Raw genomic sequence first — 55866 nt, forward strand, 5'->3', positions numbered from 1 at the left:
ATGCATCGCTGTCGGAACTGCCGCACGTGCTGTTCGATGCGCTGTTCTCGCACCTCACCACACGCACCGTGATGCTCGGGCAGCACTGCACGGCCGAAGCGTTCCGGCCGATGATCGATGAGCTGACCGGGTTGGTGCTCAGGCGTTTGCAGCAGAATTGAACACCGCGTCGCCGGCGATCGCGGGTCAAGCCCGCTCCCACAGGATCATCTGCCACCTGTGGGAGCGGGCTTGACCCGCGATAGGCCTTAACTCACCACGCGGTAGCACGGCTCATACGCCGCCCCACCCGGCAGCTTCATCCGATGCTGCTCCACGAACGCCTGCAACAGCTTGTCCAGTGGCTGCATGATCGCGGTATCGCCATGGATCTCGTACGGCCCATGCTCCTCGATCAGGCGAATGCCCTTGTCCTTCACGTTGCCCGCCACGATCCCGGAGAACGCCCGGCGCAGGTTCGCCGCCAGCTCGTGTGCCGGCAAGTCGCGGCTCAGCTGCAGGCTGGCCATGTTGGCGTGGGTCGGGTCGAACGGGCGCTGGAAGCCCTCTTCGATCTTCAGCATCCAGTTGAAGTGGAACGCATCGTTGCGCTCGCGGCGGAACTGCTTGACCTGCCTGAGCCCCTCGGTCATCTGCCGCGCCACCTGGGCCGGGTCGTCGATGATGATCTCGTACAGCGCATGGGCCGCCTCGCCCAGGGTGGCGCCGACAAAATCATGCAGCTGCTGCAGGTACGCCTCGGCGCTGCGCGGGCCGGTGAGGATCACCGGGAACGGCAGGTCGCGGTTTTCCGGGTGCATCAGGATGCCCAGCAGGTACAGGAACTCCTCGGCCGTGCCTGCGCCACCAGGGAAGATGATGATGCCGTGGCCCACGCGCACGAAGGCTTCCAGGCGCTTTTCGATGTCCGGCAGAATCACCAGCTCGTTGACGATCGGGTTCGGCGCCTCGGCGGCGATGATGCCCGGCTCGGTCAGGCCCAGGTAGCGGCCGATGCTCATGCGCTGCTTGGCGTGGGCGATGGTGGCGCCCTTCATCGGCCCCTTCATCACGCCCGGCCCGCAGCCGGTGCAGATGTCCAGCTTGCGCAGGCCCAGCTCGTGGCCGACCTTCTTGGTGTACTGGTATTCCTCGGTGCTGATCGAGTGGCCGCCCCAGCACACCACCATCTTCGGCTCCACGCCCGGGCGCAGGGTGCGCGCGTTGCGCAGCAGCTGGAAGACGTAGTCGGTGATGCCCTGGGAGCTTTCCAGGTCGATGCCCATGCGGTCCAGTTCGCTTTCGGTGTAGACGATGTCGCGCAGGGCGCTGAACAGCATTTCGCGGGTGCTGGCGATCATTTCGCCATCGACGAAGGCGTCGGCCGGCGCGTTCAGCAGCTCAAGGCGCACGCCGCGGTCCTGCTGGTGGATACGGACTTCGAAGTCCTTGTAGGCGTCGAGAATGGTCTTGGCGTTGTCGACGTGGGCGCCGGTATTGAGGATGGCCAGGGCGCACTGGCGGAACAGGGTGTAGATGCTGCCGGAACCGGCTTCGCTCAGTTGCTGCACTTCACGTTGGGAGAGTGTCTCCAGGCTGCCTTTGGGGCTGACAGATGCGTTGATTACGTGTCTTGGGGTCATTCTGGATTCCATATGTACGACGCCAGCGAACGGCTGTGGCATCGGGGTATTAACGCCTGACGCAATGCTGCATACAGGTTTTATCAGGTGGCCGGTCGCAATGGCAAACGGTCTGCCTGAAAGAGTAGGCGCGATCCCCCGGCGATGCCTCAGATTCCGTGCGCCGCCCAGCACTGCGCCACCTGCTCGGGCTGCTGCGCCTCGACCCCGCGCAGATCCCTCGGGTAGGTGACCCCCGCCTGCTCCTCGAAGCGCGTGGCCACGAACTGCCCGTTGCTGGCGCGCAGCACCTGCCCCGTCACCTGGCACGCGTCCGACACCAGGTACACCACCCCCGGCACCACCCACTCGGGCTTGAGGTCATCCGGCTCGCCCTCCTCGCCCCACATGCGCGTGCGCGCCACCGGCGAAACCGCGTTTACCAGAATGCCGTGTGCGGCGCCCTCTTCGCTCAAGGCATTCATGATGCCTAGCTGCGCCATCTTGCCGGCGGCATAGGCCGCCAGCCCGGTCTGCGCGTAGCACGCATACATGGCCCGGTCGGAGGTCGTCAGTACCACACGCGGCGCGGCGCTGGCCTTCAGGTGCGGCCAGGCGTGCTTGCACAGCCACAAGGGCGCCTGCACGTTGATCGCCAGGGCGCGCTCGACAAAGCCTGCATCCACCTGCTCGATCGGCTGGTACCCCACCCAGCCGGCGTTGTGGATCACCCCGTCGAGGCCGCCGAACTGCTCCACAGTGCGTGCCACCAGCGCCTCACAGGCCGCTTCATCGGCCAGCTCGGCGCAGTGCCCGAGTACCTGGTGCCCCGCCGCCTGCAGGGCCTGGGCCGCCCGTTCGACCGGGCCGGGGTCGGTGCCGCAGCCGGCGCGGTCGGCGCCGCGGTCGGTAATGACCACCCGCGCGCCACGTTCGGCCAGGGCCCTGGCGTAGGCAAGCCCCAGGCCGCGGGCGGCGCCGGTGACGAGAAAGGTGCGATGGGTGAAGTTCATGGGCGCTCTCCTGTAAAGTCGTCGAGCCTATCGAGCGCGCCGCGCAAAGTTGAATATTATCGAAGGCCGGTTCCGATACCCGTCAGATATCACACCGCGCCAGGGACGCCGCCATGATCGAGACCCGCCTGTTACGCCAGTTCATCGTCGTTGCCGAAGAACTGCACATCCACCGCGCCGCCGAACGCCTGCACATGGCCCAGCCACCGCTGAGCCAGGCGATTGCGCGGCTGGAACAGAAGCTCGGTTGCACGCTGCTGGTACGTCACTCGCGCGGGGTGTGCCTGACCGGCGCCGGCCAGGCCTTCGTCGAGACCGCGCGCGCCACCCTGAGCCTGCTGGACCAGGGCGCCGAACACGCCCGCGAGGTGGCCGACGGGGTCAGCGGGCACCTGCGCATCGGCAGCCTGGCACTGGCCGGCTACCCGCCCCTGCTCGAGGCCCTGCGCCGGTTTCGCGCGCAGTGGCCCAAGGTGCGCCTGAGCCTGCAGCAGCAACCCTCGGCGCAACTGGCCGAGGGCGTGCTGGGTGGTGAACTGGACGTGGCCTTCATGCGCCAGTTGCCGGGGCTGAGCGAGCGCCTGCACAGCCGGCTGATCCTCGACGAGCCGCTGCTGCTGGCGGTGCCTGCCGGGCACCGACTGGCCCACGGTGGCCCGGTGCACCTGGGCGAGGCCGCAGACGAAGATTTCGTGTTCACCCCGCCGGCCCTGGGCAGCGGCTTTCACCAGCAGATGCTGAGCCTGTGCGAACGCGCCGGCTTCACCCCGCGCATCAGCCAGCAGGCGGCGCAGATGCAGACACTGGTCAGCCTGGTGGGCTGCGGGTTCGGCGTGGCCCTGGTGCCGCAGGCGGCGGCGCGGGCCAACCGTCAGGACGGCGTGCACTTCTGTGCCCTGCACGACACCCCGCCGCTGGGCCTGTACATGGTGTGCCCGGGGGAGCAGAGCACCCCGCAGGCACGCCACTTCATGGACCTTTTCGCACCGGCTACAGGGCAATCCCCAGTGCCTGGCGCAACTGCGCGGCACGCGGCTCTGCTGCCGGGCTGACCAGCGCGTAGTTGTAGGCGCCCTGCGACCAGTAGCGGGCCTGCAACTCGCCGTCCACCCGCTCGCCACTGGGCATGCGCGCATAGTGCTCGCCGGGCGAGCGCAGGAACAGGCTGACCCGCTCGCCGCTGGCATCCTGGAACAGCAGCAGCGCCGCCGGCCCCTGCTCGTTGCTGAGCAACCGCGCGCCCACCGGCGTGAAGCCATAGGCCGAGAGGTCCGGCAACTGCCCTGCCTGGGCAAAGTGCTCGCCCAGCCAGGCCTGCAATTGCCCCGGCCGCTGCACGTTCAGGTCCAATGTGCCCGACTGGGCAAACAGGCGGTGCGCCTGCACGGCATCGGCCATCGGTGCAAGGCCCGCCTGCAGGCTCGACTCGCGCGCCTGCCAGCCGCCCAGGCCACCGATGCCCAGTGCCACCAGCAGCATCGCCGCGCTGGCCCATTGGCGGCGATGGCGCTGGCGCACGGCGCGGCGCACGGCTGCCGGGTCGAGCCGCGGGTTCGCGGGCTGCTCGGCCAGCCCGGCCAGGGCGGTGCGCAGCAGGCGTGCATCGGCGCGCCAGCCCTCGACCCGCGCCGCCTGCTCGGGGTGGGCTGCCAGGTACAGTTCCACCTCGCGGCGGCGCGCCGTCTCGAGGCGTTCGTCGACATAGGCGTGCAACTCGTCTTCGGACGGGATCAGCCGGCTCATTTCAACCTCCGCAATGCCGGGGGCGGCGTATTGCCCTCGGCCAGTTCTCGCATTGCCGCACGCGCCCGTGACAGGCGCGACATCACCGTGCCGATGGGCACGTCCAGGGCCTGTGCGGCCTCCTTGTAGCTCAGGCCCTCGACAGTCACCAGCAGCAACAGCGCCCGTTGCTCGGTGGGCAGGCGCGCGAATGCGGCCAGGCCCGACTCGGCGAGCACGATATCCTCGGTGCTACTGCCCAGCGCCTCGTCGCGCCCGAACCACGCCAGCCAGCGGGCATGCCGGCGCTCGCGGCGCTTGGCGTCGATGAACAGCCGGTACAGGATCGCGAACAGCCAGGCGCGCAGGCTGTCATCGCCACGCTGCTGGCCGCGCCGGCTCAGGGCTCGCTCCACCGTGGCCTGCACCAAGTCGTCGGCGCTGCTGGCCTCGCGGGTCAGCCACAAGGCAAAGCGGCGCAGGCGCTGGAGCATGTCGCGCAACTGGTCGTCATCAAGATCGTTCATGGTCGGGGTTCTGGGCGGCTGGCAGTCAGTGTACGAGGCAGACGCTCGCCGCCGAAATTTATTCCCGCCGGCGTGGAATAAAACCTGGTGCGGTGCGTCGTACCGGCTCATTCACTGACCGGATCGCCGCCATGAGCACTCCGTTAAACGGTCGCGCCCGCACCCTGCGCCTGGCCGTCATCGGCCTGGGTATCGCCGCCCTGGGCGCAAGCTTTGCCTACGCTGCCGGCTGGATCGGCCCGCAGCGCCTGACCCCGCAACGTATCATCGACACCTTCGAGGCCCAGGCCGGGCACTACCCCGGCTATCGAAAGAACCACGCCAAGGGCCTGTGCGTGAGCGGCTATTTCGACAGCAGCGGCCAGGCTGCCAGCTGGTCGCGGGCCCGGGTGTTCAGCCAATCCAGAGTGCCGGTGATCGGACGTTTCGCCATCGGCGGCGCCAACCCGTTCAGCGCCGACGCCAGTGTCGCCACCCGCAGCCTGGCGCTGCAGTTCAGCAGCGACGACGGTCAGCGCTGGCGTACCGGCATGAACACCCCGCCAGTGCTGGCCGTCAGCGATGCCGCAGGGTTCTACGAACAGGTGCTGGCCTCGACGCCCGACCCGGCCACCGGCAAGCCGGACCCGGCGGCCCTGCAGGCGTTTTTCGCCAGGCATCCCGAAAGCGCCGCCTTCCGCCAGTGGGCCAGGGACTACAAGCCCTCCGACAGCTTTGCCAGCTCGGCCTTCAACAGCATCAACGCGTTTCGCCTGGTGGATGCGGCGGGCAAGGTGCAGTACGTGCGCTGGAGCCTGCAGCCGCACAGCGACTTCGCCCCGTTGCCAGCCCAGGTCGACGACAGGAACTTCCTTCAGCACGACCTGCAGCAACGCCTGGCCAAGGGCCCGCTGCGCTGGACCCTGCGCCTGACCCTGGCCGGCGCCGACGACCCGGTGGACGACCCCGCGCGCCCCTGGCCCGTCACCCGCCAGCAGGTCGATGCCGGCACCCTGGTGATCGACCACGTCGATGCGCCCGAGCAGGGCGAATGCCGTGACCTGAACTTCGACCCGCTGATACTGCCCGACGGCATCCAGGCCTCGGCCGACCCGATCCTGGCCGCCCGCTCGGCCGCCTATGCCGAATCCTTCAACCGGCGCAGCCGCGAAACCGCCCTGGGGGCCCACCCATGAACCTGCACCCGTCTACCCGCTTCCACCCGTTGGCGCGCCTGCTGCACTGGCTGATGGCCGTGTTGATCCTGGCGATGCTGTTTGTCGGCGTGAGCATGGTCGCCGACCTCTCGCCCCGCCACCCATGGCTGGTCAGCCTGCACAAGGCCATCGGCCTGGCCCTGCTGGTGCTGGTGGTGCTGCGCATCGCCACACGCCTGCGTTACGCCACCCCGCCCCTGCCCAGCGACCTGCCACGCCTGCAGCAGTGGGCCGCCAAGGCTTCGCACCTGCTGCTGTACGGGTTGATGCTGGGCATGCCGCTGATCGGCTGGGGCATGCAATCGGCCGGTGGCTACCCGCTGCCGTGGCAACTGCCGGCCATTGCGCCCCACGACCTGCGCCTTTACGCCCTGCTGCGCGCCCTGCACGGCTGGCTGGCGTACCTGCTGTTTGCCACCGTGCTGGTGCATATCGCCGCCGCACTGGTGCACGGTTTTGTCCGCCGCGATGGCGTGTTGCGCAGCATGTGGCCGGGGCGCTGAGCGCGGCGGCGCAGCAACAGGCAACCTACCTGGCAACGGGCATAACGTTAACACGTTAACTTTTTTCGCTCGCAAGCCTGCAAAGGCTTTCGGGGCAAAAAGATAATATGTTAATTATATGCCCGCACCGCAGCAGCGGCCGCCGCCAGAACAACAACAAAAGGTAGATTGCATGTCGTTTTCCCGCCGTCCCCTGACGGCCAGCGCCGGCCTGTGCGCCGCGCTTGCGCCGTTGCTTGTGCAGGCCGATTTCATCCAGGACAGCAAGGCCAGCCTGGAGGCCCGCAACTTCTATTTCAGCCGCGACTTTCGCCAGCACGCCGCGCCCCAGAGCCAGGCGCGGGAGTGGGCCCAGGGCTTCATCCTGCGCATGGAATCGGGTTACACCGAAGGCACCCTGGGCGTTGGCCTGGATGCGCTGGGCGAGCTGGGCCTGAAGCTCGACTCCAGCAAGGCGCACCGGGGCACCGGCCTGCTGCCGTTCGGCGCCAGCCAGGAGCCGGCGCACGACTACAGCGAACTGGGCCTGACCGCCAAGCTGCGCCTGGGCAAGAGCGTGCTCAAGCTCGGCACCTTGCAGCCCACCTTGCCGGTTGCCTCGATCAACGACGTGCGCCTGCTGCCCTCGACCTACAACGGCAGCCTGCTGACCTCGCAGGACATCGACGGCCTGACCCTGAACGTGGGCCGCCTGGAAAAACAGAACCTGCGCGACTCCTCGAGCAACGACCAGATGAGCTATGCCGGTGTCCAGAGCAGCCACCTGGACCTGGCAGGCGGCACCTACGCGCTGCGCCCCAACCTGGCGCTGAGCTACTACTACGCGCAGATGCACGACCTCTACCGCCAGCAGTACGCCGGGCTGGTGCATGACCTGTCGCTGGCCGAAGGCGTGAGCCTGCGCAGCGACCTGCGCTACTTCGACACCCGCGAACAAGGCAACGCCAACCTGCGTTCCGCTGCGCGGGTGGACGGCGGGCGCATCGACAACCGCTTCTTCAACGGCATGCTGACCCTGGGCGTGGGCGCGCACAAATTCGGCCTGGGCTACCAGAACCTCTCGGGGGACGGCGACTTCGCCTACCCGGGGCTGGACCCGTACTCGGTCAACCTGGTGACGGTGAATGTGTTCACCAAAGCCGAAACCGATGCGTGGCAGGCGCGCTACGACTACAACTTCGCCGCGCTGGGGCTGCCGGGGCTGAGCTTCATGACCCGCTATGTGAATGGCAACCATATCCAGACCGCGACGGTGAGCGGCGGCAAGGAATGGGAGCGCGATACCGACATCGCCTATGTGGTGCAGAGCGGGCCGCTGAAGAACGTGAGCGTGCGATTGCGCAATGCGACGTTCCGTTCCAGTGGCGGGTTGACCAGCGATATCGACGAGAACCGCTTGATCGTGGGGTATACGCTGGCGTTGTGGTAATCGCCGAGGGGCCGCGTGGCGGCCCTTTCGCGGGGCAAGCCCGCTCCCACAGCCACACCGCTGCCTTGCAGGACGGTGCAGACCCCGTGGGAGCGGGCTTGACCCGCGATGCGCCCAGCGCTATTTCACCTGCCCTCTTCCTAACATTCTTGGGAATGCTTATCATCTGCATCCTTTTTCCCCGGAAGTCGCCAGGATGAGCGCCCCCACCTCACCCGCCAACGCCGAAGTCGGCCAGCTCTACCAGCACCATCACCTGTGGTTGCAGCATTGGCTGCGCCGGCGCCTGAGCTGCCCGCAGCGCGCCGCCGACCTGATGCAGGACACCTTCGTGCGCATCCTCGCCTCGTCCGAGTCGCTGGAGCTGGTGCGCCTGCTGCGCGAGCCGCGCAGCTACCTGGCGACCGTGGCGCGGCGGGTGATGATCGACCACTTCCGGCGCCAGAAGCTCGAACAGGCCTACCTCCAAGCCCTGGCCGCCCAGCCGGTGTACGAGGAGATCTCGCTGGAAGAGCGCCTGCTGATTCTCGAGACCCTGCGCGAAGTTGACCGCCTGCTGGCCGGGTGCGGCGCCAAGGCGCGCCAGGCGTTCCTGATGGCCAACTGGCTGGGCATGACCTATGGCGAAATCGCCACGGCGCTGGGCGTTTCGCTCAGTTCGGTGAAGAAGTACATGTACAAGACCACCGAGCGCTGCCTGCTGCTCGCCTTCGACGAGCAGCCATGAGCAACGACCGCGAAGCGCAGCGCCAGGCGCTCAAGGAAGCCGCCCGCTGGCATGTGCAGCGCATGGCCGGCGATGCCAGCCCCGGCCTGGAACGGGCCTGGCGGGCATGGTTGGACAGTGCCCCGCAGAACGGCTGGGCCTGGGCCCGGGTCGAGCAGTTGCATGGGCAACTGGCCAGTGTGCCGGGTGGGCTGGCGTTCGATGCCTTCAAGCGTGCCGAAGCCCAGGGCCTGACCCGCCGCGGCGTGGTCAAGGGGCTGCTGCTGGCGACCGGGCTGGGGCTGGGTGGCTGGGCCAGCTACCGCAGTACTCCGGCGCAGGCGTTGCTGGCGGACGTGCACAGTGGCACGGGTGAAATTCGCAGCGTCACCCTGGCCGACGGTAGCCAGTTGGTGCTCGATACGGCGTCGGCGGTGAACATCCGCTTCGACAGCCGGCAACGGCTGATTCAGCTGGTGCGCGGGCGGATCCTGCTTACCAGTGGCAAGGATGTGCAGCAGCGACCGTTGCGGGTGCAGACCGCGCAGGGCGTGGTGCAGGCGCTGGGCACGCGCTTCAGCGTGGCGCAGCAGGCCGGGCGCAGCGAGGTCGAGGTGTTCGAGCATGCGGTGCGGGTCAGCCCCTTGCTGGGGGAGGCGCAGCGACTGGAGAGTGGGCAGGCGTGCGGGTTCAGTGATCAGTGGGTGGATAGCCCGCAGCTGGCGTCGGCGGCCCAGGCGGCGTGGAGCCTGGGGCAACTGGTGGTGGAGAACTGGCGGCTGGGTGATCTGCTCGACGAGCTGGGGCGGTACCGGCCGGGGTTGCTGACCTATGCGCCGCAGCTGGCAGAGCAGCGTGTGTCGGGCAACTTCTCGTTGACCGACAGTGATGCGGCGCTGTCGGCGCTGGCGCGCTCGTTCGATTTGCGAATCGAGCGGCATGGTCGGTACTGGGTGCGGGTGATGTAGGCGCCGGCCTTGTCTGGCCGGCTCTTGACCTGCACAGCGCAGTGTTTGATGCAGCAAAAAAAATTCCTCCCCCGCGGTACCTTTTCTCATTCTCATCCGCCTTGTCTGAAACACCCCCTTTCGCGCATCCCTTCTGCATCCGACGAGGCCCCCATGTCACCCCGTTCCCCCCGCCTGCTCCCCGCCCACCTGCTGGCCGCCGCCATGGCCGCCAGCGTGCTGCCAGCCCCCTCGGCGATGGCCGATGAAGTCAGCAGCAGCCGCACGGCCTACAACATTCCGGCCGGTTCGCTGGCCAGCGTGCTCGGCGCCTTCGCCGCCGCCAGCAGCCTCAACCTGTCCTACGACGCCGCCCTCACCCGCGGCAAGCAGAGCCCCGGCCTGCAAGGCCAGTACGCCACCCTCGACGGCCTCGGCCGCATCCTGGCCGGCAGCGGGCTGCAAGCCTTCCCACAAGGCGACGGCAGCTACTCGCTGCGCCCGGCCCCCAGCAGCAACGGCGCCCTGGAACTGGGCGCCACCAACGTCGACGGCACCCGCACCAGCAGCACCGGCGACAGCACCGACAGCTACACCGTGCGCAGCGTCAGCATCGGCAAGGGTCAGCATTCGCTGCGCGAAACCCCGCAGTCGGTCACGGTCATCACGCGCAAGATGATGGACGAACAGAACCTCACCAGCCTCGAACAGGTGATGGAGAAAACCCCCGGCATCACCGTTCACGACTCGCCCATGGGCGGCAAGTACTTCTACTCGCGCGGCTTCATGATCGCCGGCCAGTACCAGTACGACGGCGTGCCGCTGGATGTGGGCGGCAACTACGTGCAGGCCAACAGCTTCTCCAGCGACATGGCCTATTACGACCGCGTCGAGATCATGCGCGGCGCCGCCGGCATGATGAAAGGCGCCGGCAGCTCGGCCGGCGGGGTCAACTTCATTCGCAAGCGCGGCCAGGACAAGGCCGCCACCCACGTCACGCTGTCGGCCGGCACCTGGGACAACTACCGCGCCCAGGTCGACACCGGCGGCCCGCTCAACGACGCCGGCACCCTGCGCGGGCGCGCCGTGGTGGCCCAGCAGGACCGCAAGTACTTCTACGACATCGGCGAGCGCGAAGACCAGGTGGTGTACGGCGCACTGGACTACGACCTGAACGAGGACACCACCCTGGGCCTGGGCCTGGCCTACGAAAAGCTCGACGCCAAGCCCTGCTGGCAGGGCCTGCCGCGCTACAGCGACGGCAGCGACCTGAAGCTGTCGCGCTCCACCTGCCTGGGCGCGTCGTGGAACCACTGGGACAGCGAGCGAACCAGCCTGTTCGCCGACCTCACCCACCGTTTCAACGCAGACTGGGCGCTCAAGGTCGCCTCGATGTACACCCACAACGACCAGAACATGCAATACGCCATGGGCGAAGGCACCGTGCCGGTGGGCAGTACCCAGGGCGCCTCGAAGCTGTACTCCGGGCTGTTCGACTACGACCAGGACGACTACGGCTTCGACGCCAACCTGGACGGCCATTTCCAGGCCTGGGGCCTGGAGCACGAGATCATCGTCGGCGCCAACGCCAGCCGCTCCAAGGGCCGCGACCGCTACGAACTGATCAACCTGACCGAGCTGTACGGCGTCACCCAGAACCCGTTCAACCCCAACCCGCACATCCCCAAGCCGGGTGACTCGGTCTACGAGAAGGAGTCCTACCGCGGCGGGCCGATTCCGGTGACCTCCGACACCCGTCAGTTCGGCACCTACGCCACCCTGCGCCTGAAGCTGGCCGAGCCCCTCACCGCCGTACTCGGCAGCCGCGTCAGCTGGTACCGCAACAGCAGCGACAGCTACACCCAGGCCTGGGACTACTGGCAGCGCAACCGCAGCCAGGAGAACGGCCAGGTGACGCCGTTCGCCGCGTTGATCTACGACCTGGACGACACCTGGTCGGTGTACGCCAGCTACGCCGACATCTTCCAGCCGCAAAGCACCTACACCAAGGCCGACGGCAGCTCGCTCAAGCCCAAGACCGGTGCCAGCTATGAGGTGGGGGTCAAGGCCGAGTGGTACCAGGGTCGCCTCAATGGCGCCTTCAACCTGTTCCGCAACACCGAGCAGGGTCGCGCCGAGGCTGACTACAACACGGTATGCGGCGGGTCGTCCGACGGTTTCTGCTACACCGACAGCGGCAAGGTGCGCGCCCAGGGCTTCGAAGCCGAGCTGAGCGGTGAACTGATCGAGCGCCTGCAGATGCTGGCCGGCTACACCTACACCCAGGTCGAATACCTCAAGCGCATCGACGACACCCGCCAGGACGCCACCTTCACCGCCAGCTACGTGCCCAGGCACATGGCGCGGGTGTGGACCAACTACGACCTGGACGGCGCCCTGCAGCGCTGGAGCGTGGGCGGCGGGGTCAGCGCGCAGAGTGCCAACCACTTCGTGGACCGCAACACCAAGATGGTGCAGCCCGGCTACGCCCTGTGGAGCGCCCGCATCGGCTATCGCCTGGATGACAACTGGAGCCTGGCCCTCAACGGCAACAACCTGTTCGACAAGCACTACTACAGCAGCGTCGGCGCCGCTGGCTGGGGCAACTTCTATGGCGAGCCGCGCAACCTGATGGTGACGCTGCAAGGCGACTTCTAACCCACAGCAACAAGGCTGAAGTCAATTAAATGATTATTACTATCGTTTACAGGCTTTAGCCTTGGGGACAGCTGCGGCACAATGGCCGCCTTGCTCCTCTGCCTTGGATAGCCATGAACACCGCCCAGCAACCCCCGCTGCTCAAAACCCCCGCCTTCGACCTGCGTCCGCTGATGGTGGTCAACATGGCCTGCACCATGGCGATGATGGCCTTCGTCGCCCTGATCGGCCCCATCGCCCGGGTGCTGGGCCTGGCAGCCTGGCAGGCGGGGGCGGCGGTCACGGTAGCCGGGGTGGTGTGGATGCTGCTGGCGCGCCCCTGGGGCCGGGCCAGCGACCGCTTCGGTCGCCGCCGGGTGCTGCTGGTGGGCACCGCGGGGTTCACCCTGGCCTATTGGGCCCTGTGCCTGTTCATCGATGGCGCGCTGCGCTACCTGCCGGCCACCTCCCTGGCCTTTGCCGCACTGGTGATCGGCCGCGGCCTGATCGGTGCGTTCTATGCCGCCCTGCCGGTCGGCTGCGCCGCGCTGATTGCCGACAACATGCAACCGCAACAGCGCGCCCGCGCCATGGCCTCGCTGGGTGCGGCGAACGCCGTGGGCCTGGTGATGGGCCCGGCACTGGCCGCGCTGCTGGCGCGCCACAGCCTGAGCCTGCCGTTCTATGCGATGTCGGTGCTGCCACTGCTGGCATTGCTGGTACTGCAGTTCAAGCTCAAGGGTCAGGAGCTGCACCTGAGGCAACCGCCCCGCCCCGTCAGCCTGACCGACCCGCGCCTGCTTCGCCCGCTCACGGTGGCCTTCGTGGCGATGCTGTGCGTGTCGCTGGCGCAGATCACCGTAGGCTTCTTTGCCCTTGACCGCCTGGGCCTGGCGCCTGCCGATGCCGCCCAGGCGGCGGGCATTGCCCTGACCATGGTGGGTGCGGCGCTGATCTTCTCGCAGGTGCTGGTGAGCAAGCTGCAATGGCCGCCGCTGCGCATGATCCGCGTGGGCGGCTGCATCAGTGCGCTGGGTTTTGCCAGCGGCGCCCTGGCCGACAGCGTGGGCATGCTGTGGGCGTGCTACTTCGTCGCTGCGGCCGGCATGGGCTGGGTGTTCCCGGCGTTCCAGGCGCTGGCGGCGAACGCGGTGGATGCCGGTGAACAGGGCGCGACCGCAGGCTCTGTGGGCGCGGCACAGGCCCTGGGCACGGTGATCGGGCCGCTGGCCGGCACCCTGATCTACGCCCTGGACCCGCGCCTGCCGTACCTGATGGCCGCCTTGCTGCTGCTGTTGATCGCCTTGTGGCCGGTGCCTGCACGCCAGTAGGCGGGTTCGGCGACGGAATGTGTTTTAATGCGTCGCCCATTATTTTTGACATCAAGGCGGCTATGGACACGGGGACACGACTCAAACTGGTACGTGAACGCACCAAGCTCTCGCAACGGGAGCTGGCCAGGCGCAGCGGCCTGACCAACTCGACGATTTCACAGATCGAGCAGAACCGCGTCAGCCCATCGGTGAGCTCGTTGAAAAAGCTGCTGGAAGGCATCCCGATGTCGTTGGCGGAGTTCTTCAGTTTCGACGAACCGCCGCGCGAAGAACGCTTCGTGTTCCGCGCCAACGAGCAGCCCGACCTGGGCAGTGGTGGCTTGCGCATGCTGCTGGTCGGCGCCAGTGTCGAAGGTCGGCAGATGCGCATGCTGCGCGAGCTGTATGCGCCGGGCGCCGACTCCGGCGAAGAGCCGATCGTGCACACCGAGGGCGAGGAATGCGGCCTGGTGACCCGTGGCACCATCGAGTTGCGGGTAGACGGCCAGGTCAGCGTGCTGAACTCCGGCGACGGCTACTACTTCCCCACTACCCTGCCCCACAGCTTCAAGAACATCGGCCAGGACGAAGCCGAGATCATCAGCGCCAACACCCCGGCGAACTTCTGATGAGCATCGCTGCAAGCGGCAAGCTGGCTCGGCCTCGCTTGCCGCTTGCAGCTTGCAACGGCCCTTCTACATCCAGCCCAGCCAGTGCCACCATGTTGCGGCGAACACCAGCATCAACCCGTACCCCACCAGCGTCACCACGATCCCGACCTTGGCAAACTGCCGCGCGTTGAAGGTTTCGGTACCCAGGCACACCATGTTCTGCGGTGCGTTGATCGGCAGGATGAACCCGTAGCTGACCACAAACCCCAGCACCATGGTCATGCCCAGGCGGCTGAAATCCCCCGGCAAGGTCTGCAGCACCGCGATCAGTATCGGCAGCAGCGCTGAGGTCAGCGCCGTGGCACTGGCAAAGCCCAGGTGGATCACGATCAGAAACGCCGCCAGAATCGAGAACACCCCCAGCGTGCCCAATTGATCCAGCCCGGTATTGGCCACCACCTGCCCGCCCAGCCATTGCCCGGCCTGGGTGGTCAACAGGGTGGTGCCCAGGCTGATGCCGACGCCGAACACGATCACCGTGCCCCACGGAATACGCGCCTGCACATCCTTCCAGGTCATCACCCCGAAGTGCGGCAGCAACAGCAGCACCAACCCGGCGTAGGTGGTCGAGGTGGTGTCGAAGTGATGCAGCTTGCCCTCGGTGGCCCAGGCCAGCAGCAACAGCAGCGACACCCCCAGCAGACGCTTCTGCGCCCCGCTCATCGGCCCTAGCGCCTGCAACTGCTCGGCCACCGCCGCCTTGCCGCCGGGAATGCTGTCGCTCTCGGGGGGCAGCATCCTGAGCACCAGCACGATCAGCACCACCGACATGATCAAAGCCCACGGCGCCCCGGCGATCAGCCAGTCGATCCATGACACCCGTGCACCGAGCATCTTGTCCATGAAGCCGACCGTCAGCAGGTTCTGCGCGGCAGCGGTCTGGATGCCGATGTTCCAGATGCTGGTGCCCTGGGCCACGATGATCATGATGCCGGCGGCGATGTTGGAGCGCTTGTTCACGCCGAACGCGGCGATCACGCCCATCATGATCGGCACCACGCAGGCACTGCGCGCCGTGGCACTGGGCACCACCAGGCTGAGCAGGATGATCACCACCATCGCCCCCAGCAGAATGCGTCGGGTGCTCACGCCCACCCGGTTGAGCGTGACCAGCGCGATGCGCCGGTCCAGCCCGGTGTGGGTCATCGCCGCTGCGATGAACAGGGCCCCCACCACCAGCGCCAATGCCGGGTTGGCAAAGCCCGTCAGGGCCATGCTCACGGCTGCCGACGAGCCGTAGATCACCGACGGGTCGGCAAGGGTCGGTGCGGTGCCCAGCAAAAATGCCAGCAGCGAGGTGATCATGATCGCACTGGCTTCGTACGACACCGCCTCGGTGATCCAGATCACCACCGCAAAGGCCAGGATCGCCAGCACGCGGTGACCGGCCACCGGCAGGTCGGCCGGCAGCGGTAACAGCAGCACGCCGACCAGCGCGACGATGCCCAGCAGCAGGCCCACGGGCAACAGGGGTTGAGCGCCAGGCGCTGCGGGAGGATTGGCGGGGGTACTCATGGGCAGGACTTCTTTGGCAACAAAACAGGCTCCTATCATCCCCAGCGCCTGGCCGGTACGCGCTGACCCGGGTCAATACATGGCCAAGACGCCCTGACCAGAGCGCTTTGTAGGACATTCCAACAGCCTGTGGCGCGGCGACCCGTAAGCTCGAAAAAGACTGACCGGTCATTTGTAGTGAATAAAAAAAATCACTACAAAACCTATTGACGGCATTCGTTGCCCCTTGCATGATGAGGCCGTCTCCCTGATCGGGAGCGCTGGCAAAGGGTGTTCCAGACAGTTCGAGCGGTTTCGGGCTGTCCGTGGAGAGGGACTGTCCAAAAGGCAGAGTGAAGAAAGCCCCTGTTGCGACGCTGCTGTAGCAGCCTTGGTAGATCGCTACATGAAGTAGCGCAGGTTTGAACTCACCAACGACGAATAGGTAATAGGGGGCTTTATGATCAACTTGAACAACCAACCCACCATCGACCAATTGGCTCAGCTGTTCGCTGCCCGCAAGGACAGCCTCGATGACCACCTGCTGTGGGTCAGTGCCACAGGTGACGTGCACATCGACAAGATGCCGCCGCACACTGTCGAAGAGGCGATCGATGCGAAGCGTGAAATGCGCGCCCGTTTCAGGATGTTCCGCCGTGGCAAGGGCTACGTCGGCAAGAAGGCAGCGGCAGACACCGCGTTTGTCGCCAAGGTGCTGGAGACCCTGCAACAGGAATGGCCCGCCATCCGCGAGCGCCAGGACGTGAAGGTGATCGACCGGCTGTGCTGAGCCAGGCGAATTGAAAAAGGCGACCTTCGGGTCGCCTTTTTCATGCGTGCCTTATCGCCTCATCGCGGCTCTGGCTCGCCCCACCGTCTGCGCACATTCCCTGTGCGCCACGACAGGGCGTAACCGCAGGCATCAGGCCTGACGACGAAACCGCGGGTGCTCCATCGGCACGGCGTCGGTGGCCAACGCCCGGGCCCGGTCCACGCCGCGCACCAGCGCACGGCTCATGGTTTCTCCCGGGCACGAGGGGTAGTACTCCTCGAACAGCGCCTTGCCCCGGCGCCCGTACACCCCCAGGAACATCTGCGTGGCCCCGGTGCGCGACAACCGCACCTGCACGTCGATGCTGGTGCCATCGCTGAGTTCTTCGTCATGGCTGCGGCTGTGCAGCTGAGAGTCGGCCCACGCCCAATAAGTCTCTTCCCTGATGCGCATCGCACTGCTCCTTGTTCGTTCGAACCGACAGTAAGGCATACAACCGCCAAGGGGGCTAGCGACAGCCGTCGCCCCATTGAGCGAGGTCAAGAAAGCCGCATAAAACGGCAGATTCAGCGTACCGGTCGTCTGTTTGCGAAATAGCCTACAACTTGCATGAAAAAGCCCCACACACCGCAGCACAGGCTGGATGGCGGGGCCTCTTCGGCGTCGTGGCTACTTCTTGCGCAGGCCCGGCAGAAACCGGCGGCGCTCGCTGCGCGGTGGCACCGTGGAGCGCACACGTACCGGCGCGTCTTCCAGGGTCATGTTGGCAAACCCCAGCTGGAACGCTGCTTGCCCGCAACGCACCTGGCTGTTGATGGGAAACTCGTCACCATCGTCTTCGAAATACGATTCCTTCATACCCGGCTCCCCTGCTGTGGATCACTACCGGCACGCAGATGAATGCCTAGGAAATAGTGACCTGTTGCTTTCAGAGACTAGCCGGACATTTGAAGACTGCCTGGTCACTTATTGTCACACCCGACCAGTGGCCTATGGCTACCTGAGTTTGACCGCGGTGCCGGTGACGAACACCACCACCATGCCGCCACGGGCCGACGGCATGCTGATTTCGTAATCCAGGCCGATCACTGCATCGGCCTGCAGGCTGCGGGCGCGCTGGCGGATTTCGTCGGTGGCCTGGATGCGCGCCTCTTTCAGGGCGCTTTCCAGGGTTTGCGAACGGCCGCCGAAAAAGTCGCGAAAGCTGGTGAAGATGTCGCGTACCACGTTGATGCCCTGCACCGATTCGGCGCTGACTACATCCAGGTAGGCCGCGACTTCGCGTCCTTCGACAGTGCCAGTGGTGGTGAGGATCATTGCGTACTCCTGAGCGTTGTCGGGACATGCCCCGACCCAAAAGAACGCGATGGTAACAAACCCGCACTTTCGCCGCCCGTCACTTGCGGCCCGCTCAAGTGCGGCTATTTTCATTGGAACGTTGTTACAGCGTATTAATACTTCGGACGGAGTCGAAGCATGTCGATACCACGTTGCATGAGCGTTCTTGCATTGGGCCTGGTGCTGGCCGGGCTGGCGGGCTGCAGCAGCATCGATGCCCGCACCACACAGTACGTCGGGGCGCCCCATCCTTCGCCCACCGCCGCGGCTACGGTCGAGGTACTGCGCAGCGAACCGACCCGCCCCCATATCCGCCTGGGCGAGATCGTGGTCGATGCCAGCGTGTCCCCGCCGCCACCGATCACTGACGTGGAGCAGAAGCTGCGCGAACAGGCCGCCAGTATCGGCGGCGACGCCGTCGTGGTGGTCTACGACCGCATCCAGCCGGTTTCGGCCTATGTCAGTGGCCCGCTCTGGGACCGCGATATCCGCTCCATCGACGGACGCAAGCTCAAGGGCATCGTCATCAAGTATCAGTGACCCTGTGGTCGCCGGTGGTGCCGGCGCCAGCGTACGCGCCCATTCGCCCCCTGGGGCCCCTGCCTCGCTGGCAAGGCCGGCCCCTGCCCAGAAGCGCAATATTGAACAGGCACCACCGTCATGCAAAGGACCACCGCCACTTGTCTCGTACTGCCCTGCGCCCTGCTGTTCCTGCAGCACGCCCTGGCGGACAACGCCGAAACCGCCAACAAGAGCAACAACCCGCTCAACCTGGCACCGGGCCTGAACCTGCAGGACTACTACACCCCCTCGGTGTACGACAGCAACGTGCATACCAACGATTTTCTGGTGCGCGGCACCCTGCCGGTCGCCCCTGGCGAACTGCTGCCGGTACCGCAACTGCTGCGCGCCACCCTGCCCATCAGCACCCGACCCGACCCCCACGGCGGCTACAGCACCGGCATCGGCGACCTCAACCTGTTCGACATCTTCCTGCTCAAGACCGAAGGCGTGCAGCTGGGCATCGGCCCGCAGCTCACCGCCCCCACTGCCGAGCACGACGAGCTGGGCACCGGCAAGTGGCAGGCGGGGCTGGCGGCGGTGGCCATCGACGCCTCGCCACGCGGGCTGCTCGGTGCGCTGGTGCAGTACCAGAGCTCGTTTGCCGGCGACCATGACCGCGCCCACGTCGAAACCGCCACCCTGCAGCCCTTCATCATCCACAACCTGCCCAAGGGCTGGTACCTGCGCTCCACCGGTACCTGGACCTTCGACCTGAAGAACGACACCCACTACATCCCGCTGGGGCTGGGCGTGGGCAAGGCCTGGAAGGCCGGCAGCAACATCCTCAACGCTTTCATCGAGCCGCAGTGGACAGTGGAAAAGAAAGGTGACGGCCTGCCGCAGTTCACCGTGTTCGCCGGCCTCAACGTGACCTTCGGCAAGTAGCCAGCCCACGACCGGACCCTCCGGCAGCCAGCACCCTGTGCGTTCAATTGAAGGAGCACCACCATGCATACCCGACCTGTCCTGCGTTACCTGCCGGTGCTCGTGCTCAGTGGCGCGCCGCTGCTGGTGCAGGCCGACAACGCGCGTGACTGGCAGAACATCCCGATCGACCTGAACATGGTGTTCGGCTACTACAACCGCATCGACACCAACACCCCGATCGACACCGCTCTGCCCATCGACGGCCTGTCCCTGGATGCCGACCTCTACATCCTGCGCCTGGCGCGCTCGTTCAGCATCGACGGACGCAACAGCGCGATCCAGCTGGTGCAGCCATACGCCGACGTGTCGGCCTCGTTCGACGATGCACGTTTCTTCAATGGCACCAAGCACAACGGCGGCATGGGCGACACCCAGATCGTGTTCGCCCACAACTTCTTCGGCGGCCCGGCGCTGACCGCCGAGGAGTTCGCCAGCTGGACCCCGGAAACCTTCATGACCGGCGCCGTATGGCTCACCGTGCCCAATGGCGACTACGCCAAGAACCGCGTCATCAACATCGGCGCCAACCGCTGGGTGGTCAAACCCGAAATCGGCTTCGGCCACCCCATCGGCCCCACCTGGCTGGAGGTCAACACCTGGGTTTCGCTGTTCGGCGACAACGACGACTACCTGGGCGACAACAAGCTGGAGCAGAAACCGCTGTATGCCGTCGAAGGCCACTACAGCTACACCATCAACCGCGGCCTGTGGGCTTCCCTCGACGCCACCTACAGCTTCGGCGGCGAAACCCGCATCAACGGCGAAAACCAGGACAACAAGCAGGCCAACACCCTGGTCGGTGCCAGCCTGGGCTTCATGCTCTCGCCGCAGTTCGGTGGCCTGATCGCCTACACCGACACCGTGTCCGAACGTACCGGCTCACCCGATGTGAACACCTGGACCTTGCGCCTGAACTACGCCTGGTAACCATGGGAGGCCTGATGAAGCGTTCGCACCGACTCACCTGCCTGGCCCTGCTGGCCCTGTTGCCGGCCCTGGCAAAGGCTGCCGACCCGCTCGACCCCAGGGCCCTGGCCGCGCTGTCGAACATGGGCAGTTACCTGCACCGCCTGCAGGCCTTCAGCCTGAGCACCCGCAGCGAAACCGACCAGCAACTCGACAGCGGCCCCACGGTGACCTTCACCCACCACACCCAGGTGCTCGCCCGCCAGCCCGACAAGCTGTTCGTCAGCGTCGACCAGGGCTCGGCGGCGCGCCAGTTCTTCTACGACGGCAAGCAGTTCACCCTGTATGACGGTCGTCATGGCTACTACAGCAAAGGCGCGGCGCCGGCGACCATCGAGCAACTGCTCGGACAACTGAGCGAGCGCTACGCCATCACCTTGCCGCTGGCCGACCTGTTCCGCTGGAACGCCCAGACCGCGAAAGAGGTCGGCATCACCCAGGCCACGCTGATCGGCAGCGAATCCCTCGACGGCCAGGCCTGTACCCACTACGTGTTCCGCCAGCCCGACATCGACTGGCAACTGTGGCTACGCGAAGGCGCGCAGCCGTTGCCGTGCAAGCTGATGATCACCCGCCGCGACGACCCCGAGCGCCCGCGCCATAGCGTGACCTTCGACTGGGACCTGAGCACGCCCATCAACCCGGCAGCCTTCGACTTCACCCCGCCGGCCAAGGCCGTGGCGGTGCCGCTGCGCGAACCGAACGAGGGCCGCCAGCCATGACGCCACTGCGTACCTGCCTGCACCTGGGCCTGAGCGCCTGCCTGCTGACACCGCTGATGGCCGACGCCTGGCAACTGCGCGGCGGCGGTGGCGGGCGTACCTTCGTGGTGCCCTATCACGCCGGGGGCGGCCATTTCGCCCCCCCGCCGCCGCATTACCAGCCCATGCCGCACCCGATGCCCCCGCATCCGCAGCCGATGCCGCCCCACCCGGCGCCGCCTCCGCATCCGCAGCCCGGCCCTGGGCCGCACCCACCGGGCCCGCCACCGCATCCACCGGGCCCGGGCCCTCACCCGCCCGGCCCCGGCCCGATGCCGCCACCACCGCCACCGCCACCGCCGCACCCGGACGACTGGTATCACCCCTGGGCCGCCGCTGCCGTGGTCGGTGCCACCACTGCCACGGCCATCGCCATCGGCACCCAGGTGGCCGAGGTACCGCCGGACTGCGTGTCGGTGGTCGCCAACGGCGTGGCCTACCAGCACTGCGGCGCCACCTGGTACCAGCCGCAATACGTCGGCAGCAACGTGCAGTTCATCGTGGTGCCTGCGCCATGGTGAAACCACCCGACCCAAAGGAATGCCCATGAGCGCCCTCACCGACATCAATGCCCTGCACGCCGCCATCGCCGCCTCGGTGCTGGGCCAGGACCAGGTGATCCGCCAGATCCTGGTGGGCCTGCTGGCCAACGGGCACGTGCTGCTCGAGAGCCTGCCGGGCCTGGCCAAGACCCGCACGGTCAAGGCCCTGGCCCGGCACCTGGATGCACGCATGAGCCGCATCCAGTTCACCCCCGACCTGCTGCCCTCCGACATCACCGGCGCCGAGGTGCTGCAACAGGTCGAGGGCCAGCACCAGGTGCGCTTCCAGCCCGGCCCGCTGTTCGGCAACCTGATCCTGGCCGACGAGATCAACCGCGCCCCGGCCAAGGTGCAGGCGGCGCTGCTCGAAGCCATGGAGGAGCGCCAGATCACCGTGGCCGGCACCAGTCACAGGCTGCCCGACCTGTTCATGGTGATCGCCACCCAGAACCCCATCGAGCAGGAAGGCACCTACCCGCTGCCCGAGGCGCAGATGGACCGCTTCCTGATGAAGGTGCTGCTGGATTACCCCGCGCCGGCCGATGAAGGCCAGGTGTTGCAACTGCTGCGCCAGGAGGAACAGCGGGCGGCGGCCAAGGCGGCCAGCGACAGCTTCAGCCTCGGCCAGGAGGTGATCTTCCAGGCCCGCCGGGAAGTGGCGGCCATTCACGTGGCCCCGGCCATCGACAGCTACCTGATCGCACTGGTCAACGCCACCCGCCACCCCGCCGACTACGACGCCGACCTGGCGCGCTGGCTGCAGTTGGGCGCCAGCCCGCGCGGCGGCATCGGCCTGGACCGCTGCGCGCGCGCCGATGCCTGGTTGCAGGGCCAGGACTTCGTCTCGCCCGACAACGTGCGCGCCATGCTCCACCCGGTGCTGCGCCATCGCCTGCAACTGAGCTACGACGCGGTGGCCGACGGCGTGACCAGCAGCGAGGTACTCGACCGCCTGCTCGACAAGGTGGCCATCCCGGCCTGAGGACCGCATATGCCAGCACCGGCGCAGCAACCCGACGGGCACGTCTACGTATCGCTGGCGCAGCTGATGGCGCTGGCGTTCGATGCCCGTGGCCTGAGCTTTCTGGCGCGCCAGCCCAGGGCCAGCGTGCTGGCCGGCAGCCACGCCTCGCGCCTGCGCGGGCGCGGCCTGAACTTCGACGAGCTGCGCCGCTACCAGCCCGGCGACGACCTGCGCCATCTCGACTGCAGGGCCAGCCTGCGCACCGGCACGCCGGTGGTACGCACCTTCACCGAAGAACGCGACCGCCCGGTGCTGGTGGTGCTCGACCAGCGTATGTCGATGTTCTTCGGCTCGCAGGTCAGCTTCAAGTCGGCGCTGGCCGCGCAACTGGCCGCGCTGTGCGCGTGGATCGCGCTGGCTGCAGGCGACCGGGTCGGCGCCCTGCTGTTCGACGACACCCGCATCGAGTACCTGGCGCCGCTGCGCAGCCGCAGCCGGGTCCAGGCGATCTGCGCCAGGGCCGCACAGTTCAACCAGGCGCTGTCGGCAGATGTACCCGATGGCGATGCTGCGCACGGCCTCGACACAGTCCTGCAGCGCTGCCTGGCGCTGGCCGCGCACGACTGCCTGATCTGCTTCATCAGCGACTTCGCCGGTGCCGGCGAACGCACCCTGCATCAGTTGCGCCAGTTGCGTACCCACAACGACGTGATCGCGTTGCAGGTCTACGACCCGCTGGCCCTCGACCTGCCACGCCAGGGGCGGCTGCTGGTGACCCAGGGCCAGTTGCAGGTGGAGCTGGCGGTGGAGCGGCGTCAGGTGCACAAACCCTTGAGCGAGTTTCTCAGTGGCCGCCTGCACGACGTGGCGCAGATGCTGCGCCGCAGCCAGGTGCCGCTGCTGATGTTCAGCACCGCCCTGCCTGCCGCCCAACAGCTGCGCATGGAACTGGGCAAGCTGCGCAGGCCACCGGCATGAGCGCGCCAGTGCCCAGCGTCGACCAGCTCAAGGAGCTGGCGCTGCCGCCCGCCGTCAGCTACTGGCCACAAACCTGGGGCTGGGCGCTGCTGGCGGCATTGCTGCTGGCCTGGCTGCTGCTGTGGGCGGCGCTGCGCCTGCGCCGCTGGCAGCGCGACCGCTACCGCCGCCAAGCCCTGGCACGCCTGCGCCAGCTGGAACAGGCAATGGCAGATCAGACCCGGCGCGTGCAGGCCCTGCGCGAAGTGCCCGAGCTGCTCAAGCGCGTGGCCCTGTCGATGCCCGAGGCTCCGGCCGTGGCCCCGCTGCATGCCGCCGACTGGCAGGCATTTCTGGTGAGCCATTCACGCACCCCGCTGCCCGCCGACTTCGCCTGGCAACTGGCGCAGCTGGCCTATGCCCCCGACAGCCGCCTGCACGAAATCGATGCGTCAGCGCTGTTGGGCTACAGCCGCGACTGGGTGGAGCATCATCATGTGGCAGCTTGATTACCCCTGGCTGTTGCTGATGCTGGCGCTGCCCTTGCTCGGCTACCGCTACCTGCCGCCCTATCAGGAAGCCCGCAGCGCCTTGCGCGTACCGTTCTTCGAGGCCATCAGCCAGGCCACCGGGCAGCGTCCGCGCCTGCCCGGCACCCGGGCCAATCGCTGGCAGCTGCTGTTGCACTGGCTGGTGTGGGCACTGCTGTGCCTGGCCGTGGCACGCCCGGTGCTGGTCGAGCCCCCCATCGAGCACCAGGCACCGGTACGCGACCTGATGCTGGCCATCGACATCTCCCAGTCGATGCAGACCGTCGACCTCAAGAACGCCGACGGCAAACCGGTTTCGCGCATCAGCGCGGTCAAGGCGGTGGTCGCCGACTTCATCGCCAGGCGCCAGCAGGACCGTCTCGGCCTGGTAGTGTTCGGCAGCGGCGCCTACGCCCAGGCACCGCTGACCCTGGACCACGCCAGCCTGTCGATCCTGCTGCAGCAGACCGACGTCGGTATGGCCGGGCCCAACACCGCCATTGGCGACGCCATCGGCCTGAGCCTCAAGCTGCTGGAGCAGGCTCACGAGCCGCAGAAGGTGCTGATCCTGCTGACCGACGGCAACGACACCAGCAGCGCCATCACCCCCGCCCACGCCGCCCAGATCGCCGCGGCCCGCGGGGTGGTGATCCATACCATCGGCATCGGCGACCCGCAGGCCGAAGCCGAGGCCAAGGTCGACCTGCCGACCTTGCAGCAGATCGCCACCGTCACCGGCGGGCAGTTCTTCCGGGCCCAGGACCGCGATGCCCTGCAACAGGTGTACGCCACCCTCGACACGCTCACCCCGCACGCGGTGAAGACCTACAGCCACCAACCCAAGCGCGACCTGTTCTGGCTGCCGCTGGGCGCGGCCCTGTTGCTGCTGACGCTGTACCACCTGCTCGCCCTGGCGGCAGCGTGGTGGCGCAGGCGCCTGCCAGTGGAGGCGCCCGCGCATGGACATTGACCTGAACAACCTGCACTTTCTGCGCCCGCTGTGGCTGTGGCTCTGGCTGCCCGCCGTGCTGCTGGTGCTGGCCTGGCGCCGCCAGCGCGGCCAGGCGCTTAACGTGAGCATCGCCCCGCAACTGCTGGCGCACCTGCGCATGGACGGCCACGACCGGCACCGCATTCGCCCCATACACCTGCTGGCGGCCCTGCTCGCACTCGGCGCACTGGCCGCTGCCGGCCCCACCTGGGAGCAGGACCGCCCGCAGTTTCTCGACAACCGCGCGCCATTGATCCTGGCCCTGGACCTGTCCGGCTCGATGGACGCCAGCGACCTCTCGCCCACCCGCCTGGAGGCCGCCAAGCACAAGCTGCACAGCCTGGTGCAACGCCGCCAGGGCGCAGCCACCGGGCTGATCGCCTATGCCGGCAGCGCACACCTGGTGCTGCCCCCCACCCGCGACCCGGCGCTGCTCGACAGCTTCATCCAGGCGCTGGGCAGCGACCTGATCGAACAGCCTGGCAAGAACGTTTTGGCCGTGGTGGCGCTGGCCCGCCAACTGATCGCCGACGAGCCCGGCCCCGCCACCCTGGTGCTGCTCACCGACGGTGCCGACACCACGCAACTGGCCCCGCTGGGCAAGGCCCTGGACGCCAGCCTGCTGCAGGTACTGGTGCTGGCGGTGGGCAGCAGCGATGGCGGTCTGGTCAGGGGCGCCGACGGTCAGCCGCGCACCGACAGCAACGGCCGGCCGCAACTGGGCCGCTTCGAAAAGGCCGGCCTCGAACAACTGGCCAGGGCGCTGGATGCACCACTGGGCAGCCTGACCCCCGACGATGACGACCTGGACTGGATCGAGGCCCATGCCCAGCAGCACTTCGCCGACGCCGACCCGGCCAGCCAGCAGCTGCGCTGGAAAGACGCCGGCTACTGGCTGTGCTGGCCGTTGCTGCTGATCGCCCTGTTGTGCATCCGCCGCGGCTGGAGCCTGAACTGGAGCGCGTGCCTGCTGCTGGGCCTGGTGCTGGCCCCGGACGGGGCGCGCGCCAATGCCCTGGTGGATGCATTCATGACCCCCGATCAGCAGGGTCGCTGGGCCTTCGAACACCACCACCTGCCCGCCGCGGCGGCGCACTTTCAGGACCCTTACTGGAAGGGCATTGCCGCCTACCAAGGGGCCGACTACGACCTGGCGCTGGCCAGTTTCGCGCGCCTGCACACCGCACCGGCCTATTTCTACCTGGGCAATATCTACACCCGCCGCTCCAAGTTCGACCAGGCCATCGCCGCCTATCGCCAGGCACTGGCCCTGCAACCGGGGTTTGCCGAGGCCCAGGCCAACCTCGCCCTGGCCATCGCCCTGCAGAGGGACACCGAGTCGGCGCAGCAGAACGCCCCAGAGGTGCAGGCCGACCAGGTGGCCTTCGACAAGCCGGCCGGCAAGGGCCCGAGCAAGCAGGTGCAGACCCCGCAGGCGACCTCGGACGCCCTGTGGCTGCAGAACCTCACCACCTCGCCCGCGCAGTTTCTCAAGCGCAAGTTCAGCCTGCAGGACCAGGCTGCCAGGGGGGCGCCATGAGGCTTGTCGGCCTGCTCCTGGCCTGGCTGCTGTGCAGCTGTGCGCTTGCCGCCGACCCGCAGTTGCGGGTGCAGGCGCAACTGCTGGGGGGCGACAGCGTGGTGGTAGGTGAAACCGTGCAGTTGCAGCTGGACGTGCTCACCGACACCTGGTTCACCGGCGCCCCGCAGTTGCCGACGCTGAGCGTGCCCGGCGCACTGGTCACCCCGCCCGGCGACCAGGCCCAGCACCTGACCCTGAACCTGGACGGCAGCACCTGGTTCGGCATGCGCTACCTGTACCCGATCACCGTGCAGCAGGCCGGCACCCTGGATATTCCCGCTCTGACCGTGACGGCCCGGCCGGGCAATGCCGCAGCCGCCCTGAGCGCCACCACGGCGGCGCTGCACCTGCGCGTACAACTGCCGACCGGGGTCGAGCCGGGCCAGGCGGTGCTGGTGGCCAGCGCCCTGAGCCTGACCCAGCAGGTGAACCCGGCAAGCAGAATACTCAAGGTGGGTGACAGCCTCACCCGCAGCGTGACCCTGCAGGCCCAGGGCGCGCCGAGCCTGATGCTGCCGGTGACGGCGCTGCAGGCTGTGCCGGGCCTGAGCCTCTACCTCAAGACGCCCCAGGTGCAGGCCCTCGACGATGGCCATGGCCATGTCGTGGGCGGCCAGCGCATCGACACCGCCAGCTACCGCATCGAGCAGCCCGGCAGCTACCAGCTGCCCGCCGTGCAGGTGCACTGGTGGAGCACCACCGAAAAGGCCCTGCGCAGCGCAACGCTGCCCGCCGTGCCCTTCACCGCCAGCGCCGGCCCTGCCTACAACCCGGTGTTCTCGGTGGCCGACGATCTGCAGCGTCTTGGCCAGCAGGGCCGCCTGCACCTGTCGCGGCACTGGCTCGGCGCCGCTTTGGTGCTCGCGGTACTGGGCCTGGCGTGGCGGGTGTGGCGTAGCCGCGGGCCGACCTGGCTGGCCCGCTGGCGGCACTGGCAGGCCCGACGCTAGGCCCGTCGCCTCGCCTCTGCCGAGCATGCATGGCAACAGGTGCCCGTTGATCTGGCCAGGCATCCGCCGCAGCTCACTGCGCTATACCTGTGGTTCAGGCGCAGCCAGGGCAGCGTGCGCCTGGCCACGGCCGACGACACCACCCTGCTGGCGCTGCTGCGACGCTGCTACGGCGCAGACGGCGCCCCCGATACGCTGCTCGCTGCGCTCAAGGCCGAACTTGCACAGCTTCAAGCACGGCATTCACCGCGCCAGCCTGCCGCGCCCGCGCGCCACGGCCTGCGCCCGCTCAATCCAATGCAGAACAGGGAGTCGCGATGAAATCCAGTCCGAGTGTTCGTGGGTGGCTGCTGCTGGTGTTGCTGCTGCACTGGCCATTGTCGGCCCAGGCCGATGCGCCGCTGCCCTCATGGCACCAGGGCGCCGCCAGGGCCGCCCTCGTGCAGTTCGTCGAAAGCGTCACCCGCGAGGGCGACCCGCAGTTCGTGGCCCCCGCGCAACGCATCGCGGTGTTCGACAACGACGGCACCCTGTGGAGCGAACAGCCCGCCTACTTCCAGGTGCTGTTCGCCTTCGACGAGATCCGCCGCATGGCCCCCGAGCACCCCGAGTGGAAGACCACCCAGCCGTTCAAGGCGGTGCTGGAAAACGACCAGAAGGCCCTGGCCGCCGCCGGCATGGACGGCCTGCTGAAAATCATCGGCGTGACCCATACCGGGGTCAGCACCGAAGCCTTCATCGGCCATGCCAGGGCCTGGCTGGCCAAGGCCCGTCACCCCACCCACCAGCGCCCCTACACCGAGATGATCTACCAGCCCATGCACGAGCTGCTCGACTACCTGCGCAGCCAGGGCTTCAAGGTGTACATCGTCTCCGGGGGCGACACCGCGTTCATGCGCGCCTTCGCCGACGAGGTGTACGGCGTGCCGCCCGAGCAGGTGATCGGCTCCAGCTTCGTCACCGAATACCAGCTGGTCGACGGCGTGCCGGCCCTGCTGCGTACCGCCAGGATCGCGCACAACGATGACGGCCCGGGCAAGCCCGAAAGCATCGACGCGATCATCGGGCGCCGGCCGATCCTGGCTTTCGGCAACTCCGACGGCGACCTGCAGATGCTGCAATGGACCGCCGCCGGCAAGGGCCCGCGCTTCATGGGCCTGGTGCACCACACCGACGCGAAACGTGAATGGGCCTACGACCGCCAGTCGCAGGTCGGACGGCTGGACAAGGCGCTGGACGAAGCGCGCCGCCAGCAATGGACAATCGTGGACATGGCGGCCGACTGGGCCCGGGTATTCCCGTTCGAGCCTGCCTCCACCCCGCAATCGCAGTGACGCGGTAACGAGCAAAGCAGTGATGCAACCGACATGTCGCCTGCGGGCGGCTCGAATGGCGAAAGGGAGGCAAGTCAGATGACTCGCATACGCAGATGGGCACCACAGCTCGCGCTGGTCGCGGCCACGGTGATGGGGCTCGCGACAGGGGCGGCAAGTGCCGCCGACAAGCCGAATATCCTGGTGATATTCGGCGACGACATCGGCCAGACCAATATCAGTGCCTACTCGATGGGGGTGGTCGGCTACCAGACCCCCAACATCGACCGCATTGCCAAGGAAGGCATGCTGTTCACCGACTACTACGCGGAAAACAGCTGCACCGCCGGCCGCTCCAGCTTCATCACCGGGCAGACGCCACTGCGCACCGGCCTGTCCAAGGTCGGCGCACCGGGGGCGCCGGTGGGCCTGCAGGACCGCGACATCACCATCGCCCAGGCACTCAAGTCGCTGGGCTACGCCACCGGGCAGTTCGGCAAGAACCACCTGGGCGACAAGGACGAGTACCTGCCGACCAAGCACGGCTTCGACGAGTTCTTCGGCAACCTCTACCACCTCAACGCCGAAGAAGAGCCCGAGCGCCCCTACTGGCCCAAGGACCCGAACGACCCCTACGTGAAGAACTTCAGCCCGCGCGGGGTGATCCACGCCTTCGCCGACGGCAAGATCGAGGACACCGGTTCGCTCAACAAGAAGCGCATGGAAACCATCGACGATGAAACCACCGGCGCGGCCGAGGAGTTCATCAAGAAGCAAGTGGCCGCCGACAAGCCGTTCTTCGTGTGGATGAACACCACGCGCATGCACGTGTACACCCATGTGCGCGACTCGATGAAGGGCCAGAGCGGCATGCCCGGCAACGAGTACGCCGACGGCATGCTCGAGCACGATGGCGACGTGGGCAAGCTGCTCAAGACCCTCGACGACCTGAAGATCGCCGACAACACCATCGTGATCTACACCACCGACAACGGGCCCAACCAGTTCTCCTGGCCGGACGCGGCGACCACGCCGTTTCGCAGCGAGAAGGACTCCAACTGGGAAGGCGCCTTCCGCGTGCCGGCGATCATCCGCTGGCCGGGCAAGATCAAGGAAGGCACGGTGTCCAACGAGATGTTCTCGGGCCTGGACTGGTTCCCCACCCTGCTGGCAGCTGCCGGTGACACCGGCGTGAAGGACAAGCTGCTCAAGGGCTGGGCACCGACTGCCGGTGGCAAGAATTTCAAGGTGCACCTGGACGGCTACAACCAGCTGCCCTACCTCACCGGCCAGCAACCCAAGGGCGCACGTGACGAGTTCTACTACTTCAACGACGACGGCGACCTGGTGGCGATGCGCTTCGGCGACTGGAAGGCGGTGTTCTGCGAACAGCGTCGCCCCGGCGGCTTCGAAGTGTGGCAGGACCCCTTCGTGTGCCTGCGCGTGCCGAAGATCTTCAACCTGCGCATGGACCCGTATGAGCGCGCCGACGTGGTCTCTGACCAGTACAACGACTGGCTGGCGAAGAACGTCTACCTGACCGGCATCGCCACCATGAAGGCCTCGGTGTTTCTCGAAACCTTCATCGACTACCCACCCAGCCAGCACCCGGCCAGCTTCAGCGTCGACCAGGTGCGCAAGCAGGTGGACGCGAAGATCGAGGAGAAGATGAAGCAAGGCAAGCAATAGGCGACAAGCTGCACACGGATGCCTCGTCCCTGACGGGGCATTTTGCCGACTGCGATACCCGCCCAACCCGCCAATCTGCTGCTAGGCTCAAGCACTGGTTGTCCCTCCCGCGAGGGCGTATTCCCAGCACTCACCACAAGGCCCCTTGCCCTGATGCCGGTCGCCAGCCGCTCCTCCCGACACGCCAAAGCCCCCGCCGCCTGCGCTCCACCCCGCACACTGCCCCTGGCAGCGACCCTGCTGCTGGTCTCCGGCAGCGCGGCGCTGATCTATCAGGTGCTGTGGATCAAGCAGCTGTCACTGGTGGTGGGGGTGGAAGTGCATGCGATCACCACCGGCATCAGCGCATTCTTCGCCGGGCTGGCGCTGGGCGGTTGGTGGCTGGGGCGTCACGCCGATCGGCTGCGCCAGCCGCTGCGCCTGTATGCGCTGCTCGAACTGGCCGTGGCCGTGGTCGGCATCGCGGCCACCCTGGCCCTGGGCAGCAGCGCCGGGTTGTTCGCCCGCCTGCAGGGCAGCATCGGGCTGCTGGCCTGGGCGCTGCCGTTCAGCCTGGTTGCCCTGCCGGCGCTGCTGATGGGCGGCACCCTGCCGGTGCTGGTGCGTGCCGTGACCGCGCAAGGGGCAACGGCCGGACGCGCCGGCGGGCAGCTGTACGCGGCCAACACGGCCGGGGCGATTGTCGGCACCCTGCTCGCAGCCTTTGTGCTGATCCCGCTGCTGGGGGTACGCGGCAGTGCCTGTGCCGCCGCCATGCTCAACCTGCTGGCCGGGGCCGGCGCACTGTGGCTGCTGCGCCTGACACCGGACGTCGAAGCCGACACCGTGGTAACCGCCAGCGCCCCGCGCAGCCCGGCGGCGCGCCTGGCCCTGGCCCTGTACGCGGTAGCCGGGGGCATTGCGCTGGGCTATGAGGTGATCTGGTCACAGGCCCTGGTGCAGTTCATGAGCACCCGCACCTTCGCCTTTGCGGTGATGCTGGCCACCTACCTGGCCGGGCTGATGCTGGGCAGCGCACTGATTGCCCGGCGCGTGGAGCGGCTGCGCGACCCGTGGGCCACCTTTGCCGTGCTGATCGGTGCGGCGGGGCTGCTGGCGCTGCTGGAAATCGCCGGGCTGGGGCGCTGGCTGATCAGTGCGCAGACCCAGGCCGAAGCGCTGGTACTGGGCCTGGGCGGCAGCGCACTGGCGGGCATGAGTGCCCGCTTTGCGGTGGTGGCGGTGAGCGTCGTGCTGCTGCCCACCACGCTGCTGGGGGCGGCGTTCCCGGTGGCGCTGCGCCTGGCCTGCGCGCCGGGCCATGCGGGGCGCGACGTGGGCGCGGTGGTGGCGCTCAACACCCTGGGCGGGATTGCCGGGGTGATGCTGTGCGGGTTCGTGCTGGTGCCCGCGCTGGGGCTGGTGCGCAGCCTGGGGGTGCTGGCGGTACTGGCGGCAGGGGTCGGGGTAATCGCGGTCGTGGTGGGGGCAGGCCTGGCCGCTTCGCCGGCAAGGCCGGCGCCTGCAGGTACAGGCTCAGGATCTGCTCGAACCCTGTGGGAGCGGGCTTGCCAGCGAACAGGCGCGCTCAGTCAACCCAGATTCATCGCCCTCTACGCCATTGCCCTGGCCAGCCTCCTGACCGCCCTGCTCACCCCACCCCAGCGCCTGGCCAACCTGCTGCCCGGCGCGCGCAGCGGCGAGCTGGTGTTCTATCAGGAAGGCCGTGGCGCCACGGTCGCCGTGGTCGAACAGCACAAGCCCCAGGGCAGCTTTCGTCGCCTGTACATCCAGGGCGTGTCCAACACCGGCGATGCCATGCCGTCGCTGCGCTACATGCGCCTGCAGGCCCTGCTGCCACTGTTGATCCACAACGGCGAGCCGCGCTCGGCGCTGGTGATCGGGCTGGGCACCGGCATCACCGCCGGCGCCCTGCTGCGCTACCCGGGCCTGGAGCAACGCGTGGTGGCCGAACTGCTGCCGGCGGTGGTGCACGCCTCGACGCTGTTCCAGGGCAACTACCACGCCGCCGACGATGCGCGCCTGGACATCCGCCTGCGCGACGGGCGCCGTGAACTGCTGGCCAGCCCGCAGCCCTACGACCTGATCACCCTGGAGCCACCGCCCCCCTCGGCAGCCGGCGTGGTCAACCTGTACTCGCGTGACTTCTACCAGCTGGCCGCCAGCCGCCTCAACCCCCAGGGCCTGGTCGCCCAGTGGCTGCCGCTGCCCACCCAGAACATCGACGACAGCCGTGCCCTGGTGCGCAGCTTCATCGACGTGTTCCCGCATGCCTCGCTGTGGACCACCGAGTTCCATGAAATGCTGCTGGTCGGCTCGCTGCAGCCGGTGCGCCTGGACCTGCCGCGCATCAGCGCGCGCCTGGCGCACCCCCCCGTGCAACGCACCCTGGCCGAGGTGGGCGTGGACTCGCCGGCCGCACTGCTGGCCACCTGGGTCACCGACCGCGCCGGCCTGGAGCGCTTTGCCGCACAGGCCCCGGCCGTCACCGACGACCAGCCACGCATCGAGTACGCCCCCTGGGTGCGCAGCGACGAGATCACCCGGGTGTTGCCGGCCCTGCTGGCGCTGGGCAGCCCGGTGCCGCTGGAAGGCGCCGATGCCCTGGCCAGCCTGCGCCTGAACGACCAGCGCCAGCGCCTGCAGCGCTTCTACCAGGTGGGCCTGAGCGCCTACCGCGGCCAGCGCGACACCTGGGCGCGACAGGTTCAGGGCGTGATGCGAGAAGATGGCAGCAACCCGTACTACCGTTGGTTCCTGGGCATGCCGTGAAGCGCGCCGCCTGATTGAAGCGCCCCTTACCCCAACAGCATGGACGTCTGCATGTCGAAAAAGCGCGCCGTTACGCCGCCCCAACAGCCCCCCGTGCGCGGCACCAGCCTGCTCTGGCCGGTGCTGGCCGGGGCGGTCCTGCTGGCCCTGCTGGGCACCTGGTTCGCCCTCGACCGTGCCCCGGCACACCTGCCGGTGGCCGCGCAGAGCACGCCACCAGCCCCGCCAGCGCCAAGCAGCCCCGCCCCGGCGCTGGTCGACGAAGCCACCTGCCAGGGTTGCCATGGCGAACAGGTTCGCCAGTGGCAAGGTTCCCATCACCAGTTGGCGATGCAGCCGGCCACCGCCCAGACCGTGCTGGGCAATTTCGCCGACGTGCAGTTCAAGAGCGACCGCGAGACCACGCGCTTCTTTCGCCAGGGCGACCGCTTCTGGGTCAACACCCCAGGCGCCGACGGCCGGCCCCAGGATTTCGAGGTGGCCTATGCCTTCGGCATCGAGCCTTTGCAGCAGTACCTGATCGACACCGGCGGCGGGCACCTGCAGGCGCTCGGGGTGGCCTGGGATACGCGCCAGCAGCAGTGGTTTCACCTGTACCCCGGCCAGGGCGTGGACTTCAAGAACCCGCTGCACTGGAGCAAGCCGCAGCAGAATGCCAACTTCATGTGCGTGGAGTGCCATACCACCGGCTTCAAGCGCAATTTCAACGCTGCCAGCGCCACCTTCGACAGCCACTGGAACAGCCTGGGCGTGGGGTGCCAGGCGTGCCACGGCCCGGCCTCCGGGCACCTGGCGTGGGCGGCGCAAAAGCCGGCCAGGCAGGTTGCCCATGCCGGCTTCCAGCAGAGCCTGGTGGAGGGTGGCAACCTGGCCGAAGTCGAGACCTGTGCCCGCTGCCATGCGCGCCGCGCGCCGCTGGGCGATGGCTTTCACAACGAGCGCCGCCTGATGGACGACTACCTGCCCAGCCGCCTGACCCGCGAGCTGTATGAGCTGGACGGCAAGATCAAGGACGAGGTGTTCGAGTACGGCGCCTTCACCCAGAGCAAGATGTTCGCCAAGGGCGTGCGCTGCAGCAATTGCCACGAGCCCCACAGCACCCAGCTCAAGGCACCGGGCGACGGGGTGTGCCTGCAGTGCCACAACCCTGCGGGCAAGACCGGCGTGGCCGGGGTCGACGGCGCCGGGCTCAAGGCCCGCGACTATACCGCCACCGAGCACCATCACCATGCCCCCGGCAGCCCCGCGGCGCAGTGCGTCAGCTGCCACATGCCCGGCAAGTTCTACATGGTCAATGACTATCGCCACGACCACGGCTTCAGCATTCCGGCACCGGCCCAGGCACTGGCGCTGGGCACGCCGGATGCCTGCCTGGGGTGTCACAAGGGCAGTGCCGGGCAGCGCGTCAGCGAGCAGTTCGCGCTGTGGTACGCCGACCGGCCCTCCGACACACCGGCCTACGCTGCCAGCCTGGACCTGCTGCGCAGCGGCAAACCCGGTGCCGCCCAGGCGCTGCTGACGCAACTGGCCAACCGCGAACTGCCGGCGATCCGCCGCGCCACCCTGCTCGCCGAACTGCCCAACTACCCGAGCGAACGTACCCTGCAGGCGGCGCGCAGCGCCCTGGGCGACAGCGCACCGCAGGTACGCGCCGCGGCGGTGGAAGCCCTGGCCGCGCTGCTGCCCCCGCAACAGCGAAGCATGCCGCTGGCCCCCTTGCTGCGTGACCCGGTGCTGGCCGTGCGCATCGCGGCCGCCTACGCCCTGCTGCCGGCACGGGCAGCCGGGCTGGGCGCGGCGCAGGCGGCGTTCGAGCAGGCGCTGGGCGAATACGAAAGCGTGCAGCTGAGCCTGCTCGAACGCGCCGAAGCCAACCTCAACCTGGCCCTGCTGTACCAGGCCAACGGACGCACCGATGCGGTCGAGCCGTACCTGCGCAGCGCGGTGCTGCGCGACGCCGACTTCCTGCCGGCCCGTGTGGCCCTGGTGCAGTGGCTGGACAGCCATGGTCGCCAGGACGAAGCACGCACGCTGCTGGAAGACAGCCTGCGCCAGCACCCCGACTCGGCGCTGCTGCAGCAGGCCCACGGCCTGGCCCTGATTCGCCAGGGCCGTCGCGACCAAGCGTTGGTGGCGCTGCGCAAGGCCGTGCAGCTGGCCCCGCAGAACGCCGGCTACGGGTATGTGCTGGCGGTGGCCCTGCACGATCAGGGGCAGCGCGAGCCGGCAATGCAACAACTGTGGAGCAGCCTGCAACAACAACCGTTTAACCGTGATGTTCGGCTGGCCTTGATGCATTATCTGCAACAGGCCCGGCAGGTGGACACAGCCAATGCCCTGCTCGAGTCGCTGCGCCAGCTCAACCCCTACGACCCGATGCTGCAACCGCGCCCCGCCAGCGGGAGCTGAGGGCCTGCAAAAAATTTGATGAAGGCAATATCGAACTAGAATCAGGCCTGCACACTCAGATGCGCATGTGCCTTACCTACCCTGCTCAGGAGCTTGTCCAAATGGCTGCACTGCAACCTGTCACCCTCACCGCCATCCGCACCCACCAGGCCTCCCTGGTAGCCGAATGGCTGGCCGGGCTGGACGCGTCGGGTGCCACGCGCAACCTCAAGGCCGACGACCTCAAGCGCCAGACCGAAGAGTTTCTCGACCTGCTGCACGCCGGCCTGCAGAACGGCGATGCCAGCAACCTCAACGCCGGTGCCTGGGACGAGGTGCGCCTGTTCCTGGAAAAGCTCTCCCATAGCCGCGCCCTGCTCGGCCAGGACTCGCAGCAGACTGCCACCTTCATCTTCTCCCTCAAGGGCCCGCTGTTCGCCCTGCTGCAGCGCGAGTACAGCGAGCAGCCGGCGCAACTGGCCAACCAGCTGCTGCAGGTGTCCGAACTGCTCGATGCCCTGGGCCTGCACACCATCCGCACCTTCCAGAAATCCCGCGAGGCGGTGATCAAGCGCCAGCAGGAAGAACTGCTGGAGCTGTCCACCCCGGTGGTCAAGCTGTGGGACGGCGTACTGGCACTGCCGATGATCGGCACCCTGGACTCGCAACGCACCCAGGTGGTGATGGAATCGCTGCTGCAGCGCATCGTCGACACCGGCTCTGAAATCGCCATCATCGACATCACCGGTGTGCCCACCGTCGATACCCTGGTGGCCCAGCACCTGCTCAAGACCGTGACCGCCATCCGCCTGATGGGCGCCGACTGCATCATCAGCGGTGTACGCCCGCAGATCGCCCAGACCATCGTGCACCTGGGCCTGGACCTGCAGGGCGTGGTGACCAAGGCCAACCTGGCCGACGCCCTGAAGCTGGCCCTGCATCGCCTGGGCCTGTCCGTCGCCAAGGCGGGCTGAAGCCATGGAGCGCATCCCGATTCTGCAAATCGGCGAATTCCTGCTGGTGACCATCCAGGTCGACATGCATGACCAGCTGGCCATGACCCTGCAGGACGACCTGTCCGAGCGCATCAGCGCGACCTCGGCCAAAGGCGTGCTGATCGACATCTCGGCGCTGGACATGGTCGATTCCTTCATCGGCCGCATGATCGGCACCATCTCCGGGGTGTCGCGCATCATGGACACGCAGACCGTGCTGGTGGGCATGCAGCCGGCCGTGGCGATCACCCTGGTCGAACTGGGCCTGACCCTGCCCGGCGTGCGTACCGCGCTCAACGCCGAGCGCGGCATGCGCCTGCTCAACAACTCGGCTGCACCGCAATGAGCGCCGAGCAAAGCGGCACCCAGCCCATCCTGCTGGAGCAGGATGTGGTACGTGCACGGCAACTGGCGCGCACCCTGGCCCAGGGCTGCGGCATGAGCCTGATCAACCTGACCAAGCTGGTCACGGCGGTCAGCGAGCTGGCCCGCAACGCCGTGGTGTATGGCGGCGGTGGCCACATGGACTGGCAGGTGGTCGAGAAGGACCATCGCAAGGGCCTGCGCCTGACCTTTCGCGACGAAGGGCCGGGCATCCCCGACATCAAGCTGGCCATGACCGATGGCTGGACCAGCGGCGGCGGCCTGGGCCTGGGCCTGACCGGGGCCAAGCGCCTGGTGGACGAGTTCGAACTGGATACCGCCCCCGGGGCCGGCACGCGCGTGACGATTCTGCGATGGGCCTGAGTATCCTGGGCAGCCTGACCCAGGTGCTACCGATAGAAGACGAGAGCCAGGTCGGTCATGCACGGCGCAGCGTGCAACGCCTGGCCGAACAGCAGGGTTTCGATGCCACCGACGCCGGGCGCGCCGCGCTGCTGGCCACCGAGCTTGCAAGCAACCTGCTCAAGCATGCCGGGCGCGGTGAACTGCACCTGCGGGTGCTGCCCAACAGCGGCTACAGCGGGCTGGAACTGATCGCCATCGACCGTGGTGCGGGCTTCGACCTGCACCACTGCCTGGCCGACGGGTTCTCCACCGGCGGTACCCAGGGCATCGGCCTGGGCGCGATCAAGCGCCTGGCCGATGTGTTCGATGTGTACGCCGACAGCCGTGGCGCCGCCGTGCTGGCGCGCCTGTACCCGCGCAGCAGCGCGGCCTGCGACCTGCGCTGGGGCGCCAGCCAGCACAGCCTGCATCACGACCCGGCCTGTGGCGATGCCTGGTACCTGGCCTACGACGGCCAGCGCATCAGTGCCCTGGTGGTCGACGGGCTGGGCCACGGCGAGCTCGCCGAACGGGCCGCCCACGCCGGCACCCAGGCCTTTGCCCAGGCCCCGTTCGCCGACCCCGCGCAGGTGCTCGAGGCAATGCACGTCAACATGCAGGGCACCCGTGGCGGCGCCGCGGCCTTCGCCCAGTACGACAACGGCGCGCTGCGTTTCAGCGGCGTCGGCAACATCGGCGCGCACCTGCTCGCACCCGGTAGCAGTCGTGGCCTGGCCTCGCACCCGGGTATCGTCGGCGGGCAATTCCGTCGCGTGCGCCCCTTTGACTATGCTGATGTGCATGCCAACCTGCTGGTGCTCTACAGCGACGGGCTGCAATCGCGCTGGGACCTGCAGCAGTATCCTGGCCTCATGCATCAGCACCCGGCACTGATCGCCGCCGTGCTGCATCGCGACTTCTGCCGAGGCCGCGATGATGTCACCGTGCTGGTTGTTGCCCTGGAGACCCTAAGTGGCTGATTCCCCTACCCTTGCCGACACCGAGGCGCAGGCGCTGATCGCGCGGCTGCGTGAAGAGGGCGACGCCCTGCGCGCCGAACTCGAAGAAACCAACCAGGGCGTGCTGGCCCTGTATGCCGAGCTGGATATCCAGGCCGAGCAACTGCGCCAAGCCTCGGACCTCAAGAGCCGCTTCCTGTCGTACATGAGCCACGAGTTTCGCACGCCGCTGGGTTCGATCCTGAGCATCGCCCGCCTGCTCAGCGACGAGCTGGACGGCCCGCTGAGCCCCGAGCAGCACAAGCAGGTGACCTTCGTCAGCAATTCGGCGCGCGAACTGAGCGACATGGTCGACGACCTGCTCGACCTGGCCAAGATCGAGGCCGGGCGCATCACCATCTCGCCGGCCTGGTTCGACATGCTCGACCTGTTCGCGGCCCTGCGCGGCATGTTCCGGCCGATCGTCGATGCCTCGGCGGTCGACCTGATCTTCGAAGAGCCCCAGGGCCTGCCGCGCCTGTACAGCGACGACAAGAAGCTGGCGCAGATCCTGCGCAACTTCATTTCCAACGCGCTGAAATTCACCGCCCGTGGCGAAGTGCGGGTATCGTCGCAACTGGAAGACGACGGCCAGATCCGCTTTGCGGTGCACGACACCGGCATCGGCATCCCGGGCGAGCTGCACGACACGCTGTTCGAGGACTTCGCACAGATCGACTCGCCGCTGCAGAAGCGCCTGCGTGGCACCGGCCTGGGCCTGTCGCTGTGCAAGCGCTTCGCGGCGCTGCTGGGTGGCCGGGTCGGGGTCGAGAGTACACCCGGGGTCGGTTCGACCTTCTACGTAGTGATCCCCTTGGCGCTGGCCCAGGAGCCTGGTGATGAAGCCTGACATCCGCCTGCTGATCGTCGACGACAACATCGTCACCCGCTATGCCCTGCGCCGGCGCCTGGAATGCCATGGCTACCGCATCGACGAGGCCGGCACCGGTGGCGAGGGCCTGGAGCTGATTGCCAGCCAGACCTACGACGCGCTGATCCTGGATGTACACCTGCCGGACATGAGCGGCTTCGATATCGTGCGCATCCTGCGCGCCACCCCGGCCACCGCGTTGCTGCCGGTGATCCACGTATCGGCGGCCGCCATCGGTACCGGCGACATCATCACCGGGCTGGACGCCGGGGCCGACGCCTACCTGATCCACCCGGTCGACCCCGAGGTGTTGCTGGCCACCCTGCGCACGCTGCTGCGGGTACGCGACACCGAGCAGGCGCTGCGCGAGAGCGAGGCGCGCTTTCGCGAGATCTTCGTCAGCACCGCCGCGCCCATCGCGCTGCTGGGCACCGGGCTCAAGGTGCACGAATGCAACCAGGCGTTCGCCCAGCTGATCCAGGACAACCTGAGCCCCGACACCCTGGTCGAGTGCTTTGCCGACGACCAGCAGCCGGTGATCGACGAACTGCTGCGCAGGCTCGGCACCCGGGACCGCTGGAAGGGCCTGCTGCACATGCGCGTCAACGGCCAGCTGCGCGAGACCCAGTGGCAGGTGTCGCCCTACCGCAGCGGCGAGTCGAGCCTGATCTTCGTCGAGGACGTGACCGAACAGCGCCACCGCGAACGCACCCAGCGCGCCGAACTGGACAGCGCGACCACCCTGCTGGCCCAGGAAGTGGCCGAGCGCGCCCGTACCGAGGCGCAGTTGCTGCAGGTGCAGAAGATGGACGCACTGGGCAAGCTTACCGGCGGCATCGCCCATGACTTCAACAACATGCTCACCGGCATCATCACCAGCCTGGAGCTGATCAAGAAACGCATCGAGCAGGGCCGCGTCGACAAGGTGCAGTCCTACGCCGACGCTGCACTGGGCGCCGCCATGGGGGCCGCCACCCTGACCCACCGCCTGCTCGCCTTTGCCCGCCAGCAACCGCTGGACCCCCGCCCGGCCGACATCAACCAGCACATCCGCTCGCTGGAGGAACTGCTGCGACGCACCATCGGCGAACACATCAGCCTGCACCTGAACCTGAGCGAGCACCTCAGCGTGGCCCTGGTAGACCCGATCCAGCTGGAGAACGCCGTGCTCAACCTGGTGATCAACGCGCGCGACGCGCTGCCCCAGGGTGGCAACATCTGGATCAGCACCTACGCGGCGCACACCCAGGACGACCTCAAGCTGGCCGATGGCGCCTACGTGGCATTGTCGGTGCGCGACGACGGCAGCGGCATCGCCCCCGAGGTGATCGGCAAGGTCTTCGACCCGTTCTTCACCACCAAGCCCATCGGCCAGGGCACCGGGCTGGGGCTGTCGACCATCTACGGCTTCGCCCGCCAGTCGGCCGGCGACGTGCAGATCCGCAGCACCGGCGGGCGCGGCACCGAAGTGACGCTGCTGCTGCCGGCCAGCCAGAGCCCGCTGTTGAGCATCACCGAACCCACACCCGACACCGTGATCAGTACCGCCGGCGAGCATGTGCTGGTGGTCGAGGACATGTCGGTGGTGCGCAGTTTCGTCTGCGAGGTGCTGACCGATGCCGGTTACCGCTGCACCCCGGCGCCGGACGTCGAAAGCGCCCTGCAGAAACTGCATGCCGACCCGAGCATCGCCCTGCTGCTCAGCGACGTGGGCCTGCCGCACATGAACGGGCGCGAGCTGGCCAATGTCGCGCGCATGCTGCGCCCGAGCCTGCCGGTGCTGTTCATGACCGGCTACGCCGAGAACGCCATCGACCGGCAGCATTTTCTCGGTGAGCGCATGGACATCGTCACCAAGCCGTTCCAGATCCACGAACTGCTGGACAAGGTTCGGCGCAGCCTCGACGCCTGAGCCGCCTCAGCCCAGTGCCCGGGCCAGAAACGGCGCGGTACGGCTGTGGGCACTGGCCGCCACCTGCTGCGGCGTGCCGCAGGCCACCAGCGTGCCGCCCTGGTCCCCCGCCCCCGGGCCGATGTCGATCACCCAGTCGCTCTGGGCCACCACGCGCATGTCGTGCTCCACCACGATCACCGTATGCCCGGCATCCACCAGGCGCCCCAGCTGCAGCATCAGCCGGTCGATATCCTGCGGATGCAGGCCGTTGGTGGGTTCGTCGAGCACATACAGGGTGGCCCCGCGGGCCATGCGCTGCAGTTCGGTGGCCAGCTTGATGCGCTGCGCCTCACCGCCCGACAGCTCGGTGGCCGGCTGGCCCAGGCGCAGGTAGCCCAGCCCGATTTCGTGCAGCACCGCCAGGGCACGCTGCACCGCCGGCTGCTGCTCGAACACCGCCAGCGCCTGGGTCACCGTCAGCTGCAGCACCTGGGCGATGTTCAGGCCCTGCCAGGTGACCGCCAGGGTCTGCGGGTTGTAGCGGGCGCCATGGCAGGTGGGGCACGGTGCGTAGACGCTGGGCATGAACAGCAGCTCGACGCTGACAAAGCCTTCGCCTTCGCAGGTTTCGCAACGGCCCTTGGCCACGTTGAACGAGAAGCGCCCGGCATCGAAGCCCTGCTCGCGGGCCGCATCGGTGGCGGCGAACAGTTTGCGCACGTGGTCGAACAGGCCGGTGTAGGTCGCAAGGTTCGAGCGCGGGGTACGGCCGATGGGCTTCTGGTCCACCTGCACCAGCCGGCGGATGTGCTCCAGGCCCGCCGTGACCTGGCCGCCGCTGGCCTGCGCCACGTCATCCTCCAGGCTCTGCTCCTGGGGCTCGCTGGGCGCAGTGGCCTGGCCCAGGTGCGCGCCCACCAGCTCCAGCAGCGCCTGGCTGACCAGGCTGGACTTGCCCGAGCCGGAAATCCCGGTGACGGCCGTGAAGCACCCAAGGGGGAAGGCCGCATCGAGGTTGTGCAGGTTGTTGCGCGTCACGCCCTCCAGGCGCAGCCAGCCGCCGGGTTCACGCGGGGTGCGCGGCACGGCGGCCTGGGCGCCGAACAGGTAGCTGCGGGTCTGCGAGGCCTCGACCTCGGCCAACCCGGCCGGGGGCCCGCTGTACAGCACCTGGCCGCCCTGCTCGCCCGCCGCCGGGCCCACGTCCACCAGCCAGTCGGCGCGGCGCATGGTGTCCAGGTCGTGCTCGACCACGAACACCGAATTGCCCGCGGCCTTGAGGCGCAGCAGGGCCTCGTACAGCGCCTCGCCATCGGCCGGGTGCAGGCCGGCCGAGGGTTCGTCCAGTACATAGATCACGCCGAACAGCTGCGAGTTAAGCTGGGTGGCCAGGCGCAGGCGCTGCAGCTCGCCCGAGGACAGGGTCGGCGTGCTGCGCTCCAGGGCCAGGTAACCCAGGCCCAGGTCGATCAGGGTGGCCACCCGTTCGAGCAGGTCCTGGGCGATGCGCTGCGCGGCCAGGCGTTTTTCCAGCGAGAGGTTGGGCGTGTGGCGCACGTCCGGGCCGCCGGCATGGGCGTTGTCGCCCCTGGCCGCGCGCTGCTGGCGGGCGTCACGGGTTTGCGCGTGGGTCAGCACCGCACCCTGCTCGTCGCCATGCTCGACATAGGTGGCGCTGGCCACCGGCTTGAGCACCTCGGCCAGCTGCAGCAAGGGCAACTGCGCCAGCTCGGCAATGTCCAGCCCGGCGAAGGTCACGGTCAGGGCCTCGCGCTTGAGCCGCTTGCCCGCGCACAACGGGCAGGCGCTGGCCCGCATGAACTGGCTGACGCGCTTGCGCATCAGCGCGCTCTGCGAATGGGTGAAGGTGTGCAGCACATAGCGCCGCGCGCCGCTGAAGGTGCCCTGATAGCTGGGTTCGAGCTTGCGCTTGAGGGCGTCGCGGGTCTGGGCCGGGGTCATGCCGGCATACACCGGCACAGTGGGGGTTTCCTCGGTGAACAGGATCCAGTCGCGCTGCTCCTGGGGCAGGTCGCGCCACGGAATGTCGACGTCATAGCCCAGGGTCACGAGGATGTCGCGCTGGTTCTGGCCCTGCCACGCCAGCGGCCACGAGGCCACCGCACGCTCGCGGATGGTCAGCGACGGGTCGGGCACCATCGAGGCCTCGTCCACCTCGTAGACCCGGCCCAGGCCGTGGCACTCGGGGCATGCGCCCTGGGGCGTATTGGGCGAGAAGTCCTCGGCATACAGCATCGGCTGGCCGTCCGGGTAACTGCCGGCACGCGAATAGAGCATGCGAATCAGGCTCGACAGCGTGGTCACGCTGCCCACCGAGGAGCGCGCGCTGGGGGTGCCGCGCTGCTGTTGCAGGGCCACCGCCGGCGGCAGGCCTTCGATGGCGTCCACATCCGGCACCCCGACCTGGTCGATCAGGCGTCGCGCATAGGGCGCCACCGACTCGAAATAGCGGCGCTGGGCCTCGGCATACAGGGTCGAGAACGCCAGCGACGACTTGCCCGAGCCGGACACGCCGGTGAACACCACCAGCGCATCGCGGGGGATGTCCACATCCACGTTCTTCAGGTTGTGTTCGCGCGCGCCGCGCACCTTGACCATGCCGGCCGGGCCGGCATGGGGCGTGGTGGATCGAGGTGAATTCATGGTCGGACCTTGGTCGGCGAGGGTCTGGAATTGGAGCGGCGTGCGCGGCGGATCGTTCCACCGCCGCCCTGGGGCCTCAGCTCAGCGCGGCCCGCAGACGTTGACGCAGGCGCGAGCCGAACACGTTGATCAGCAACCCCACCATCACCAGCACCCCACCCCAGCATTGCAGGGTACTCAGGCGCTCACCCAGCAGCAACGCCGAGGAGCTCAGCCCCACCACTGGCACCAGCAGCGAAAACGGTGCGACCTTGCCCGCCGGGTAGCGCGACAGCAGGCCGCTCCACAGGCTGTAGCCGAGCATGGTGGCGATGAAGGCCAGGTACGCCAGGGCCAGGATCGAGTTCAGGCCGATGCCGCGCAGCGAGCTTTCGATCAGCGCCGGCCCTTCGAGCCACCACGACAGGGCGAAGAATGGCAACGGCGGGATCAGCGCGCCCCAGATCACCAGCGCCACCAGGTCGATGTTGCCGAAGCGGCGCGTGATGATGTTGCCCATGGCCCAGCATGCGGCGGCGCACAGGGTCAGCACCAGCGCCAAAAATGGCACGTGGCTGCCGTTCTCGCTGCCGATCAGCGCCAGGCCCCCGGCGGCCACCAGCAGCCCCAGCAGGCTGGCGGCGCGCAGCCGCTCACCGAGAAACATCGCGGCAAAGAACAGCGTGAAGAAGGCCTGCGACTGCAGCACCAGCGACGCCAGGCCCGGCGGCATGCCGTTGCCCATGGCCTCGAACAGAAAGGCGAACTGGCCCAGCGAGATGGTGGTGCCGTAGGCCAGCAACCAGCGCCACGGCAGTTGCGGGCGCTTGATGAAGAAGATCGCCGGAAACAGCACCAGCACGAAGCGCAGGCCACCCAGCAGCATGGGCGGCAGGCCGTCGAGGCCGACCTTGATCACCACGAAATTCAGGCCCCAGGCGACGATCACCACCAGCGCCAGCAACAGGTCCTTTAACGGCATTCTGCCCTCACCAATTTGTAATATTTCGAAACAGCATATCCTTATTCCCGGGTTCAGTTATACCCGTCGGCGGCGCATGCCTGTGTGACCAGCAGCTGCCCGGCAGCCCACACCACAAAAAACGCCGCGCAACCTGCAGAACCGTCGTATAAATATCGGCCCGGTGCCTAACGCCCCGTCCTGCCAGAGGCCAGTATCCATGCCCCTCAAACCCTTCTGCGGTGCCAAACTCGCCCTGCTGTTCCACGACCACCTGCTCACCTACAGGCGCGACGTGAAAAGCACCATCCCCTTCCCCGGCTGCTGGGACTTTGCCGGCGGGGGGCGCGAAGGTGATGAGACCCCGGTGGAATGCGCGCTGCGCGAGCTGGACGAAGAGTTCGCCCTGCGCCTGCCCCCCGAACGCATCGAATGGCGCCGCAACTACCCCAGCCTGGCCAGACCCGGCTGGGAGTCCTGGTTTCTGGTGGGGCACATCACGCAGGGGGAAATCGATGCCATCGAATTTGGCGACGAAGGCCAGTACTGGCAGATGATGCCGATCAGCGATTACCTGAAACACGCTGAAGGTGTGTGGTATCTGCAGGATCGGCTGCGGGACTATCTGGCGCAGGCCAGTTGAACCCGTTGGGTGGCGAACCACCCGGCAGGAACGGATTGCGCCGGCGCAAGGGCCGGCGCGGCGGGTACTTACATGTGGCTGTGGTCGTGCATCGAGTGCTCGCCGTGACCGTCGGTGGCGGTCAGCGAACGCACCGGGGCGTCGACCTTGATCGACTCCTTCTGGCCCTTGGCGTCTTCGACGATCAGGGTCAGCGGCACCGTGTCGCCTTCCTTCACCTGCTTGACCAGGCCCATCAGCATCACGTGGTAGCCATTGGTGTCGAGCACCACCGGCTTGCCGGCGGGCAGGTCCAGCGCCTTGACTTCACTCATGCTCATCACATCGTTGTACATCTGCATCTGGTGCACCTGCACGGTCTTGGCCACCGGCGACTCGACGCCCACCAGCTTGCTGTCGGTGCTGGCAGTGAGGGTCATGAACGCACCGGTCGACTGCTGCTGCGGCACGCTGGCGCGCACCCAGGGCTCGCCCACGGTGGTCTGGGCAACGGCGGGCAGCGCCGCACCGAACAGGGACAGCAACGCCATCGCGCCAAGCGCGTGTTTCACGGGAGAACGCATTAACAAACCTCCATTACGGTAAGCAGGTCTTCGGTGCATTCCTTGGCATTGAGGGAATGCGAGAGGCCAAGGCGCAGCACGCCACGCGAGTCGAACACGTAGCTGGTCGAGCTGTGGGAAATGGTATAGGTGTCGCCGGCCGGCACCTTCTCGTAGAACACGCCGAATTCCTTGGCCACTGCGGCCGTCTCTTCCAGGGTACCGGACAGCGCCACGAACGAGGGATCGAAGGCCTTGACGTAGGCGTCCAGCACTTCGGGGGTGTCGCGCTCGGGGTCCAGGCTGATGAACACCACCTGCAGGAAGTCGGCGTCGCGGCCCATCAGCTTCTTGATCTGCACCGCGCGGGCCAGGGTGGTGGGGCACACCGCCGGGCATTGGGTGAAGCCGAAGAACACCATCGGCATCGAGCCCTGGAAGCTCGACAGAGTCATCACGTTGCCTTGCGGGTCCTTGAGCTTGAAGGTGCGGCCGAGGATCTTGTTGCTCAGGTCCTTGCCGTATTTGAAGTCCAGCGCGCCGGAGTTGTTGCAACCTGCCAGGGCACCGAGGCCGAGCAGGCCGAGCCCGGCGATCACCGTGCGCCGGGTCAGTAAATCGTTCATGTAACCATCCTTTTGGGAAGGTGCCGGCCCCGAGAGCGGGAGCCTTGTGCAAGGGTTTTGCGAGGCGGCATTTTGTCACGCAGGGTCGACGGGTTCCAGCGCGCAGCGCCAGATGGGTGCGGTCTGATGTCGCAGCATGGCAGTCAAGATTGTAAGGAAGATTTACCGAGCGAATAGAAATGTTATACAGTAACCATTCAATTCGCCCCCTCTGCCTGCGACCTTTCAATGACTAGCGCTACTGCCCTCCCCGCCGCCAGCAAACCGAGCCAACGCCTGCTGTCCATCGATGCCCTCAGGGGCCTGGTGATCCTGTTCATGCTGCTGGACCACGTGCGCGAAACCTTCTTCCTGCACCGCCAGGTCAGCGATCCGATGGCCATCGACAGCACCGAACCTGCGCTGTTCGTCAGCCGTACGCTGGCCCACCTGTGCGCCCCGGTGTTCGTGCTGCTGACCGGTCTGTCGGCCTGGCTGTATGGCCAGAAGCACCAGGGCCGGGGCGATGTGTCGGCCTTTCTGTTCAAGCGCGGGCTGTTTCTGGTGGTGCTGGAGTTCACCCTGGTGAACATCGCCTGGACCTTCCAGCTGCCACCCAGCGTGATCTACCTGCAGGTGATCTGGGCCATCGGCATCAGCATGATCGCCCTGGCGGCCCTGGTGTGGTTGCCGCGCCCGCTGTTGCTGGTGCTGGGCGCCGCGATCGTGGCCGGTCACAACCTGCTCGACGGCCTGCACTTTGCGCAGGGCTCTGCGCTGCACGTGCCGTGGGCGATCCTGCATGACCGCGGCTGGCTCGAGTTCTCCGACAGCCTGCGCCTGCGTACCTCGTACCCGGTGCTGCCGTGGGTCGGCGTGATCGCGCTGGGCTACGGCCTGGGCCCCTGGTTCGCCCACTCGATGCCGGCCGCCACGCGCCAGCGCCGTCTGCTGCTGGCAGGCCTGGCAACCCTGCTCGGCTTTGTCGCCCTGCGCCTGCTCAACGGCTACGGCGAGGCGCCATGGACGGTTCAGGCCGACACCGCGCACACCCTGATGAGCTTCTTCAACATCACCAAGTACCCGCCCTCGCTGCTGTTCCTGGCCCTGACCCTGGGGGCTGGCCTGCTGTTGCTGCTGGGCCTGGAGCGCGCCGGGCAGCGCCGGTGGATCAGCACCCTGGCGGTGTTCGGCGCCGCACCGATGTTCTTCTACCTGCTGCACCTGTATGTGCTGAAAGTGGCGTACCTGGCCTGCGTTGCACTCCTGGGCCTGAACCAGGGCAATTACTTCGGCTTCGATGGTATCTGGGCGGTGTGGCTGACCGCCGTGCTGCTGGCCGTGGCGCTGTTCCCGCCGGTGCGCTGGTTTGCCGCGTTCAAGGCCCGCCGTCGCGACATTGCCTGGCTCAAGTACCTCTGAGGCTGGCGGGGTTTTGTTTCCCTGCGGGCGGCGTGATCGACTACCATGCCGCCCGCCGGTTTCCACACGGAATCAATAGGGAATCCGAGACGCCACTGCATGGCGTCAAACGGAACTGCCCCCGCAACTGTAAGTGCCGAGCCTGCTCCTGAAATGCCACTGGGTGACCCCCGGGAAGGCCGGAGCCAGGTGACGACGCACCAGTCAGGAGACCTGCCGGCACAGCAACAATCACTAACCGGCGGGGTGTCCGGGGAGTACATCTGTGCCGCGAGCGCCCCGCGCGCCGAACGGCCTTGCCCTGCCCGCGCGGCAGCGCCTGTCGATGTGTTTCCAGGTTGTACACCCCTGCCCGTGTACGGTTCGAATGGAGATCGCATCATGCAGTTGCCCCGCCTTGCCACCCTGCTCGCGGGCCTGGGTCTGTCGACCCTGGCCCAGGCCGCCCCGACCCACTACCCGCTCACGCTGCAGAACTGCGGCATGCCGCTGACCTTCCAGCATGCGCCCGACCGCGCCGTGACCATCGGCCAGGCCGGCACCGAGATGTTCTACGCACTGGGCCTGGGCGACAGGCTGGTCGGCACCTCGCTGTGGTTCAACGATGTGCTGGCGCAGTACAAGGTGCAGAACGACAAGGTCGAGCGCCTGGCCGACAACGACCCCAGCTTCGAGGCGGTGATCGGCAAGCGCCCGCAACTGGTGGCGGTGCAGCTGGAGTGGATGGTCGGCCCGCAGGGCGTGGTCGGCACCCGCGAGCAGTTCCATGAGCTGAACATCCCCACCTACCTGATGCCGTCCGACTGCGAGGGCAAGGACAACCTGGTCGGCGCCGACGGCACCCGCCTGGAGCCGTTTCGCATCGACAGCATCTACAACAGCATCAGCCAGCTGGCCGAGATCTTCGACGTGCAGGCGCGTGGCGAGCGGTTGAACAGCGAGCTCAAGGCACGCCTGGCCAAGGCTGCCGCCACCGTGAAGGGCAAGGATCTGAAGGACACCAGCGCCCTGTTCTGGTTCTCCAGCGCAGACCTGGACATCGACCCGTACGTGGCCGGGCGCAAGGGTATCCCCGACTACATGCTGCAGACCCTGGGCGTGCGCAACGTGGTGCAGTCCGATGAGGAATGGCCGACCGTGGGCTGGGAAACCATCGCCAAGGCCAACCCCACCTTCCTGGTGATCGCGCGCATGGACCGTCGTCGCTTCCCGGCCGATGACTACCAGAAGAAACTCGAATTCCTGCGCAGCGACCCGGTCACGCGCAACATGGACGCGGTCAGACACAACCGCATCGTGATTCTCGATGCGCACGCCATGCAGGCCAGCACGCGCCTGTTCAGCGGCATGGAGACCCTGGCCTCGGCCATCAACGGCTTCGACCTGGCGCCATGACAGGCAGCGTTGTGCGCGGCCTGCTCGCGTGCCTGGCCCTGCTGCTGGCGATACTGGCAGGGGTGGCGATTGGCGAAACGCCGATCGCCCCCTCGGTGGTGCTGCAGGTGCTGGCCAACAAGCTATGGGCCGCCGGGCACCTGCTGGACCCGATCGATGAAGGCATCGTGTGGAACTACCGCCTGACCCGTGCGCTGGTGGCCGCCGCCTGCGGCGCGGGGCTGGCCACCTGCGGGGTGGTACTGCAGTCGCTGCTGCGCAACCCGCTGGCCGACCCGTACCTGCTCGGCATCTCGGCCGGCGCCTCCACCGGCGCGGTGCTGGTGGCGCTGCTGGGGCTGGGCGCGGGGGCGATCACGCTGTCGCTGGGCGCCTTCGTCGGGGCCATCGCGGCCTTCGCGCTGGTGGCGCTGCTGGCCCGTGCCAGCGGGCCGTCCAACAGCACGGGGCAGATCATCCTCGCCGGGATTGCCGGCTCGCAGCTGTTCAACGCGCTCACCGCCTTTCTGATCACCCGGTCGGCCAGTGCCGAGCAGGCGCGCGGCATCCTGTTCTGGCTGCTGGGCAACCTCAGTGGCGTGCGCTGGCCATCGGTGTGGCTGGCAGTGCCGGTGGCGCTGGCCGGCCTTGCGGTGTGCGTGTGGCATCGGCGGGCGCTGGACGCCTTCACCTTCGGCAGCGACTCGGCTGCCTCGCTGGGCATCCCGGTACGCCGCGTGCAGGTGCTGCTGATCAGCTGCGCGGCGCTGGTGACGGCAGTGATGGTGTCGATCGTGGGCGCCATCGGCTTTGTCGGGCTGGTGATTCCGCATGCGATGCGGCTGCTGTTCGGTACCCCCCATGCGCGCCTGCTGCCGGCCAGCGCGCTGGGTGGCGCGCTGTTCCTGATTGCCGCCGACGTGCTCTCGCGCACCCTGATCAAGGGCCAGGTGATTCCGGTGGGGGTGATCACGGCGCTGGTCGGCGCACCGGTGTTCGCATTGATACTGATTGGCCGCAGGAGCGCCCGATGAACGCTGTCACCCACCCGCTGGATGAAGCTGCACTGCGCTGCACCGGCCTGGGTTTGAAGGTGCGCGATGCCGTGCTGCTGGACGCGGTCGACCTTGAGGTGCGCCGTGGCGAGACCCTGGGTATCGTCGGCCCCAACGGCTCGGGCAAGTCCACCCTGCTCAAGCTGCTGGCCGGGCTGCGCACGCCCACCTGCGGCGAGGTGCAGCTGGGCAGCAACGCGCTCAGGCAGCTGCCACGCCGCGAGGTGGCGCGGCGGTTGGCAGTGGTCGAGCAACAGGCCGACACCAGCGATGCGATCAACGTGTTCGATGCCGTGGCCCTGGGCCGCACGCCGTGGTTGTCGGCGTTGCGCCCCTGGTCGGCAGACGATCACGCCATCGTGCAGCAGGCCCTGGCCGACGTGGATGCCACCCACCTGGCAACACGCAGCTGGCGCAGCCTCTCCGGTGGCGAGCGCCAGCGCGTGCACATCGCCCGGGCCCTGGCGCAACGCCCGCAACTGCTGTTGCTCGACGAGCCGACCAACCACCTCGACATCCAGCACCAGCTGGGCATTCTGCGCCTGGTTCAGGCGCTGCCGGTGACCACCCTGATCGCCCTGCACGACCTCAACCAGGCCCTCACCTGCGATCGCCTGGCCGTGCTCGAGCGCGGGCGCCTGGTGGATGTCGGCCCGCCGTTGCAGGTGCTGACCCCGCAACGCCTGCAGGCCACCTTCGGGGTGCAGGCGCACTACCTGACCGACCCCTTCGACGGCGCGCAGATCCTGCGCGTTCGTTCCTCTTGACCTGAAATGGATAGCCCGCCCATGCGCCTTGCCGCCTTGCCCCTGCTGCTCGCCAGCGCCCTGCTCGCCCCTTCGGTATCGGCCGAGGTGCACGAAGTGAAAATGCTCAACCGTGGTGCGACCGGCAGCATGGTGTACGAGCCGGACTACCTGCGCATCGCCCCCGGCGATTCGGTGAAGTTCATCGCCACCCAGAGCGGGCACAATGCCGCCTCGCTGCCCGGCCTGCTGCCCGAAGGCGCCGAGGCGTTCAAGGGCAGGATCAACCAGCAAATCGAGCAGACCTTCAACGTGCCGGGCCTGTACGGCATCCAGTGCATCCCGCACCTGTCGATGGGCATGGTGATGCTGATCCAGGTCGGTGAGCCCGCCGCCACGCCACCGAGCCTGCCGAGCACCTTGCCCAGGCGTGCAGCAGATCGTCTTGCCGCCCTGCTGCAACGCGAGGCCGCACAATGATCGCACTGCGCACCCGTTCGGCCCTGCTGCTGGCATTGGCCGGGCCGGCGCCCCTGGTGCTGGCCGAATCGGCCCAGGAGCAGGCCAACGGCCTGGTCGAAGACAGCACCTGGAGCCTGCTCAACCGCAGCGTGTACGACAACCGCGAATACCGCCACGGCATGCGCAACAGCGGCGCACGCAATGCCTACAAGCCCCGTGCCGAGCGCAACGGTTATGCCGAGGAATGGGCCTATGGCCTGATGGGCACGTTGCAGTCGGGCTTCACCCAGGGCCTGATCGGCGTGGGCGTGGATGCCCATGCCTACCTTGGCGTGCAACTGGACAGCGGCGGCGGACGCGCCGGCAAGGCGCGCCTGCTGGGGCTGGACAACCACGGTCACCCCAAGAACGAGTTCAGCCGCGGCGGCGCGGCGGTCAAGCTTCGGGCCTCCTCCACCGTGCTGTCGTATGGCGAACAGCGGGTCAAGACCCCGGTGTTCAGCTCGTCCGACAGCCGCCTGCTGCCCGAAACTGCCACCGGGGTATTTGTCACCAGCACCGAATTCGATGGGGTGAAACTGATAGGCGGGCACTTCACCGAGAGCACCGACCGCAACGCCAGCAGCCATGACCAGGGGTTCGTGGTGAACTACTCCAACGCAGCAAAGGGCGATGCCTTCGACCTGGCCGGGGTGGTCTACAGCGCAAGCCCGAGCCTCAGCGCCAGCCTGTACACCTCGCGCTACGAAGATACCTGGAACCAGCACTACCTGGGCGGCACCTTCAGCCATGCACTGGACGCCAATCGCTCGCTCACCTTCAACCTCAACCTGTACCGCACCACCGACACCGGCAAGGCGTTGTCCGGGCAGATCGACAACACCACCTGGAGCCTGCTCTCGACCTACGCCCAGGGCCCGCACAGCTTCAGCCTGGGCTACCAGAAAGTCGATGGCGACACACCGTTCGACTATGTGACCCGTGGCGCGATCTTCATCAGCAACGCCGTGCAATTGTCGGACTTCAACGCCCCCAACGAGCAGTCGTGGCAGGCCCGCTACGACCTGGCAATGACCCCGTGGGGCCTGCCCGGGCTGGTGCTGAGTGCGGCGTATGTGCGCGGCAGCCGCATCGATGGCAGCCACGTCGACCCGCGTGGCGGCTATGCGTACCTGGGCTACGGCGAAGGCGGCAAGCACTGGGAGCGCGACCTGGAGGCGCGCTACGTGGTGCAGGGCGGCGTGGCCAAGGGCACCACCGTGTCGCTGCGGCACAACGTGCACCGGGGCAACACTGCCCAGGCCGAGCTGGATGCCGACCAGATCCGCCTGGCGGTGGAATACCCGCTCAACGGGCGCTTCTGAGGTTCAGCCGGCGGGCAGGCGACATTGCATGTGGGTGGTCTGCCACACCGGGTCGGCTTCCACATCGATGATCTCGAAGCCATGTTTTTGCCAGAAACCAATGGCGCCTGGCAGAAACGGATGGGTGTGCAGGTACAGCACCCGCACCTGGTCCTGCAGCGCCAGCTCACGCAACGCGCGGTACAACTCACCGGCCAGCCCGCTGCGGCGATAGGCCGGCAACACGAACAGGCGCACCACTTCCACCACCTTCTGTCCACGGTAGTCGAGCTGGCGGAAGCGGTGGTCGTAAGGCAGGTAGCCGATGGCCGCGACGATCTGGCCATTGCAGCGGGCCAGCAGGAAACGCCCCGCGCCGTGCAGGTAGACCTGTTCGAACTGCTGCAGGTCTGCCGGCATCCCGGTGGCGGCGAGCTTGGGGAACAGCGCGGCGCGGGCCTGCATCACGAAGGCGACGGCAGCCTGCCTGTCGTCGGCGCCGGCCTGGTGCAGCGTGATCGGCTCAGGGCGCATAGCGCAGCGGCAGGCGGGTGGAGTACTTGATCTGCTCCATGGAGAAGCTGGAACTGATGTCGGACAGCCCCGGAATGCGGATCAACTGCTTGTACACCGCGTCGTAGGCGGCCACGTCCGGCACCACCACGCGCAGCAGGTAGTCGGTGTCGCCGGCCATGCGGTACACCTCCAGCACTTCGTCGATACCGGCCACGGCGGCATGAAAGCCGGCCAGCCAGTCGGCGTTGTGCTGGGTGGTCTTGATCGAGACGAACACCACCACGCCGACATTGAGCTTCTTGCCGTCGAGCAGGGCCACGCGGCCGCGGATGATGCCGGCCTCTTCGAGCTTCTGGATGCGCCGCCAGCAGGCGGTGGTGCCCAGGCCGATCTGCTCGGCGATATCGCCCACCGCGCGGGTGCAGTCGGTTTGCAGAAGGTCGAGTATTGCCCGGTCCAGCTTGTCCATGCAGAAGCCTTTTGGTGGGGAGAGGCGTCGGGCATTTTCCATCAGGTGGGCGGGGTGTGTCACGGGGCAGGCAGCAGTGCGGTGACGGTGGCGGCCCCTTGCAGGAGCTGGCCTTGCCAGCGAAGGGGCCGGGGAACCGTCAGACACGAAACCCCGGGCCTGTAAAAACGTTACCGCATGCAAACGCCTACAGCGTCGCCACACTGCTCACGATGCGCAGCGAAAGGCCCTCATAGCCATCCATATTGATGGTCATCTCCCCCGCTTCGCTCAGCTCGCCCTCCAGCCGTTCGTTGATCATGTCCACCACCGCGCCGGGGCTTACATCCGGCAGATGCAGGGTTTCGCTCAGTGGCTCGGCACCGAAGTTGAGTGCGGTGATCTGGATGCCCTTGCCTGCCGGCAGCTCGTGCACCATCAGCAGCAAGGCCGGGTTGGCCACCTCGGGGATCAGGATCTGCCGGCTCGCCGCAATCGCATAGGCCTGGCGCACAGCGAGCATGCGTTTCAGGCTGCTGGCAAAACTGTCGGGCTGCTGCAACTGGCTGGCCAGGCTGCCATACAGCGAACGCGCACGCGGCAGGCCTTCGGCCGAGAGCTGCGCCTCCACGTCCAGGTCGGCCAGGTCATAGGCGCCGCGATGAATCCAGCGGGTGTCGCCGTCACCCATCAGCCCCTCCACCTGCTCGGGCTCCAGCGGCAAGGCGCCGACCAGGTCCCAGCCCGACAGCGCAAACACCCCCGGCTGCATGGCGTTGTACATGGCCAGCAGCAGGTGCACCTTCTGGATCAGCGCCAGCTGCTCGGCGTCGATGCTGCCCAGGTCGCGAATGCCCAGCGCGGCGGTGATGATGCTGACCGTGGTGCACGACACGCCATTGGTCACGAACTTGAGGTTGTACGGCGCGTGCTCGCCCGCCAGGCCCTCGTACATCTCGCTGCGGATATGCTCGCGCAGGATGTTGCCGGGGAAGGTCTGGCCCTTGTACAGGTAGCTGTCGTTGGCGTGCAGGGTCCAGAAATGCACCAGCTCCAGGGTCAGTTCATCGTGGTTCTGCAGGGCATGGATCAACGAGGCGGGGTCGATCTTGAACGCATGCATCTGGTGCAGCATCAGGCGCAAAAACTCGGTGTCGCCGGTCAGCAGCGCGTGCTGGTAGGCCGGGCGCGTGACGAAGTCGTAGGACAGGTCGGCGCCGCCGTGGGACATGTTGGCGATGTCGTCCAGGGTCAGGTTCAGTTCCTGGAAGCTGAAACCGCCGGCCTTGCGGATCATGCCGCCCAGCAGCTGGTTGCCGGTGACCGACAGCGGGTGGCTCTCCGACCAGGCCGGCCCTTCGGCGCGCCGCTCCACGCCGAGAAAGCCATTGGCATCCAGACGCAGGCCACGGGCGCCGAGCACGTCGATGGCGTGCAGGGCGTCGCCTATGATCAGCTGCTGCGCGGCAAAGCTTGGGTCCAGCCAGTTCAGCGATGGCTGGCCCTCCTTGAAGTAGTGCAGGTACACCCAGCGTCGCAGCTTGCCGTCGACCCCGAGTACCGGCGGCGTGGCGCTCCAGTCGGTTTCCTTGATGCCGGGTTCGAAGAAGATCACCCGCTGCAACTGGCCAACGATGTAGTGGCGGGCCTTGAGCTCGTCGCACATGGCCGGCGTGAGGTTGGCCGCATCGCGCCCGGCCGGCACCTCGGGCAGCAGGCCCCAGTCGGCTTCGCGGATCTCGATCATGTGGTACAGCCCGGGATAGTCGCCGTAGGCCATCTCGGCCAGGCGAAAATCGGCGCCCTTGCCGGTGT

At 67.4% G+C, this 55866-nt stretch carries 55 protein-coding genes and 1 riboswitch (2 of these 56 only partly in view); of the genes, 40 read left to right on the forward strand and 15 right to left on the reverse strand.

Annotation, left to right across the window (positions count from 1 at the left end; genetic code table 11):
• Positions 1-161 carry the 3' portion of a TetR/AcrR family transcriptional regulator gene (locus tag LOY33_RS26105; protein ID WP_043860909.1) on the forward strand. It extends 475 nt beyond the left edge of the window, so only the last 161 of its 636 coding nucleotides appear in the window; its start codon lies beyond the left edge, outside the window; the stop codon is at positions 159-161.
• Positions 162-248: 87 nt separating this feature from the next.
• On the opposite strand, the gene ppnN is transcribed toward LOY33_RS26105, so the two are convergent.
• On the reverse strand, positions 249-1622 hold the full coding sequence (gene ppnN / locus LOY33_RS16080) for a nucleotide 5'-monophosphate nucleosidase PpnN (RefSeq protein ID WP_043860910.1): 1374 nt from the start codon (positions 1620-1622) through the stop codon (positions 249-251).
• Between the two features lie 149 nt (positions 1623-1771).
• Positions 1772-2614: an SDR family NAD(P)-dependent oxidoreductase gene (locus tag LOY33_RS16085; RefSeq protein ID WP_213605836.1), complete on the reverse strand. Its 843-nt coding sequence runs from the start codon at positions 2612-2614 to the stop codon at positions 1772-1774.
• 113 nt (positions 2615-2727) lie between these two features.
• Here LOY33_RS16085 and LOY33_RS16090 point away from each other — a divergent pair, with 113 nt between their 5' ends.
• Complete coding sequence (locus tag LOY33_RS16090) at positions 2728-3666, forward strand: LysR substrate-binding domain-containing protein (RefSeq protein WP_043860912.1); 939 nt, start codon at positions 2728-2730, stop codon at positions 3664-3666.
• On the opposite strand, the gene LOY33_RS16095 is transcribed toward LOY33_RS16090, so the two are convergent.
• Both LOY33_RS16095 and LOY33_RS16100 read right to left on the reverse strand, forming a co-directional pair.
• Positions 3605-4357 (reverse strand): anti-sigma factor, encoded by a 753-nt coding sequence (locus LOY33_RS16095; protein WP_088515176.1) that lies wholly within the window; start codon positions 4355-4357, stop codon positions 3605-3607. The two genes, LOY33_RS16090 and LOY33_RS16095, sit on opposite strands and share 62 nt — an antisense overlap.
• Positions 4354-4863 carry a sigma-70 family RNA polymerase sigma factor gene (locus LOY33_RS16100; protein ID WP_258659386.1) on the reverse strand — a complete coding sequence of 170 codons (510 nt, stop codon included), beginning with the start codon at positions 4861-4863 and terminating at the stop codon, positions 4354-4356. The genes LOY33_RS16095 and LOY33_RS16100 overlap by 4 nt, the downstream gene beginning before the upstream one ends.
• 131 nt (positions 4864-4994) lie before the next feature.
• Here LOY33_RS16100 and LOY33_RS16105 point away from each other — a divergent pair, with 131 nt between their 5' ends.
• The 8 genes from LOY33_RS16105 (at position 4995) to LOY33_RS16140 (ending at position 14223) form a co-directional block, all read left to right on the forward strand.
• Entirely contained in the window at positions 4995-6038 is a 1044-nt protein-coding gene (locus tag LOY33_RS16105) for a catalase family peroxidase (protein WP_054915135.1), read from the forward strand.
• Complete coding sequence (locus LOY33_RS16110) at positions 6035-6562, forward strand: cytochrome b (RefSeq protein WP_043860916.1); 528 nt, start codon at positions 6035-6037, stop codon at positions 6560-6562. Before LOY33_RS16105 ends, LOY33_RS16110 begins: the two co-directional genes overlap by 4 nt.
• 172 nt (positions 6563-6734) lie before the next feature.
• On the forward strand, positions 6735-7991 hold the full coding sequence (locus LOY33_RS16115; RefSeq protein WP_254998821.1) for an OprD family porin: 1257 nt from the start codon (positions 6735-6737) through the stop codon (positions 7989-7991).
• A gap of 196 nt (positions 7992-8187) precedes the next feature.
• A complete protein-coding gene (locus LOY33_RS16120) occupies positions 8188-8718 on the forward strand; it encodes a sigma-70 family RNA polymerase sigma factor (protein WP_043860918.1) in 531 nt (176 codons plus the stop codon).
• On the forward strand, positions 8715-9665 hold the full coding sequence (locus LOY33_RS16125) for a FecR domain-containing protein (protein WP_258659387.1): 951 nt from the start codon (positions 8715-8717) through the stop codon (positions 9663-9665). Before LOY33_RS16120 ends, LOY33_RS16125 begins: the two co-directional genes overlap by 4 nt.
• Before the next feature lie 153 nt (positions 9666-9818).
• Positions 9819-12302, forward strand: coding sequence for a TonB-dependent siderophore receptor (locus LOY33_RS16130; RefSeq protein ID WP_408980653.1), 2484 nt, complete (start codon positions 9819-9821; stop codon positions 12300-12302).
• Positions 12303-12415: 113 nt separating this feature from the next.
• Entirely contained in the window at positions 12416-13612 is a 1197-nt protein-coding gene (locus LOY33_RS16135) for an MFS transporter (protein WP_058541248.1), read from the forward strand.
• Positions 13613-13674: 62 nt separating this feature from the next.
• Positions 13675-14223, forward strand: a complete 549-nt coding sequence (locus tag LOY33_RS16140) for a cupin domain-containing protein (RefSeq protein ID WP_043859772.1) — start codon at positions 13675-13677, stop codon at positions 14221-14223.
• 66 nt (positions 14224-14289) lie between these two features.
• Here the strand turns inward: LOY33_RS16140 and LOY33_RS16145 are convergent, their stop codons facing one another.
• Entirely contained in the window at positions 14290-15780 is a 1491-nt protein-coding gene (locus LOY33_RS16145; RefSeq protein WP_258659388.1) for an anion permease, read from the reverse strand.
• Between the two features lie 439 nt (positions 15781-16219).
• Here LOY33_RS16145 and LOY33_RS16150 point away from each other — a divergent pair, with 439 nt between their 5' ends.
• Positions 16220-16549, forward strand: a complete 330-nt coding sequence (locus LOY33_RS16150; RefSeq protein WP_043859774.1) for a hypothetical protein — start codon at positions 16220-16222, stop codon at positions 16547-16549.
• Between the two features lie 132 nt (positions 16550-16681).
• On the opposite strand, the gene LOY33_RS16155 is transcribed toward LOY33_RS16150, so the two are convergent.
• The 3 genes from LOY33_RS16155 to LOY33_RS16165 all read right to left on the reverse strand — a co-directional run bounded on the left by LOY33_RS16155 (position 16682) and on the right by LOY33_RS16165 (position 17848).
• On the reverse strand, positions 16682-16984 hold the full coding sequence (locus tag LOY33_RS16155) for a hypothetical protein (protein ID WP_043859775.1): 303 nt from the start codon (positions 16982-16984) through the stop codon (positions 16682-16684).
• Positions 16985-17200: 216 nt separating this feature from the next.
• A complete protein-coding gene (locus LOY33_RS16160; RefSeq protein ID WP_043859776.1) occupies positions 17201-17389 on the reverse strand; it encodes a hypothetical protein in 189 nt (62 codons plus the stop codon).
• A 138-nt stretch (positions 17390-17527) separates the two neighbouring features.
• Entirely contained in the window at positions 17528-17848 is a 321-nt protein-coding gene (locus LOY33_RS16165) for a YbjQ family protein (RefSeq protein WP_043859777.1), read from the reverse strand.
• Positions 17849-18025: 177 nt separating this feature from the next.
• Here LOY33_RS16165 and LOY33_RS16170 point away from each other — a divergent pair, with 177 nt between their 5' ends.
• The 22 genes from LOY33_RS16170 to LOY33_RS16275 all read left to right on the forward strand — a co-directional run bounded on the left by LOY33_RS16170 (position 18026) and on the right by LOY33_RS16275 (position 41309).
• Positions 18026-18409: a hypothetical protein gene (locus LOY33_RS16170; RefSeq protein WP_408980704.1), complete on the forward strand. Its 384-nt coding sequence runs from the start codon at positions 18026-18028 to the stop codon at positions 18407-18409.
• A gap of 120 nt (positions 18410-18529) precedes the next feature.
• Complete coding sequence (locus LOY33_RS16175; protein WP_058541250.1) at positions 18530-19318, forward strand: hypothetical protein; 789 nt, start codon at positions 18530-18532, stop codon at positions 19316-19318.
• A gap of 63 nt (positions 19319-19381) precedes the next feature.
• A complete protein-coding gene (locus LOY33_RS16180; protein WP_043859780.1) occupies positions 19382-20287 on the forward strand; it encodes a transporter in 906 nt (301 codons plus the stop codon).
• Positions 20288-20301: 14 nt separating this feature from the next.
• Positions 20302-21048, forward strand: coding sequence for a DUF2092 domain-containing protein (locus LOY33_RS16185; protein WP_258659390.1), 747 nt, complete (start codon positions 20302-20304; stop codon positions 21046-21048).
• Positions 21045-21608 carry a hypothetical protein gene (locus LOY33_RS25935; protein ID WP_078481936.1) on the forward strand — a complete coding sequence of 188 codons (564 nt, stop codon included), beginning with the start codon at positions 21045-21047 and terminating at the stop codon, positions 21606-21608. The genes LOY33_RS16185 and LOY33_RS25935 overlap by 4 nt, the downstream gene beginning before the upstream one ends.
• A 25-nt stretch (positions 21609-21633) precedes the next feature.
• A complete protein-coding gene (locus LOY33_RS16195; protein WP_104572646.1) occupies positions 21634-22611 on the forward strand; it encodes a MoxR family ATPase in 978 nt (325 codons plus the stop codon).
• A 9-nt stretch (positions 22612-22620) separates the two neighbouring features.
• A complete protein-coding gene (locus LOY33_RS16200; RefSeq protein ID WP_043859762.1) occupies positions 22621-23571 on the forward strand; it encodes a DUF58 domain-containing protein in 951 nt (316 codons plus the stop codon).
• Complete coding sequence (locus tag LOY33_RS16205; RefSeq protein ID WP_258659391.1) at positions 23568-24059, forward strand: DUF4381 domain-containing protein; 492 nt, start codon at positions 23568-23570, stop codon at positions 24057-24059. The genes LOY33_RS16200 and LOY33_RS16205 overlap by 4 nt, the downstream gene beginning before the upstream one ends.
• Positions 24046-25050, forward strand: a complete 1005-nt coding sequence (locus LOY33_RS16210; protein WP_116054873.1) for a VWA domain-containing protein — start codon at positions 24046-24048, stop codon at positions 25048-25050. Before LOY33_RS16205 ends, LOY33_RS16210 begins: the two co-directional genes overlap by 14 nt.
• Positions 25040-26611, forward strand: coding sequence for a VWA domain-containing protein (locus tag LOY33_RS16215; protein ID WP_258659392.1), 1572 nt, complete (start codon positions 25040-25042; stop codon positions 26609-26611). The genes LOY33_RS16210 and LOY33_RS16215 overlap by 11 nt, the downstream gene beginning before the upstream one ends.
• Positions 26608-27603, forward strand: a complete 996-nt coding sequence (locus LOY33_RS16220) for a BatD family protein (RefSeq protein ID WP_258659393.1) — start codon at positions 26608-26610, stop codon at positions 27601-27603. Before LOY33_RS16215 ends, LOY33_RS16220 begins: the two co-directional genes overlap by 4 nt.
• A 39-nt stretch (positions 27604-27642) precedes the next feature.
• Positions 27643-27924, forward strand: a complete 282-nt coding sequence (locus LOY33_RS16225; protein ID WP_258659394.1) for a hypothetical protein — start codon at positions 27643-27645, stop codon at positions 27922-27924.
• Positions 27921-28937 carry an HAD family phosphatase gene (locus LOY33_RS16230; protein WP_043859767.1) on the forward strand — a complete coding sequence of 339 codons (1017 nt, stop codon included), beginning with the start codon at positions 27921-27923 and terminating at the stop codon, positions 28935-28937. The genes LOY33_RS16225 and LOY33_RS16230 overlap by 4 nt, the downstream gene beginning before the upstream one ends.
• Before the next feature lie 78 nt (positions 28938-29015).
• A complete protein-coding gene (locus LOY33_RS16235; RefSeq protein ID WP_043859768.1) occupies positions 29016-30605 on the forward strand; it encodes an arylsulfatase in 1590 nt (529 codons plus the stop codon).
• Between the two features lie 153 nt (positions 30606-30758).
• Positions 30759-33377: a fused MFS/spermidine synthase gene (locus LOY33_RS16240; RefSeq protein ID WP_258659395.1), complete on the forward strand. Its 2619-nt coding sequence runs from the start codon at positions 30759-30761 to the stop codon at positions 33375-33377.
• Between the two features lie 51 nt (positions 33378-33428).
• Complete coding sequence (locus LOY33_RS16245; RefSeq protein ID WP_100633339.1) at positions 33429-35786, forward strand: cytochrome c3 family protein; 2358 nt, start codon at positions 33429-33431, stop codon at positions 35784-35786.
• Between the two features lie 101 nt (positions 35787-35887).
• Positions 35888-36739: an STAS domain-containing protein gene (locus LOY33_RS16250; RefSeq protein WP_054915144.1), complete on the forward strand. Its 852-nt coding sequence runs from the start codon at positions 35888-35890 to the stop codon at positions 36737-36739.
• 4 nt (positions 36740-36743) lie between these two features.
• Positions 36744-37106 (forward strand): STAS domain-containing protein, encoded by a 363-nt coding sequence (locus LOY33_RS16255; protein WP_043861203.1) that lies wholly within the window; start codon positions 36744-36746, stop codon positions 37104-37106.
• Positions 37103-37507, forward strand: a complete 405-nt coding sequence (locus LOY33_RS16260; protein WP_043861202.1) for an anti-sigma regulatory factor — start codon at positions 37103-37105, stop codon at positions 37505-37507. The genes LOY33_RS16255 and LOY33_RS16260 overlap by 4 nt, the downstream gene beginning before the upstream one ends.
• The gene (locus LOY33_RS16265; protein WP_254998786.1) at positions 37498-38508 is read left to right on the forward strand and encodes an ATP-binding protein; all 1011 of its coding nucleotides are present in this window, start codon (positions 37498-37500) and stop codon (positions 38506-38508) included. The genes LOY33_RS16260 and LOY33_RS16265 overlap by 10 nt, the downstream gene beginning before the upstream one ends.
• A complete protein-coding gene (locus LOY33_RS16270; protein WP_043861201.1) occupies positions 38501-39376 on the forward strand; it encodes a sensor histidine kinase KdpD in 876 nt (291 codons plus the stop codon). The genes LOY33_RS16265 and LOY33_RS16270 overlap by 8 nt, the downstream gene beginning before the upstream one ends.
• Positions 39366-41309: a response regulator gene (locus LOY33_RS16275; protein WP_054915145.1), complete on the forward strand. Its 1944-nt coding sequence runs from the start codon at positions 39366-39368 to the stop codon at positions 41307-41309. Before LOY33_RS16270 ends, LOY33_RS16275 begins: the two co-directional genes overlap by 11 nt.
• A 6-nt stretch (positions 41310-41315) precedes the next feature.
• On the opposite strand, the gene LOY33_RS16280 is transcribed toward LOY33_RS16275, so the two are convergent.
• Both LOY33_RS16280 and LOY33_RS16285 read right to left on the reverse strand, forming a co-directional pair.
• Positions 41316-43955, reverse strand: coding sequence for an excinuclease ABC subunit UvrA (locus tag LOY33_RS16280; RefSeq protein WP_043861199.1), 2640 nt, complete (start codon positions 43953-43955; stop codon positions 41316-41318).
• 76 nt (positions 43956-44031) lie between these two features.
• Entirely contained in the window at positions 44032-44916 is an 885-nt protein-coding gene (locus LOY33_RS16285) for an EamA family transporter (RefSeq protein WP_054915147.1), read from the reverse strand.
• Positions 44917-45115: 199 nt separating this feature from the next.
• On the opposite strand from LOY33_RS16285, the gene LOY33_RS16290 reads away from it, so the two are divergent.
• The gene (locus LOY33_RS16290; RefSeq protein ID WP_104572655.1) at positions 45116-45538 is read left to right on the forward strand and encodes an NUDIX hydrolase; all 423 of its coding nucleotides are present in this window, start codon (positions 45116-45118) and stop codon (positions 45536-45538) included.
• A 68-nt stretch (positions 45539-45606) separates the two neighbouring features.
• Here the strand turns inward: LOY33_RS16290 and LOY33_RS16295 are convergent, their stop codons facing one another.
• Together LOY33_RS16295 and LOY33_RS16300 are read right to left on the reverse strand one after the other, a co-directional pair.
• Positions 45607-46101 (reverse strand): copper chaperone PCu(A)C, encoded by a 495-nt coding sequence (locus LOY33_RS16295; RefSeq protein ID WP_258659396.1) that lies wholly within the window; start codon positions 46099-46101, stop codon positions 45607-45609.
• Positions 46101-46706 carry an SCO family protein gene (locus LOY33_RS16300; RefSeq protein ID WP_058541261.1) on the reverse strand — a complete coding sequence of 202 codons (606 nt, stop codon included), beginning with the start codon at positions 46704-46706 and terminating at the stop codon, positions 46101-46103. Before LOY33_RS16300 ends, LOY33_RS16295 begins: the two co-directional genes overlap by 1 nt.
• Positions 46707-46934: 228 nt before the next feature.
• On the opposite strand from LOY33_RS16300, the gene LOY33_RS16305 reads away from it, so the two are divergent.
• From LOY33_RS16305 to LOY33_RS16330, 6 genes are all read left to right on the forward strand, one after another.
• Positions 46935-48107, forward strand: coding sequence for a DUF1624 domain-containing protein (locus tag LOY33_RS16305; protein ID WP_054915149.1), 1173 nt, complete (start codon positions 46935-46937; stop codon positions 48105-48107).
• A 39-nt stretch (positions 48108-48146) separates the two neighbouring features.
• Positions 48147-48343, forward strand: a riboswitch (cobalamin riboswitch).
• A 145-nt stretch (positions 48344-48488) separates the two neighbouring features.
• Entirely contained in the window at positions 48489-49502 is a 1014-nt protein-coding gene (locus LOY33_RS16310; protein ID WP_258659397.1) for an ABC transporter substrate-binding protein, read from the forward strand.
• Complete coding sequence (locus LOY33_RS16315; protein WP_043861192.1) at positions 49499-50515, forward strand: iron ABC transporter permease; 1017 nt, start codon at positions 49499-49501, stop codon at positions 50513-50515. Before LOY33_RS16310 ends, LOY33_RS16315 begins: the two co-directional genes overlap by 4 nt.
• Entirely contained in the window at positions 50512-51303 is a 792-nt protein-coding gene (locus LOY33_RS16320) for an ABC transporter ATP-binding protein (protein WP_210015331.1), read from the forward strand. Before LOY33_RS16315 ends, LOY33_RS16320 begins: the two co-directional genes overlap by 4 nt.
• A gap of 21 nt (positions 51304-51324) precedes the next feature.
• Entirely contained in the window at positions 51325-51762 is a 438-nt protein-coding gene (locus LOY33_RS16325) for a pseudoazurin (RefSeq protein WP_058541265.1), read from the forward strand.
• Complete coding sequence (locus LOY33_RS16330) at positions 51759-53108, forward strand: OprD family porin (protein ID WP_258659398.1); 1350 nt, start codon at positions 51759-51761, stop codon at positions 53106-53108. The genes LOY33_RS16325 and LOY33_RS16330 overlap by 4 nt, the downstream gene beginning before the upstream one ends.
• Before the next feature lie 3 nt (positions 53109-53111).
• On the opposite strand, the gene LOY33_RS16335 is transcribed toward LOY33_RS16330, so the two are convergent.
• From LOY33_RS16335 to treS, 3 genes are all read right to left on the reverse strand, one after another.
• A complete protein-coding gene (locus LOY33_RS16335) occupies positions 53112-53621 on the reverse strand; it encodes a GNAT family N-acetyltransferase (protein WP_258659399.1) in 510 nt (169 codons plus the stop codon).
• On the reverse strand, positions 53611-54072 hold the full coding sequence (locus LOY33_RS16340; RefSeq protein WP_043861187.1) for an Lrp/AsnC family transcriptional regulator: 462 nt from the start codon (positions 54070-54072) through the stop codon (positions 53611-53613). Before LOY33_RS16340 ends, LOY33_RS16335 begins: the two co-directional genes overlap by 11 nt.
• Before the next feature lie 187 nt (positions 54073-54259).
• Positions 54260-55866, reverse strand: the 3' portion of a protein-coding gene (gene treS / locus LOY33_RS16345) for a maltose alpha-D-glucosyltransferase (protein WP_258659400.1). 460 nt of this gene lie beyond the right edge of the window; the window shows 1607 of its 2067 coding nt (coding positions 461-2067); its start codon lies beyond the right edge, outside the window; it ends in the stop codon at positions 54260-54262.

The organism is Pseudomonas sp. B21-036 (assembly GCF_024748925.1).
Lineage (GTDB): Bacteria > Pseudomonadota > Gammaproteobacteria > Pseudomonadales > Pseudomonadaceae > Aquipseudomonas > Aquipseudomonas palmensis.

Coding starts and splice junctions, on each gene's coding strand:
- ppnN (WP_043860910.1), bottom strand. CDS start 1,622: ATGACCCCAAGACACGTAATCAACGCATCTGTCAGCCCCAAAGGCAGC.
- LOY33_RS16085 (WP_213605836.1), bottom strand. CDS start 2,614: ATGAACTTCACCCATCGCACCTTTCTCGTCACCGGCGCCGCCCGCGGC.
- LOY33_RS16090 (WP_043860912.1), top strand. CDS start 2,728: ATGATCGAGACCCGCCTGTTACGCCAGTTCATCGTCGTTGCCGAAGAA.
- LOY33_RS16095 (WP_088515176.1), bottom strand. CDS start 4,357: ATGAGCCGGCTGATCCCGTCCGAAGACGAGTTGCACGCCTATGTCGAC.
- LOY33_RS16100 (WP_258659386.1), bottom strand. CDS start 4,863: ATGAACGATCTTGATGACGACCAGTTGCGCGACATGCTCCAGCGCCTG.
- LOY33_RS16105 (WP_054915135.1), top strand. CDS start 4,995: ATGAGCACTCCGTTAAACGGTCGCGCCCGCACCCTGCGCCTGGCCGTC.
- LOY33_RS16110 (WP_043860916.1), top strand. CDS start 6,035: ATGAACCTGCACCCGTCTACCCGCTTCCACCCGTTGGCGCGCCTGCTG.
- LOY33_RS16115 (WP_254998821.1), top strand. CDS start 6,735: ATGTCGTTTTCCCGCCGTCCCCTGACGGCCAGCGCCGGCCTGTGCGCC.
- LOY33_RS16120 (WP_043860918.1), top strand. CDS start 8,188: ATGAGCGCCCCCACCTCACCCGCCAACGCCGAAGTCGGCCAGCTCTAC.
- LOY33_RS16125 (WP_258659387.1), top strand. CDS start 8,715: ATGAGCAACGACCGCGAAGCGCAGCGCCAGGCGCTCAAGGAAGCCGCC.
- LOY33_RS16130 (WP_408980653.1), top strand. CDS start 9,819: ATGTCACCCCGTTCCCCCCGCCTGCTCCCCGCCCACCTGCTGGCCGCC.
- LOY33_RS16135 (WP_058541248.1), top strand. CDS start 12,416: ATGAACACCGCCCAGCAACCCCCGCTGCTCAAAACCCCCGCCTTCGAC.
- LOY33_RS16140 (WP_043859772.1), top strand. CDS start 13,675: ATGGACACGGGGACACGACTCAAACTGGTACGTGAACGCACCAAGCTC.
- LOY33_RS16145 (WP_258659388.1), bottom strand. CDS start 15,780: ATGAGTACCCCCGCCAATCCTCCCGCAGCGCCTGGCGCTCAACCCCTG.
- LOY33_RS16150 (WP_043859774.1), top strand. CDS start 16,220: ATGATCAACTTGAACAACCAACCCACCATCGACCAATTGGCTCAGCTG.
- LOY33_RS16155 (WP_043859775.1), bottom strand. CDS start 16,984: ATGCGCATCAGGGAAGAGACTTATTGGGCGTGGGCCGACTCTCAGCTG.
- LOY33_RS16160 (WP_043859776.1), bottom strand. CDS start 17,389: ATGAAGGAATCGTATTTCGAAGACGATGGTGACGAGTTTCCCATCAAC.
- LOY33_RS16165 (WP_043859777.1), bottom strand. CDS start 17,848: ATGATCCTCACCACCACTGGCACTGTCGAAGGACGCGAAGTCGCGGCC.
- LOY33_RS16170 (WP_408980704.1), top strand. CDS start 18,026: ATGAGCGTTCTTGCATTGGGCCTGGTGCTGGCCGGGCTGGCGGGCTGC.
- LOY33_RS16175 (WP_058541250.1), top strand. CDS start 18,530: ATGCAAAGGACCACCGCCACTTGTCTCGTACTGCCCTGCGCCCTGCTG.
- LOY33_RS16180 (WP_043859780.1), top strand. CDS start 19,382: ATGCATACCCGACCTGTCCTGCGTTACCTGCCGGTGCTCGTGCTCAGT.
- LOY33_RS16185 (WP_258659390.1), top strand. CDS start 20,302: ATGAAGCGTTCGCACCGACTCACCTGCCTGGCCCTGCTGGCCCTGTTG.
- LOY33_RS25935 (WP_078481936.1), top strand. CDS start 21,045: ATGACGCCACTGCGTACCTGCCTGCACCTGGGCCTGAGCGCCTGCCTG.
- LOY33_RS16195 (WP_104572646.1), top strand. CDS start 21,634: ATGAGCGCCCTCACCGACATCAATGCCCTGCACGCCGCCATCGCCGCC.
- LOY33_RS16200 (WP_043859762.1), top strand. CDS start 22,621: ATGCCAGCACCGGCGCAGCAACCCGACGGGCACGTCTACGTATCGCTG.
- LOY33_RS16205 (WP_258659391.1), top strand. CDS start 23,568: ATGAGCGCGCCAGTGCCCAGCGTCGACCAGCTCAAGGAGCTGGCGCTG.
- LOY33_RS16210 (WP_116054873.1), top strand. CDS start 24,046: ATGTGGCAGCTTGATTACCCCTGGCTGTTGCTGATGCTGGCGCTGCCC.
- LOY33_RS16215 (WP_258659392.1), top strand. CDS start 25,040: ATGGACATTGACCTGAACAACCTGCACTTTCTGCGCCCGCTGTGGCTG.
- LOY33_RS16220 (WP_258659393.1), top strand. CDS start 26,608: ATGAGGCTTGTCGGCCTGCTCCTGGCCTGGCTGCTGTGCAGCTGTGCG.
- LOY33_RS16230 (WP_043859767.1), top strand. CDS start 27,921: ATGAAATCCAGTCCGAGTGTTCGTGGGTGGCTGCTGCTGGTGTTGCTG.
- LOY33_RS16235 (WP_043859768.1), top strand. CDS start 29,016: ATGACTCGCATACGCAGATGGGCACCACAGCTCGCGCTGGTCGCGGCC.
- LOY33_RS16240 (WP_258659395.1), top strand. CDS start 30,759: ATGCCGGTCGCCAGCCGCTCCTCCCGACACGCCAAAGCCCCCGCCGCC.
- LOY33_RS16245 (WP_100633339.1), top strand. CDS start 33,429: ATGTCGAAAAAGCGCGCCGTTACGCCGCCCCAACAGCCCCCCGTGCGC.
- LOY33_RS16250 (WP_054915144.1), top strand. CDS start 35,888: ATGGCTGCACTGCAACCTGTCACCCTCACCGCCATCCGCACCCACCAG.
- LOY33_RS16255 (WP_043861203.1), top strand. CDS start 36,744: ATGGAGCGCATCCCGATTCTGCAAATCGGCGAATTCCTGCTGGTGACC.
- LOY33_RS16260 (WP_043861202.1), top strand. CDS start 37,103: ATGAGCGCCGAGCAAAGCGGCACCCAGCCCATCCTGCTGGAGCAGGAT.
- LOY33_RS16265 (WP_254998786.1), top strand. CDS start 37,498: ATGGGCCTGAGTATCCTGGGCAGCCTGACCCAGGTGCTACCGATAGAA.
- LOY33_RS16275 (WP_054915145.1), top strand. CDS start 39,366: ATGAAGCCTGACATCCGCCTGCTGATCGTCGACGACAACATCGTCACC.
- LOY33_RS16280 (WP_043861199.1), bottom strand. CDS start 43,955: ATGAATTCACCTCGATCCACCACGCCCCATGCCGGCCCGGCCGGCATG.
- LOY33_RS16285 (WP_054915147.1), bottom strand. CDS start 44,916: ATGCCGTTAAAGGACCTGTTGCTGGCGCTGGTGGTGATCGTCGCCTGG.
- LOY33_RS16290 (WP_104572655.1), top strand. CDS start 45,116: ATGCCCCTCAAACCCTTCTGCGGTGCCAAACTCGCCCTGCTGTTCCAC.
- LOY33_RS16295 (WP_258659396.1), bottom strand. CDS start 46,101: ATGCGTTCTCCCGTGAAACACGCGCTTGGCGCGATGGCGTTGCTGTCC.
- LOY33_RS16300 (WP_058541261.1), bottom strand. CDS start 46,706: ATGAACGATTTACTGACCCGGCGCACGGTGATCGCCGGGCTCGGCCTG.
- LOY33_RS16305 (WP_054915149.1), top strand. CDS start 46,935: ATGACTAGCGCTACTGCCCTCCCCGCCGCCAGCAAACCGAGCCAACGC.
- LOY33_RS16310 (WP_258659397.1), top strand. CDS start 48,489: ATGCAGTTGCCCCGCCTTGCCACCCTGCTCGCGGGCCTGGGTCTGTCG.
- LOY33_RS16315 (WP_043861192.1), top strand. CDS start 49,499: ATGACAGGCAGCGTTGTGCGCGGCCTGCTCGCGTGCCTGGCCCTGCTG.
- LOY33_RS16320 (WP_210015331.1), top strand. CDS start 50,512: ATGAACGCTGTCACCCACCCGCTGGATGAAGCTGCACTGCGCTGCACC.
- LOY33_RS16325 (WP_058541265.1), top strand. CDS start 51,325: ATGCGCCTTGCCGCCTTGCCCCTGCTGCTCGCCAGCGCCCTGCTCGCC.
- LOY33_RS16330 (WP_258659398.1), top strand. CDS start 51,759: ATGATCGCACTGCGCACCCGTTCGGCCCTGCTGCTGGCATTGGCCGGG.
- LOY33_RS16335 (WP_258659399.1), bottom strand. CDS start 53,621: ATGCGCCCTGAGCCGATCACGCTGCACCAGGCCGGCGCCGACGACAGG.
- LOY33_RS16340 (WP_043861187.1), bottom strand. CDS start 54,072: ATGGACAAGCTGGACCGGGCAATACTCGACCTTCTGCAAACCGACTGC.